This is a genomic window from Pseudomonas sp. FG-3G (assembly GCF_901007645.1).
Classification (GTDB): Bacteria; Pseudomonadota; Gammaproteobacteria; order Pseudomonadales; family Pseudomonadaceae; genus Aquipseudomonas; species Aquipseudomonas rhizophila.
The window spans coordinates 1-57,671 of the sequence record NZ_CAAKGZ010000012.1 but is presented as its reverse complement, the minus strand read 5'-3'; the positions used below and the strand labels follow the sequence as shown (position 1 = coordinate 57,671).

The 57,671-nt window shown below is 60.5% G+C and carries 41 protein-coding genes and 1 riboswitch; of the genes, 27 read left to right on the top strand and 14 right to left on the bottom strand.

From position 1 onward, the window contains the following. Window positions 1–158: 158 nt before the first annotated feature. Window positions 159–4,112, bottom strand: a complete 3,954-nt coding sequence (gene putA / locus PSEUDOMOFG3G_RS05735; RefSeq protein ID WP_139048607.1) for a trifunctional transcriptional regulator/proline dehydrogenase/L-glutamate gamma-semialdehyde dehydrogenase — start codon at window positions 4,110–4,112, stop codon at window positions 159–161. A 465-nt stretch (window positions 4,113–4,577) separates the two neighbouring features. Between putA and putP the strand changes: the two genes are divergently transcribed. Further along, window positions 4,578–6,062, top strand: coding sequence for a sodium/proline symporter PutP (gene putP / locus PSEUDOMOFG3G_RS05730; RefSeq protein WP_076382948.1), 1,485 nt, complete (start codon window positions 4,578–4,580; stop codon window positions 6,060–6,062). 91 nt (window positions 6,063–6,153) lie between these two features. Here putP and PSEUDOMOFG3G_RS05725 read toward each other — a convergent pair whose 3' ends face one another. Further along, window positions 6,154–6,648 (bottom strand): DUF2165 family protein, encoded by a 495-nt coding sequence (locus PSEUDOMOFG3G_RS05725; RefSeq protein WP_076382946.1) that lies wholly within the window; start codon window positions 6,646–6,648, stop codon window positions 6,154–6,156. A 265-nt stretch (window positions 6,649–6,913) separates the two neighbouring features. Between PSEUDOMOFG3G_RS05725 and PSEUDOMOFG3G_RS05720 the strand changes: the two genes are divergently transcribed. The 3 genes from PSEUDOMOFG3G_RS05720 (at window position 6,914) to PSEUDOMOFG3G_RS05710 (ending at window position 10,636) form a co-directional block, all read left to right on the top strand. Next, window positions 6,914–8,971: a type VI secretion system tip protein VgrG gene (locus PSEUDOMOFG3G_RS05720; RefSeq protein WP_139048606.1), complete on the top strand. Its 2,058-nt coding sequence runs from the start codon at window positions 6,914–6,916 to the stop codon at window positions 8,969–8,971. After that, on the top strand, window positions 8,968–9,702 hold the full coding sequence (locus PSEUDOMOFG3G_RS05715; protein ID WP_139048605.1) for a DUF4123 domain-containing protein: 735 nt from the start codon (window positions 8,968–8,970) through the stop codon (window positions 9,700–9,702). Before PSEUDOMOFG3G_RS05720 ends, PSEUDOMOFG3G_RS05715 begins: the two co-directional genes overlap by 4 nt. A gap of 94 nt (window positions 9,703–9,796) precedes the next feature. Then, window positions 9,797–10,636, top strand: a complete 840-nt coding sequence (locus tag PSEUDOMOFG3G_RS05710; protein WP_139048604.1) for a 23S rRNA (adenine(2030)-N(6))-methyltransferase RlmJ — start codon at window positions 9,797–9,799, stop codon at window positions 10,634–10,636. A gap of 118 nt (window positions 10,637–10,754) precedes the next feature. Here the strand turns inward: PSEUDOMOFG3G_RS05710 and msrA are convergent, their stop codons facing one another. The 5 genes from msrA to aceE all read right to left on the bottom strand — a co-directional run bounded on the left by msrA (window position 10,755) and on the right by aceE (window position 20,376). Then, entirely contained in the window at window positions 10,755–11,402 is a 648-nt protein-coding gene (gene msrA, locus PSEUDOMOFG3G_RS05705; protein ID WP_139048632.1) for a peptide-methionine (S)-S-oxide reductase MsrA, read from the bottom strand. A 79-nt stretch (window positions 11,403–11,481) separates the two neighbouring features. Next, on the bottom strand, window positions 11,482–14,175 hold the full coding sequence (locus PSEUDOMOFG3G_RS05700; protein ID WP_047225915.1) for a bifunctional diguanylate cyclase/phosphodiesterase: 2,694 nt from the start codon (window positions 14,173–14,175) through the stop codon (window positions 11,482–11,484). Window positions 14,176–14,369: 194 nt separating this feature from the next. Further along, window positions 14,370–15,764, bottom strand: a complete 1,395-nt coding sequence (locus tag PSEUDOMOFG3G_RS05695; protein WP_139048603.1) for an alkaline phosphatase D family protein — start codon at window positions 15,762–15,764, stop codon at window positions 14,370–14,372. 311 nt (window positions 15,765–16,075) lie between these two features. Next, a complete protein-coding gene (aceF, locus tag PSEUDOMOFG3G_RS05690; RefSeq protein WP_139048602.1) occupies window positions 16,076–17,719 on the bottom strand; it encodes a dihydrolipoyllysine-residue acetyltransferase in 1,644 nt (547 codons plus the stop codon). An 11-nt stretch (window positions 17,720–17,730) separates the two neighbouring features. Beyond that, window positions 17,731–20,376 (bottom strand): pyruvate dehydrogenase (acetyl-transferring), homodimeric type, encoded by a 2,646-nt coding sequence (gene aceE / locus PSEUDOMOFG3G_RS05685; RefSeq protein ID WP_047225912.1) that lies wholly within the window; start codon window positions 20,374–20,376, stop codon window positions 17,731–17,733. Window positions 20,377–20,759: 383 nt separating this feature from the next. On the opposite strand from aceE, the gene glnE reads away from it, so the two are divergent. The 11 genes from glnE (at window position 20,760) to PSEUDOMOFG3G_RS05630 (ending at window position 35,149) form a co-directional block, all read left to right on the top strand. Beyond that, the gene (gene glnE, locus PSEUDOMOFG3G_RS05680) at window positions 20,760–23,699 is read left to right on the top strand and encodes a bifunctional [glutamate--ammonia ligase]-adenylyl-L-tyrosine phosphorylase/[glutamate--ammonia-ligase] adenylyltransferase (RefSeq protein ID WP_139048601.1); all 2,940 of its coding nucleotides are present in this window, start codon (window positions 20,760–20,762) and stop codon (window positions 23,697–23,699) included. Between the two features lie 327 nt (window positions 23,700–24,026). Beyond that, the gene (gene waaF / locus PSEUDOMOFG3G_RS05675) at window positions 24,027–25,061 is read left to right on the top strand and encodes a lipopolysaccharide heptosyltransferase II (RefSeq protein WP_107321432.1); all 1,035 of its coding nucleotides are present in this window, start codon (window positions 24,027–24,029) and stop codon (window positions 25,059–25,061) included. A 1-nt stretch (window position 25,062) separates the two neighbouring features. After that, window positions 25,063–26,121, top strand: a complete 1,059-nt coding sequence (gene waaC, locus PSEUDOMOFG3G_RS05670) for a lipopolysaccharide heptosyltransferase I (RefSeq protein ID WP_047225909.1) — start codon at window positions 25,063–25,065, stop codon at window positions 26,119–26,121. After that, window positions 26,121–27,245: a glycosyltransferase family 4 protein gene (locus PSEUDOMOFG3G_RS05665; RefSeq protein ID WP_139048600.1), complete on the top strand. Its 1,125-nt coding sequence runs from the start codon at window positions 26,121–26,123 to the stop codon at window positions 27,243–27,245. Before waaC ends, PSEUDOMOFG3G_RS05665 begins: the two co-directional genes overlap by 1 nt. Further along, window positions 27,242–28,048, top strand: a complete 807-nt coding sequence (gene rfaP / locus PSEUDOMOFG3G_RS05660; RefSeq protein ID WP_047225907.1) for a lipopolysaccharide core heptose(I) kinase RfaP — start codon at window positions 27,242–27,244, stop codon at window positions 28,046–28,048. Before PSEUDOMOFG3G_RS05665 ends, rfaP begins: the two co-directional genes overlap by 4 nt. Beyond that, window positions 28,048–28,782, top strand: coding sequence for a lipopolysaccharide kinase InaA family protein (locus tag PSEUDOMOFG3G_RS05655; protein WP_076382932.1), 735 nt, complete (start codon window positions 28,048–28,050; stop codon window positions 28,780–28,782). Before rfaP ends, PSEUDOMOFG3G_RS05655 begins: the two co-directional genes overlap by 1 nt. After that, a complete protein-coding gene (locus tag PSEUDOMOFG3G_RS05650; RefSeq protein WP_139048599.1) occupies window positions 28,779–29,531 on the top strand; it encodes a lipopolysaccharide kinase InaA family protein in 753 nt (250 codons plus the stop codon). The genes PSEUDOMOFG3G_RS05655 and PSEUDOMOFG3G_RS05650 overlap by 4 nt, the downstream gene beginning before the upstream one ends. Next, window positions 29,531–30,970, top strand: coding sequence for a lipopolysaccharide kinase InaA family protein (locus PSEUDOMOFG3G_RS05645; protein WP_139048598.1), 1,440 nt, complete (start codon window positions 29,531–29,533; stop codon window positions 30,968–30,970). The genes PSEUDOMOFG3G_RS05650 and PSEUDOMOFG3G_RS05645 overlap by 1 nt, the downstream gene beginning before the upstream one ends. Before the next feature lie 252 nt (window positions 30,971–31,222). Next, window positions 31,223–32,971: a carbamoyltransferase gene (locus PSEUDOMOFG3G_RS05640; protein WP_139048597.1), complete on the top strand. Its 1,749-nt coding sequence runs from the start codon at window positions 31,223–31,225 to the stop codon at window positions 32,969–32,971. After that, window positions 32,964–33,866: a glycosyltransferase family 2 protein gene (locus PSEUDOMOFG3G_RS05635; RefSeq protein WP_139048596.1), complete on the top strand. Its 903-nt coding sequence runs from the start codon at window positions 32,964–32,966 to the stop codon at window positions 33,864–33,866. The genes PSEUDOMOFG3G_RS05640 and PSEUDOMOFG3G_RS05635 overlap by 8 nt, the downstream gene beginning before the upstream one ends. After that, window positions 33,863–35,149 (top strand): capsule biosynthesis protein, encoded by a 1,287-nt coding sequence (locus PSEUDOMOFG3G_RS05630; protein ID WP_139048595.1) that lies wholly within the window; start codon window positions 33,863–33,865, stop codon window positions 35,147–35,149. The genes PSEUDOMOFG3G_RS05635 and PSEUDOMOFG3G_RS05630 overlap by 4 nt, the downstream gene beginning before the upstream one ends. Window positions 35,150–35,166: 17 nt before the next feature. Here PSEUDOMOFG3G_RS05630 and PSEUDOMOFG3G_RS05625 read toward each other — a convergent pair whose 3' ends face one another. Beyond that, complete coding sequence (locus PSEUDOMOFG3G_RS05625) at window positions 35,167–35,799, bottom strand: toluene tolerance protein (RefSeq protein WP_139048594.1); 633 nt, start codon at window positions 35,797–35,799, stop codon at window positions 35,167–35,169. Between the two features lie 282 nt (window positions 35,800–36,081). Between PSEUDOMOFG3G_RS05625 and PSEUDOMOFG3G_RS05620 the strand changes: the two genes are divergently transcribed. The 5 genes from PSEUDOMOFG3G_RS05620 to hldE all read left to right on the top strand — a co-directional run bounded on the left by PSEUDOMOFG3G_RS05620 (window position 36,082) and on the right by hldE (window position 42,464). Then, window positions 36,082–37,194, top strand: a complete 1,113-nt coding sequence (locus PSEUDOMOFG3G_RS05620; RefSeq protein WP_139048593.1) for a capsular biosynthesis protein — start codon at window positions 36,082–36,084, stop codon at window positions 37,192–37,194. Then, a complete protein-coding gene (locus tag PSEUDOMOFG3G_RS05615) occupies window positions 37,188–38,384 on the top strand; it encodes an O-antigen ligase (RefSeq protein WP_139048592.1) in 1,197 nt (398 codons plus the stop codon). Before PSEUDOMOFG3G_RS05620 ends, PSEUDOMOFG3G_RS05615 begins: the two co-directional genes overlap by 7 nt. Before the next feature lie 129 nt (window positions 38,385–38,513). Continuing rightward, window positions 38,514–40,304, top strand: a complete 1,791-nt coding sequence (gene msbA / locus PSEUDOMOFG3G_RS05610) for a lipid A export permease/ATP-binding protein MsbA (protein ID WP_139048591.1) — start codon at window positions 38,514–38,516, stop codon at window positions 40,302–40,304. A gap of 42 nt (window positions 40,305–40,346) precedes the next feature. Next, on the top strand, window positions 40,347–40,943 hold the full coding sequence (gene cysC / locus PSEUDOMOFG3G_RS05605) for an adenylyl-sulfate kinase (protein WP_139048590.1): 597 nt from the start codon (window positions 40,347–40,349) through the stop codon (window positions 40,941–40,943). A 99-nt stretch (window positions 40,944–41,042) separates the two neighbouring features. Next, window positions 41,043–42,464, top strand: a complete 1,422-nt coding sequence (hldE, locus tag PSEUDOMOFG3G_RS05600; RefSeq protein WP_047225895.1) for a bifunctional D-glycero-beta-D-manno-heptose-7-phosphate kinase/D-glycero-beta-D-manno-heptose 1-phosphate adenylyltransferase HldE — start codon at window positions 41,043–41,045, stop codon at window positions 42,462–42,464. A 152-nt stretch (window positions 42,465–42,616) separates the two neighbouring features. Here hldE and PSEUDOMOFG3G_RS05595 read toward each other — a convergent pair whose 3' ends face one another. The 4 genes from PSEUDOMOFG3G_RS05595 to PSEUDOMOFG3G_RS05580 all read right to left on the bottom strand — a co-directional run bounded on the left by PSEUDOMOFG3G_RS05595 (window position 42,617) and on the right by PSEUDOMOFG3G_RS05580 (window position 46,139). After that, window positions 42,617–43,582 carry a metal ABC transporter ATPase gene (locus PSEUDOMOFG3G_RS05595; protein ID WP_139048589.1) on the bottom strand — a complete coding sequence of 322 codons (966 nt, stop codon included), beginning with the start codon at window positions 43,580–43,582 and terminating at the stop codon, window positions 42,617–42,619. 34 nt (window positions 43,583–43,616) lie between these two features. After that, the gene (locus PSEUDOMOFG3G_RS05590; RefSeq protein ID WP_139048588.1) at window positions 43,617–44,429 is read right to left on the bottom strand and encodes an aldo/keto reductase; all 813 of its coding nucleotides are present in this window, start codon (window positions 44,427–44,429) and stop codon (window positions 43,617–43,619) included. After that, window positions 44,426–45,601, bottom strand: coding sequence for an FAD-binding oxidoreductase (locus tag PSEUDOMOFG3G_RS05585; protein ID WP_139048587.1), 1,176 nt, complete (start codon window positions 45,599–45,601; stop codon window positions 44,426–44,428). The genes PSEUDOMOFG3G_RS05590 and PSEUDOMOFG3G_RS05585 overlap by 4 nt, the downstream gene beginning before the upstream one ends. Window positions 45,602–45,806: 205 nt before the next feature. Further along, a complete protein-coding gene (locus PSEUDOMOFG3G_RS05580) occupies window positions 45,807–46,139 on the bottom strand; it encodes a multidrug efflux SMR transporter (RefSeq protein WP_047225891.1) in 333 nt (110 codons plus the stop codon). A gap of 104 nt (window positions 46,140–46,243) precedes the next feature. On the opposite strand from PSEUDOMOFG3G_RS05580, the gene PSEUDOMOFG3G_RS05575 reads away from it, so the two are divergent. Beyond that, window positions 46,244–47,134, top strand: coding sequence for a LysR family transcriptional regulator (locus tag PSEUDOMOFG3G_RS05575; protein ID WP_047225890.1), 891 nt, complete (start codon window positions 46,244–46,246; stop codon window positions 47,132–47,134). 22 nt (window positions 47,135–47,156) lie between these two features. After that, on the top strand, window positions 47,157–48,431 hold the full coding sequence (gene waaA / locus PSEUDOMOFG3G_RS05570) for a lipid IV(A) 3-deoxy-D-manno-octulosonic acid transferase (RefSeq protein ID WP_139048585.1): 1,275 nt from the start codon (window positions 47,157–47,159) through the stop codon (window positions 48,429–48,431). Window positions 48,432–48,563: 132 nt separating this feature from the next. Here the strand turns inward: waaA and PSEUDOMOFG3G_RS05565 are convergent, their stop codons facing one another. Then, entirely contained in the window at window positions 48,564–50,003 is a 1,440-nt protein-coding gene (locus tag PSEUDOMOFG3G_RS05565) for a TolC family outer membrane protein (protein ID WP_139048584.1), read from the bottom strand. 154 nt (window positions 50,004–50,157) lie between these two features. Continuing rightward, a riboswitch (TPP riboswitch) is annotated at window positions 50,158–50,263 on the top strand. Window positions 50,264–50,438: 175 nt separating this feature from the next. Here PSEUDOMOFG3G_RS05565 and thiC point away from each other — a divergent pair. Then, window positions 50,439–52,328: a phosphomethylpyrimidine synthase ThiC gene (thiC, locus tag PSEUDOMOFG3G_RS05560; protein WP_047225887.1), complete on the top strand. Its 1,890-nt coding sequence runs from the start codon at window positions 50,439–50,441 to the stop codon at window positions 52,326–52,328. A gap of 172 nt (window positions 52,329–52,500) precedes the next feature. After that, complete coding sequence (cytX, locus tag PSEUDOMOFG3G_RS05555; protein WP_047225886.1) at window positions 52,501–53,793, top strand: putative hydroxymethylpyrimidine transporter CytX; 1,293 nt, start codon at window positions 52,501–52,503, stop codon at window positions 53,791–53,793. Here cytX and PSEUDOMOFG3G_RS05550 read toward each other — a convergent pair. Further along, window positions 53,762–54,508: a DUF3298 domain-containing protein gene (locus tag PSEUDOMOFG3G_RS05550; RefSeq protein ID WP_139048583.1), complete on the bottom strand. Its 747-nt coding sequence runs from the start codon at window positions 54,506–54,508 to the stop codon at window positions 53,762–53,764. The two genes, cytX and PSEUDOMOFG3G_RS05550, sit on opposite strands and share 32 nt — an antisense overlap. A gap of 214 nt (window positions 54,509–54,722) precedes the next feature. On the opposite strand from PSEUDOMOFG3G_RS05550, the gene PSEUDOMOFG3G_RS05545 reads away from it, so the two are divergent. The 3 genes from PSEUDOMOFG3G_RS05545 (at window position 54,723) to cpdA (ending at window position 56,722) form a co-directional block, all read left to right on the top strand. Further along, the gene (locus tag PSEUDOMOFG3G_RS05545; RefSeq protein WP_139048582.1) at window positions 54,723–55,340 is read left to right on the top strand and encodes an NUDIX domain-containing protein; all 618 of its coding nucleotides are present in this window, start codon (window positions 54,723–54,725) and stop codon (window positions 55,338–55,340) included. Then, the gene (locus PSEUDOMOFG3G_RS05540; RefSeq protein ID WP_047225883.1) at window positions 55,331–55,783 is read left to right on the top strand and encodes a DUF1249 domain-containing protein; all 453 of its coding nucleotides are present in this window, start codon (window positions 55,331–55,333) and stop codon (window positions 55,781–55,783) included. The genes PSEUDOMOFG3G_RS05545 and PSEUDOMOFG3G_RS05540 overlap by 10 nt, the downstream gene beginning before the upstream one ends. A 123-nt stretch (window positions 55,784–55,906) precedes the next feature. Continuing rightward, window positions 55,907–56,722: a 3',5'-cyclic-AMP phosphodiesterase gene (gene cpdA, locus PSEUDOMOFG3G_RS05535; protein ID WP_139048581.1), complete on the top strand. Its 816-nt coding sequence runs from the start codon at window positions 55,907–55,909 to the stop codon at window positions 56,720–56,722. Window positions 56,723–57,671 lie beyond the last annotated feature (949 nt).

The following is a 57,671-nucleotide window of genomic DNA, read 5'->3' as shown; positions in this document are numbered from 1 at the left end:
AGGGCAACACTAATCTAAATGTGGGAGCGAGCCTGCTCGCGATAGTGGTGTATCAGTCGACAACACTTCTGACTGAAGCACCGCTATCGCGAGCAGGCTCGCTCCCACAGGGATTTCGATGACCAGGCACCCATTGCAGATGCCTGGTCTACAGCGGTTTAGCCGATGGTCATCAGGCTGGCGTTGCCACCCGCCGCAGCGGTGTTGACGCTCAACGCCCGTTCGATCACCAGGCGCTCCAGTGCGATGTTGGTTTCGCCCTGGGACAAGCCCTGGACTCCGACAATGGCGCCGGCACGCTTGGCCACTTGCTGGCAAACGCTGCGCAGTTGATCCGAGTCGCCATGATGCAGGACGGCGTCGTAAGCCACTTCGTCCTTGGCCCAGTCGGAAACCCGCTGGATGCGCGCTTGAATTTCTTTCGGCAAGCGTGCGAACAGAGCTTTGCTGGTGTCGGTTTCCGGCCAAACAGCCGAGCCGCCTACCGCCAGCACCGCGGCCAGTTGCGTCAGCAGATCGCCCTCTACGTCCGCCAGGCACAGCACGTGCTCGCGGGGCAGAATGGCGTAGCTGTTGCGTTCGCCGGTCGGGCCGGTCAGTTGGCGGGTGATACCGCTTTGCGACTGAGCCGCGAACTGTACGCACAGGGCGCTCAATTCGGCGAGTTTCTGGCTGTCTGCCCAGGCTTGCAGGGCGGTCAGCGGCTTGCTCATGGCGTCACGCAAGCGCAGGTCTGGCGGGTTGAGGGCGTCGTCACGGACGAACGACTGCTGGATCGCATCGGTAGGCCGTGTCGACAGCAGGCGGTACAGGTACAGCGGACCACCGGCCTTGGGACCGGTGCCCGACAGGCCTTCGCCACCGAACGGTTGCACGCCGACCACGGCACCCACGATGTTGCGGTTCACATAGACGTTACCGGCATGGACGTTATCGATCACCTTGGCGATGGTCTCGTCGATGCGGGTGTGTACGCCCAGGGTCAGGCCATAACCGGAGGCATTGATCTGGTTGATCAGTTGATCCAGTTCCTTGCGCTTGTAGCGCACTACGTGCAGCACTGGACCAAAGATCTCACGCTGCAGCTCGTCGAAGCTTTCCAGCTCGATCAGGGTCGGCATCACAAACGTGCCGCGTTTGCACTCGGCGCTGTCGGCGATTGCCATCTGGTACACGGTGCGACCTTTGTCGCGCATGGCCTGGATGTGTTTCTCGATACCGGCCTTGGCTTCAGCATCGATCACCGGGCCGATGTCTACCGACAGGCGCTCAGGGTTGCCGAGACGCGATTCAGCCATGGCACCCTTGAGCATTTCGATGACGCGGTCGGCCGAGTCTTCCTGCAAGCACAGGACCCGCAAAGCGGAGCAACGCTGGCCGGCGCTGTCGAATGCCGAAGACACCACGTCGATGACCACTTGTTCGGTCAGGGCCGAGGAGTCGACGATCATTGCGTTCTGGCCACCGGTTTCGGCGATCAGCGGGATCGGACGCCCCTGGTTGTCCAGGCGCCCGGCGATGTTGCGCTGCAACAGACGAGCGACTTCGGTGGAACCGGTGAACATCACGCCTTTGACCCGATCATCACCCACCAGGCGGGCACCGACGGTTTCGCCACGGCCCGGCAGCAGTTGCAGCACGCCTTCCGGAATACCGGCTTCGAGCATCAGGCGCACGGCTTGCGCAGCCACCAACGGCGTCTGCTCGGCAGGCTTGGCCAGTACCGGGTTACCGGCGGCCAGCGCGGCGGCCACTTGTCCGCTGAAAATCGCCAGCGGGAAGTTCCACGGGCTGATGCAGACCACCGGGCCCAGTGGGCGGTGGGCATCGTTGGTGAAGTCGTTGCGGGCCTGCACTGCGTAGTAACGCAGGAAGTCCACGGCTTCACGCACTTCGGCGATGGCGTTGGCGAAGGTCTTGCCGGCTTCGCGGGCCAGCAGGCCCATCAACGGCTGGATCTCGCCTTCCATCAGGTCGGCGGCGCGCTCCAGGATCGCAGCGCGCTCGGCCGGTGGCGTGGCCTGCCAGATCGGCGCCGCGTTGAGGGCGCACTGGATGGCGTTGTCGACGTCAGCGACCGTGGCTTCCTGCACATGGCCGACCACGTCACGGTGATCGGACGGGTTCAGCACCGGTGCCGGTGTTTCTTCGCTGGCTGCGCAACCGAGCATCGGCGCGGCTTTCCAGTTGTTATGGGCGGTGGCCAGCAGGGCGCAGGACAGCGAGGCCAGGCGATGTTCGTTGGCCAGGTCGATGCCGCTGGAGTTGGCGCGTTCGCTGCCATAAAGATCACGCGGCAGTGGGATACGCGGGTGCGGCAGGCCGAAACCGCCTTCCAGGGTTGCCATCTGCTCGATGCTGGCAACCGGATCGGCCACCAGCTCCTGAATGGAAATGGACTGGTCGGCGATGCGGTTGACGAACGAGGTGTTGGCACCGTTTTCCAACAGGCGACGAACCAGATAAGCCAGCAGTGTCTCGTGGGTGCCGACCGGAGCGTACACGCGGCACGGACGGTTCAACTTGCCTTCGGAGACTTTGCCTACAACCTGCTCGTACAGCGGTTCACCCATGCCGTGCAGGCACTGGAACTCATACTGGCCCGGGTAATAGTTCTGACCGGCGATGTGGTAGATGGCCGACAGGGTATGGGCGTTGTGCGTGGCGAATTGCGGGTAGATGGCTTCCGGCACCGACAGCAGTTTGCGCGCGCAGGCGATGTAGGACACGTCGGTGTACACCTTGCGGGTATAGACCGGATAGCCTTCCAGGCCTTCGACCTGGGCGCGCTTGATCTCGCTGTCCCAGTAGGCGCCTTTCACCAGGCGGATCATCAGGCGGTGACGGCTGCGGCGGGCCAGATCGATGACGTAGTCGATCACGTACGGGCAACGCTTCTGATAGGCCTGGATCACGAAGCCAATGCCGTTCCAGCCAGTCAGTTGTGGTTCGAAGCACAGGCGTTCCAGCAGGTCCAGGGACAGTTCGAGGCGGTCGGCTTCTTCGGCGTCGATGTTCAAGCCGATGTCGTATTGCTTGGCCAGCAGGGTCAGCGACAGCAGGCGCGGGTACAGCTCTTCCATGACGCGCTCGTACTGGGCTCGGCTGTAGCGGGGGTGCAGGGCCGAGAGCTTGATGGAAATGCCCGGACCTTCATAAATCCCGCGGCCGTGGGACGCCTTGCCGATCGAGTGGATGGCTTGTTCGTACGAGGCCAGGTACTTCTGGGCGTCATGTTCGGTGAGTGCGGCTTCACCCAGCATGTCGTAGGAATAGCGGAAACCCTTGGTCTCGAATTTGTTGGCGTTGGCCAGGGCTTCGGCGATGGTTTCACCGGTGACGAACTGCTCGCCCATCAGGCGCATGGCCATGTCGACGCCCTTGCGGATCATCGGCTCGCCACTCTTGCCAATGATGCGGCTCAGAGAGGAAGTCAGGCCCGCTTCATTATGGGTGGCGACCAGTTTGCCGGTCAGCAGCAGGCCCCAAGTGGCGGCGTTGACGAACAGCGATGGGCTGTTGCCCAGGTGCGGGTGCCAGTTGCCGGTGCTGATCTTGTCGCGGATCAGTGCATCGCGAGTACCTTTGTCCGGGATACGCAGCAGCGCCTCGGCCAGACACATCAGCGCCACGCCTTCCTGGGACGACAGGGAAAACTCCTGCAACAGCCCCTGAACAATACCGGCACGGCCGCCGGCACTCTTCTGGTTGCGCAGTTTTTCAGCAATCGAGGAGGCCAGTTTGTTGGTGGCTTCGGCCATGTCGGCCGGCAGGCGCGCCTGCTCGATCAGCATCGGCACCACTTCCGGCTCCGGACGACGGTAAGCGGCGGTGATAGAGGCGCGCAGGACCGATTGCGGCAAAATGCTTTCGGCAAACTCCAGGAAGCACTGGTGCGCGTGGTCGACCTGAACGTCGCCGGCTTCATCGTTGTCGGCGCGGGTCGAACCGTTCAGTTCGGTCAGGGTTGCACCACCCTCGAGTTTTTCCAGGTAATTGAAAATTGCCTGCTTGATCAGCCAGTGGGGCGTGCGATCAATCGAGGTTGCGGCCGCCTTGAGGCGTTCGCGGGTCGGGTCATCGAGTTTGACCCCAAGGGTGGTGGTAGCCATATTTTTATCCTCATGTTTACCACGTATTGCGTGGCATCAGCTGGCGGCAAGATTAGCTGCGAGCTGGCCGAGGTGCAACCGGGTGCAACCTTTTTTCGTCGAAAAAATAAGCAGCTCATCAGGAAAGCAAAATTCGCGGCTTGAGCGGTGCTTCTGCTTAGTGCATTGGCTTCTAGCCAAAGGTTGATACCGCACTAAAAGGGAGCAAAAAACAGTCATTTGGCGAAAAAACCGACTGGGTGCAACTGAATCGAGCGAAACTGGTTGCACCTTATTTCATTTGTTGAATAGCATTCGTCGCCAAGGTGCAACCGGTTCGAAGCCGTTGGCATCGGCTGATGGCTTTCCTGGGGAAACATCAGTCATAAATTCGCGGGTCCTGGAAACGTCAAGCAAGGTCTATGGTTGTCTTGTCGACGCTTCCTACTGCCACCGCTACATAAAAACAAAGCCAGGGCGTAACTCATGAGTGTTAGTAATCCCACCCTGATCACTTTCGTGATCTATATCGCTGTAATGGTCCTGATCGGCCTGATGGCTTATCGCTCCACCAATAACCTTTCCGATTACATCCTGGGCGGTCGCAGCCTGGGCAGCGTCGTGACTGCATTGTCCGCCGGTGCCTCCGACATGAGCGGCTGGCTGTTGATGGGCTTGCCCGGTGCTATCTACATGTCCGGCCTGTCGGAAGGCTGGATCGCCATCGGCCTGATCATCGGTGCCTACCTGAACTGGCTGTTCGTGGCCGGTCGCCTGCGGGTACAGACCGAGCACAACGGTGACGCGCTGACACTGCCGGATTATTTCTCCAGCCGTTTTGAAGATACCAGCGGCCTGCTGCGGATCATCTCTGCGGTGGTGATCCTGGTGTTCTTCACCATCTACTGCGCTTCCGGCATCGTGGCCGGTGCCCGTCTGTTTGAAAGCACCTTCGGCATGTCCTACGAGACAGCGCTGTGGGCCGGTGCGGCGGCAACCATTGCCTACACCTTCATTGGTGGCTTCCTGGCCGTGAGCTGGACCGACACCGTACAAGCGACCCTGATGATCTTCGCGCTGATCCTCACGCCGATCATCGTGCTGCTGGCGACCGGCGGCGTGGACACCACGTTCCTGGCCATCGAAGCGAAAGATCCTACTGCTTTCGATATGCTGAAAAACACCACGTTCATCGGCGTGATCTCGCTGATGGGCTGGGGCCTGGGCTACTTCGGCCAGCCGCACATCCTGGCGCGTTTCATGGCTGCTGACTCGGTCAAGTCCATCGCCAAGGCTCGTCGTATCTCGATGGCCTGGATGATTCTCTGCCTGGGCGGCACCGTGGCTGTCGGCTTCTTCGGTATCGCTTACTTCTCGGCGCACCCGGAAGTGGCCGGCCCCGTGACCGAGAACCCTGAGCGTGTGTTCATCGAGCTGGCCAAACTGCTGTTCAACCCATGGGTGGCCGGTGTGCTGCTGTCGGCGATCCTGGCAGCTGTCATGAGCACCCTGAGCTGCCAGTTGCTGGTGTGCTCCAGTGCCCTGACCGAAGACTTCTACAAGGCTTTCCTGCGCAAGCATGCTTCCCAGTTGGAGCTGGTCTGGGTCGGTCGCGCCATGGTGTTGCTGGTGGCATTGGTTGCCATCTTCCTGGCTGCCAACCCGGAGAACCGTGTCCTGGGTCTGGTGAGCTACGCTTGGGCCGGTTTCGGTGCTGCCTTCGGTCCTGTTGTCCTGATCTCGGTGATCTGGAAAAACATGACCCGTAACGGCGCGCTGGCAGGCATCCTGGTGGGGGCGATCACCGTGATCGTCTGGAAACACTTCGAGCTGCTGGGCCTGTACGAAATCATCCCAGGCTTCATCTTCGCCAGCCTGGCTATCTACTTCGTCAGCAAGATGGGCTCGCCTACCGCCGGTATGCTGCAGCGCTTTGAAGCGGCTGAGAAAGATTTCCGCCTGAACCAGTAAGACCTCCAGCGAGGCCTTGACGGCTCGCGCGAAGCTTCTGAATAGAGAAACGGCCCGTCCTCCCATGGAGACGGGCCGTTTTTTATGGGCATCAGTCCAGCTCTGTGTCGGGCTGATTGAGAAATATCAGCACGCCCAGTAGCGCCATGTAGAACCTGAAGGCTGCGTCCTGGCCATTCCAGATTTCTGATTGCCACATCAGAAACCATTCCCCGCCGACGACCATGAAGCCAAAGAACCAGACGAAGAAACCCACCGTCAAACCGATGATGGCGCAGCGTTTGGCCTGGGCGAAAACCACGCTCGGGGTTTTACGTGCCTGCCATAGTTCGAGTGCGCCATAGCCCAGCAAGCCTGCGGTGAGCGCTTCGCCGAGGATGATCAGCCAGTAGGCGCCGTGCCATGCCCAAGGCTGGTCGATGGCGCGATAGCGCGCGGCATTGTCGGGAAAGGTGGTGTCCATACTCAGCACGTGATGGACGAAATTGAAGTTGGAATGGTAGTCCGTGATGTTGTTGAACACGGTCAGCAAGGCGAAAGCGGCGAGAGCCAGGGTCATTGCGATTTTTGCGTAGCGAGTCGTCATGGGTTGCGTCCTTTGCTTTTTGCGACGAAAGGACGTTAGCACGGCCCAGTGCGGTCCTGAGGCCGTCAGGTTGTAGGAATTTGCTGATTGTTTCCTGCGGCGACTTCGGTCACCACCATGCGCGGAATGTCTGTCGGAAAACGCAGCGGGCAATGCGGCTTTAATCTCCTTGAATGTAAGGCAATTCTGTTTTTCCTGAGGTCCGATCAACTCTCCCTGGTGCTCATGCAGAATCGCCCGCTTTTATTCAGCAGAGGCACATCGGATGTTCGCGCCTGCCAACCAACCGCGTTTCACCCTGGCACTCGACAGCGGGCCGAATGAACTCAAGGTGCTTGAGTTCAGGGGCAAGGAAGCCATCAGTCAACCCTATTGCTTTGATCTGGAACTGGTCAGTGAGCGGCCGGATCTGGCGCTGGAAGACCTCCTGCATCGTCAGGCCTTTCTGGCTTTTGATGATCAGGGGCGGGGCATACACGGCCAGGTTTATAGCGCGGCCCAAGGCGACTCGGGCAAGCGCTTGACCCGTTACCAGATCAGTCTGGTACCACGCCTGGCTTACCTGGGCCACCGAATCAACCAGCGGATTTTCCAGCACCTGAGCGTGCCGGCAATCATTACCCTGATCCTGACGGATCACGGGATTCAGGGTGACGCGTTCCAGTTCAACCTCGGTGGGCAATACCCCGAACGCGAATACTGTGTGCAGTTTGGTGAAAGCGACCTGGCCTTCATCGGGCGGATCTGCGCCGAGGCCGGGATCCATTATCACTTCCGGCACAGCCGCGACGGCCATCTGTTGGTGTTCGGTGACGACCAGACGGTGTTTCCCCGCCTGCCCGAGGCGACGTTGTATCTGCCCGGCAGTGGCATGGCCGCCAGCGAGCCGGCGATCAAGCGCCTGGCTGTGCGACTGCAGACCCGGACCACGGCGGTGACGCTGCGTGACTACGATTTTCAAAAGCCCGGTCTGCTGTTGCAAACCAGTCTGGACAGTCAGCAGCAACCGGCTCTGGAGGCGTATCACTACCCCGGCCGGTTTTCCGATCGCGACCATGGCCGGCACCTTACCCGGCGCGCACTGGAGCGCCATGGCGCCGACCACCGTCTGGCCGAGGGGCGCAGCGACCAATGCGCACTCGTCAGTGGGCACTTCCTCCAAATCAACGGGCATCCTCGAGCGCAATGGAACGATCTCTGGCTGCTCACGCAAGTCACCCACCATGGGCGCCAGCCACAAGTGCTGGAGGAAACGGTCGGTGACAGTCCGGATGAGTTCCAGGGCTACAGCAATACGTTCCTCGCCATCCCGTGGGATGTTTTCTTTCGTCCGCCCCTGTCCCACGAAAAGCCAGCCGCCCACGGTTATCAGTCGGCGGTGGTGACGGGGCCGTTGGACAGCGAGATCCATTGCGACGAATACGGACGGGTCAAGGTGCAACTGATCTGGGATCGCCACGGTCAGCGCGACGAGCACTCCAGTTGCTGGCTACGGGTGGCCACGGGTTGGGCCCATGATCGCTATGGCAGCGTGATGATTCCCCGGGTCGGCATGGAGGTGCTGGTGGGTTTCATCGACGGTGATGTGGACAAGCCATTGGTCGTGGGCTGCCTGCCGAACGGCGCGACCCCGGTGCCCCTGGACCTGCCGGCCGATAAAACCCGCAGCATATTGCGCAGCCAGAGCAGCCCTGGCGGGGGCGGTTATAACGAATTGCGCATCGAGGATCGCCAGGGCGCCGAGGAGATTTACCTGCGGGCTCAACGCAACTGGACCCAGCATGTGCTGCATGATCAGCGGGTTCAGGTTGATCACGAACGCAGCATCGTCGTCACCGGCACCGCGCGGCATGAGCTCAAGGCCGATGAGTTGCGCATCACCCATGGTCAGCGCCAGGTTGAGGTCAGGCAGGATGATCATCTGGTGGTGGCCGGCGAGCGGCATATTCGGGTAACCAGTCAGGCCCTCAATGCCACCCAGCAATTTCACGTCAGCGCCGGGCAGCAAGTGGTGCTGGATGGCGGCGTCAGCGCGACCATTCAGGCCGGTGGGCATTGGATCAACATCGGGGCTGGGGGAATCTTCAGCAGCGTGCCGATCCAGGTGGGTGGGGCACCGATGACGGCCAGGAGTGCCGCGCCAGGTTTACCCGGCTGTCCCGAAACACTTGTCGCGGCCGCAGCCGCGCAACTTTCCCTCGCGCAAGTTTTCAGCCTGCAGGGCCAGGCGCCATTCTGTGAGGAGTGTGAGCGTTGCAAAGAAGGCGTCTGCGAACCATTGCCGGTGATGCCCAGGCGGGCTGGTGTCCAGGAGCGTCCATGAGTACCGGTCAATCTCCCCGCGCCTGGCTTGAGCAACAGCCCTTGCAGGCATCCGAGCAGCTCTACGCCATTTTCAGCAGCGCCAGCACCGCCGGGCCGCCGATGGCCTGGAGGCGTTCGATGACGGTGGCGCCCAGCCCGATCTGGGCCGATACGCCTTACGCCGACTGGGAAACGGTCATGCCCTATGTCGGAGCTGTCGCCCCGGACAGCGAGTTTCTTGACTGGGTCGCGACGACCGACTCGCTTGATTGGGGCTGGCTGGCGGTGACCGCTTGCAGCCAGCAAAGCCTTGCCGAACATCTGCGTGGGCTCACCCAGGTTCTGCTGCCCGGTGGCAAGTCGGTTTTTTTCCGCTTTTGGGATGGGCGTTTTATCCAGCCGATCCTGCGATCGGATGCGGTGGAGGTCAGCCAGCTGTTGCCCGCCATCAGCCGTTGCCTGATCAACGGTCGGTCTTTCGAGATCCCGGGAAATGCCCTGCGCCCGGCCCGGGCGTTCCCCTGGTGGGAAGTGCCTGCGCTGTTGTTGCAGGAACTGGCCGGGGATACGACGGACTGCCTGCTCAATAACCTGCTCAAGTGGTTGAGCGAAGAGCATCCGTATCTGTTCGAACAGGCCGACGAGAGCATCCTGCGCTGCAAGATCAGGCATTTTCTTGGGGCGCCAGGGATGGTCCATGGGCCAAAAGCCCCCCTGCAAGAATACTTGATGCAGGAGTTGGGCAGATGACCACCGGGTGTGGTCACGGCCCGTCCGCTCGGCTGCGACCCCCTGACGTTGGGCGCGCTTCAAGGTAAACTCCTCGGCCTTCGCAGGAGCCGCCATGAATTATCGCCACGCCTTCCACGCCGGCAATCACGCCGATGTGTTCAAACACCTGACCTTGACCCGTCTCATCGCTTTGATGTCGCGCAAGGAGCAGCCCTTCGCCTATCTCGATACCCATGCGGGCATCGGGCTGTACGACTTGCAGGGCGATCAGGCCAATCGTACCGGCGAATACCTTGAAGGCATCGCGCGGTTGTGGGGCCAGGAGGATCTGCCCGCGCTGACCGTCGACTACATGAAAGTGCTGCACGAAATGAACCCGGACGGGCAGTTGCGTTACTACCCGGGGTCACCGGAACTGGCGCGGCGCCTGACCCGTCCACAGGATCGGGTACTTCTGAACGAAAAACATCCAGAAGACGGTGTGCTGCTCAAGGACAACATGAAAGGCGATCGTCGCGTGGCGGTGCACTTGGGCGAAGGCTGGCATGTGCCCCGGGCGCTGCTGCCGGTGGCGGAAAAGCGCGGCCTGATGCTGATCGATCCGCCCTTTGAACAGCTGGACGAGATGCAACGCTGTGCCGCGTCACTCAAGGAGGCCATCGGCCGGATGCGCCAGACAGTGGCAGCAATCTGGTACCCGGTGAAGGACCAGCGGCTGTTGCGCCGTTTCTATCAGGACCTGGCCGGCACCGGTGCGCCGAAATTGTTGCGAGTGGAATTGCTGGTGCATCCGCTGGCCACGCCCAATAGCCTGAACGGCTCCGGCTTGGCGATTGCCAATCCGCCATGGGGGCTGGAGGAGGAATTGCGCGAGCTGCTGCCTTGGTTGTCGAAGAAGCTTGGGCAGACCCAGGGCGGCTGGCAGATGGATTGGCTGATCGCTGAAAGCTGATCAGATGCATTGATACCGTCTGATAGGGCGCCTTCGCGAGCAAGCCCGCGCCCACATTGGTCAGACTCAGAACCCTGTGGGAGCGGGCTTGCTCGCGAAGCTTTTCAGCGGCAAAAAGTCAGATCGGGCAAGTCACGCCCGTACCGCCAATTCCGCAATAACCTTCAGGGTTCTTCGCCAGGTATTGCTGGTGATAGGCCTCGGCGAAGAAGAACGTCGGGGCTTCTTCGATTTCGGTGGTAATGACGCCTTTGCCGGCCTTGGTCAATTCAGCCTGAAATACTTGCGCGCTGTGCTTGGCGGCAGCCAGTTGGGTTGGGTTGGTGGCATAGATCACCGAGCGGTACTGGGTGCCGATGTCATTGCCCTGGCGCATGCCCTGGGTCGGATTGTGCAGCTCCCAGAACATCTTCAGAAGCTGCTCGTAGCTGACTTTTTCTGGCTCGTAGACCACCAGGACCACTTCGCTGTGGCCGGTAAGGCCCGAGCAGACTTCTTCGTACGTCGGGTTCGGCGTAAAGCCACCGGCGTAACCCACCGCTGTACTGACCACGCCTTCGCGCTGCCAGAACTTGCGTTCCGCGCCCCAGAAACAGCCCAGACCGAAGATCGCGAAATCCACGTCCATGGCAAACGGACCCAGCAGCGGCGCATCGTGGACGAAGTGTTTTTCCGGCACGGTCATTGGGGTTTCGCGGCCAGGCAGAGCTTGTTCTTGAGTAGGGAGCACGTTTTTGTTCACCAGGATATCCGAGCGCAAGACCATCATCAGTCCTCTCAGTCAGATTGAGTTGAGCGAATGTAAGCAATGAGACCGTCAGTGTGCCCGAGTGTTACACCGCTTGTCAGGCAATTGGGCCGCGCGGATAGCGCTTGAGCTTCTCGATCAGCTCCGCGCCGGGGATCGGTCGGTCGAACAGGTAGCCCTGGCCGACGTCGCAGCGGTGGCGCCGCAGGAACGCCAGTTGCTGTGCGGTTTCGATACCTTCGGCCACCACCTTGAGTTTCAGGTTGTGGGCCATGGCGATCACCGCGGAAGTGATTTCCATGTCGTCCTGGTTGTCCGGGATCTCGTGGATGAAGCTGCGATCGATCTTGATGATGTCGATCGGGAATTTTTTCAGGTAACTCAGGGATGAGTAACCGGTGCCGAAGTCGTCCATGGCCAGGGTCAGGCCCAGGCGCTTGAGTTGGTCGAGCTGCAGGTGGGTGTCTTCGGTGGCCTCCAGCAGCAGGCCTTCGGTCAGTTCCAGTTCCAGCAGGCGGGCCGGCAGTTGTTCTTCCTTGAGGATGCTGGCGATCGAGGCGACCAGGTCCGGGTCGGAGAACTGCTTGGGCGAGAGGTTGATCGCCACTTGCAGGTTGCCCAGGCCGGCGGCGGTCAATTGCTTGCTCATGCGGCATGCCTGACGGGCGATCCATTTGCCAATGGGGATGATCAGGCCCGTTTCTTCGGCCACGCTGATGAACTGATCCGGGCGAATCATGCCCTTCTCGGGATGGTTCCAGCGCAGCAGCGCCTCCATGCCCAGCAAGCGACCGCTGCGCAGGCACAGTTTTGGCTGGTAGAACACGTCCAGCTCGTTCTGGGTCAAGGCGCGGCGCAGGTTGTTTTCCACGAACAGCTTGTAGCTGGCCTCGGCGTTCAGCGCCTCGGTGAATACCTGGACCTGATGCTTGCCGTTGGCTTTGGCCTTGTGCAGGGCGAGTCCGGCGTTGCGCATCAGGGTCTGAGGGTCGCGGCCGTGCAGTGGCGCGCAGGCCAGGCCCACGGAGCCGGTCACGCTGATCAGTTGGTTATCGACGAACATCGGCTTGTCGAGCGTCATCAGCAACTGGCTGGCGATCTGCTGCCCGGCCTCCAGGTCGGTGTCGTCCAGCAGTACGGCGAATTCATTGCTGGCGAACCGTGCCAGGCTGCCGCTGGGGCTCAAGCTGTTGCGCAAGCGGCGGGCCAGGCTGATCAGCAGCTTGTCGCCGGTCTGATGGCCGAGGCTGTCATTGATGCGCTTGAAGTTGTCGATGTCCACCAGCAACAGGCTGATGGGCGAATCGCTGTCCCGGGCAAAGCGCTCATCGAGGTTGCGGATGAACGCCGGGCGGTTGCCCAGGTTGGTCAGGTTGTCGGTGTAGGCCAGGCGCTCGATGCGCTGCTGGGCCAGTTTGGTCTGGGTGATGTCTTCGTAAATGCCGATGTAGTGGGTCAGTTCACGGTTATCGCCATAGACCTTGGAAATCGACAATTGGCCCCAGTAGGGTTCCAGATTCTTGCGTCGGCTCTTGAATTCACCTTGCCAGCTATTGCTCTGGGCGAGGGCCGACGGTGCATCGAACAGCAGCTCGCTGAGGTTTTCCAGGGCCGGTAGTTCCGACAGACGCTGGCCGTGGACTTCCTCGGTGGAATATTGGGTGATGGCGGTGAAGCTGGGGTTGACGTATTCCACCACGCCGTCGCAATTGACCAGCAGGAACGCGTTGGCGCTCTGCTCCACGGCGCGCTGGAACAAGTGCAGGGCGTTGGTGGCGGTCCGGCGGTTGTGGTTGTTGATGACCTGGGCGAACTGGTCAGCCAGTTCACCGGCAAAGGCGATCTCGTCGGACTGCCAGGCGCGGGTGACGCCTATCTGCTCCAGGCACAGTACGCCCACCACCTGGCCGTCGATACGAACGCTGGCGTCGAGCATGGCGTTGACTTCGCGGGTACGCAGGCTTGCGGCCATTTCCCGGGTACGCGGGTCGCGCATCGCATTGTGCGCGTCGATGGCGCGGCAGGTCTGCAGCGCCTCCATGTAGTCAGGAAACTCGTTGGCGTTGATCACGTCCGGCAGAAAGTAGTCTTGGGAGGCGCGGTTATAAGCCGAAATCGGCACCAACTGGCCATCTTCCAGGTTCCAGATGCTGGCGCAATCAATCTGGTAGATGTCGCAGGCGCTGCGGGTGATGAGCTCGGCGGCCTCCTGCAGGGAATTGTTGGCGCTGTAGCGCTGGCGGGTCAGTAGCAGGATCAGGTCCTGCTGGGCGCGCACCCGGTCCAGGTGTTGCAGCTGCTCCTGCTGGGCGCGCTGGTTCAGTTCCAGGGCAATTTGCAGGCGCGAGTTTTGAGTTTCCAGGTCCAGAGCCGGCATCGACGGCTCGCTTGCCAGCAAATCGTCCACGGCCAGCAGGTAGCCGCGTAGTAGATGGCGATTGTGCTGTTTATAGGGCTCGCCCATCTCCAGCATATTCATGGCGCCCTTGGCGGTGTGGAGCGTGTAGCGGATCAGGTAATGCGGGGCCTGGGCCAGCTGCTGCTGGATCGCATCGTGGAGTTGATAGCGCGCTTCGGGCTCCATCAGGCTGGCGTAGGGCGAACTGACCAGCGAGCAAAGCTCGACGGCCGGCAGACCGAAGTAACGCTCGCAGTTGGGGTCGAGGAACAGCAGCGCCCAGCTTGCTTCATTCAGCCGTTCGAAACGCAGCATGCCGAGCCGCGAGGGCACCGGTAACTGCGTCACTACCTCGGCCGCCATACGGCTGGCGGCATCGGGTTGGCTTTTCATGGGGAAACTCGCTTCGAAAATGCTGATCGCGCCGGGCTGACGCCCTCGTTATTACGGACTGCCGCAAGGTTGCATCATTGCGGCACTGGCTGACAAGAGAGATGAAGGCCAAGTGCTATAAACCTTTTATCGGCCGACGAAGGGATTTCTCCAGTCGCCCGCCGATCAGACGGCATGGGTGGTTATACCACCCGTCAGCGCAGCGGGATATCTACTGTCTGTAATGGACTGCCATCACGGTCGTGAAACGTGACCTGAACGCTCTGCGCCGTGACTTTCAGGTGGGCGAAGTTGTCCTGGCTGATGACCTTGCCGCTCAACCCATAGCGATAATCCCCGCTGGGCGTGCGGGCCATGGCATCACCAAAAATAAAACTCGCGGCGCTGGCATAAGGAAGCAATTTGCTGTTGCAAAACGGCGAGGAAACGATGGTATGTACCTCGAAGTCAGGGTCCTGGCTGTGACTCAGGCGACTGGTGAGAGAACCATGGACGTCGCCGGACACGAAAATAACGTTCTTGATCCGATGGCGGCGAACGGTTTCCAGCAGGCGCAGACGCTGTTCCGGGAAGGCCTGCCAGGCGTCCGAGGTATTGAGCTTGCGGTCCGGGTAGAACATCACGCCGGTCACGATGAACTTGACCCGCGCCGGACTGTTGACCAGCCATTTGATCAGCGATCGTTCCTGCGCTTGATCCAGGATACGTCGATCATCCGCCGATAGATTGCGCTGGGTCCGACTGTCGGTGACGAACCATTCGATATCGCCGTGAGCGAACTGATACCAACATTGTCTCAATGGTTTGCTTAATGTTCCGTCACTTAACAGTTCATGTGCCGGACTATGGCTGGCTTGATAAAGCGCATAGGCATCCATGGCATTGGCATAAAAGTTTTCGTCGCCTTTTTTCTTGCTGGCAGGCCAATTATCTTTGATTTCATGATCGTCGAGAATCATGTAGCTCGGTGTTCCCGCCATCAACTTTCTAATATGCGGCTGGGAAAAGGCGGTGCGGTATTTGAAAAGAATATCCTTTGGGTTCCGGTCCGGGGCGACAATATTCAAATCGTCTAGATAAACCTGGTCGCCGGTCATCACTACAGCACTGATCGGCGGGTCGGCCTGGGCCACGATACGGTTGATGCCAGCGAAAGTCCGGTCGCCCAGTTCAGGTCTGGACGGGACGCCGGCCGTCACCCGCAGGTAGCGGCAGGAACCCACGATATAGCTGCGCGGCGCACTGGTTTTGCTGGACGGCGTGCGCATCTGATAAATATCCCGAGGCCATTGCAGCGGCAGTTCCTGGACGGTTTCGATTGTATGAGTAGGGCTCAGGCGGCTGAACCAGCCGGCTTGGTATTCATAGACGGTATCGGCCTGAAGGTTCTTCAATACGATGACATCGGACATGTCGCGGTAAGCATGCAACTGAACAAAGTGTCCTTTCGACCAGATTGAATCTCCCTGGCGCCGGTAACGGATGGCGGCGAATACCAGGCTGTTCTTATCGTTATCCCCTCGCAGGAATATCCGCGTGTGATGAGGTGTCGTGTGGCCGACAATAGGGCCAACAGTGGGTTTGAACATCATTCGAGTCCATTCGAAGTTAAAGTTTTTTTAGGTAAGTAGTTAATGGCTTCCCTGAACTCATCCTAAAGCGATGCATGGGATAAATATTGATAGGAGAGGGGGCGTGTGTTGTGAGAAACGTCCAATAGATGACGTAGTCATCTAGGTGAAGTGCAGTAGGAAAGTTGGGCCCTGGAACGGGCTGCTCTGCAAGTTCGACTTTATTTCAGGCAAAAAAAAGCCCCGCCAAACGGGCGGGGTTGAGGTACGAGCGTGGCGCTCGGAAAACAGCGGTCCGAAGGGCCCTCCGTGAGGAGGGCCGCCCGGTGTTACAGCAAGATGGTACGGATGTCGCCCAGCAGGTCGCTCAGACGCTTGGTGAAGCGTGCAGCGGCGGCGCCGTTGATCACACGGTGATCGTAGGACAGCGACAGTGGCAGCATCAGCTTCGGCTGGAAGGCTTTACCGTCCCAGACGGGCTGGATGGTGGCTTTGGAGACCCCCAGGATCGCCACTTCCGGCGCGTTGACGATCGGCGTGAAGCCGGTACCGCCAATGTGGCCGAGGCTGGAAATGGTGAAGCAGGCACCCTGCATGTCGTCGGCGGTGAGCTTTTTGCTCCGGGCTTTTTCGGCCAGGGCAGCGGCTTCGCCAGCCAGTTGCAGCAGGCTCTTCTGGTCGACGTTGCGGATGACCGGTACCAGCAGGCCTTCCGGGGTGTCGACGGCAAACCCGATGTGCACGTATTTCTTGCGAATGACAGCCTTGCCGCTTGGGGCCAGCGAGCTGTTGAAGTCCGGCAATTCCTTGAGCAGGTGCGCACAGGCCTTGAGCAGCAGTGGCAGCACGGTCAGCTTGACGCCAGCCTTCTCGGCCACGGCTTTCTGCGCGACGCGGAAAGCTTCCAGTTCGGTGATGTCGGCCTGGTCGAACTGAGTCACGTGCGGAATGTTCAGCCAGCTGCGATGCAGACTCGACGCGCCGATTTGCATCAGGCGAGTCATTGCCACTTCTTCGGTTTCGCCGAAGCGGCTGAAATCCACTGCCGGGATCGGCGGGATGCCCGCACCACCCGTGGCGCCTTCGGCCGGAGCGTTCTTGGCCTTCTGCATCATGGCCTTGACGTAAGTCTGCACGTCTTCTTTCAGCACGCGGCCGTGTGGGCCGCTTGGGCTGACGGCGGACAGCTCGACACCAAATTCACGGGCCAGCTGACGCACCGCAGGGCCGGCATGCACCTTGGCACCGCTGGGTGCAGGTGTGGCGGCAGGAGCAGGAGCTGTCTCGGCCTTGGCGGCAGGCGCGGCAGCCGGAGTCGGAGCTGGAGCTGGAGCGGCTTCGGCCTTGGCGGCAGGCGCAGCAGCCTGGGCTGGGGCAGCAGGTGCCGCAGCACCGGCCACTTTCAGCTTCAGGATCAGGTCGCCGGTGCCCACTTCGTCTTCCAGCTTGATCTCGACGCTTTCCACCACGCCGGCGGCCGGCGACGGGATTTCCATGCTGGCTTTGTCGGATTCCAGGGTGATCAGCGACTGGTCGGCTTCGACGGTGTCGCCGACCTTGACCAGCACTTCGATGATCTTGGCCTTGCCCGAGGAGCCAATGTCCGGCACATGAATGTCCTGGACCGTGGCAGCGGCAGGCGCGGCGGCAGGGGCGGGAGCCGCCTCGGCAACCGGTGCGGCGGCAGGCTTTTCAGCCGCCGCCGGGGCAGCAGGAGCCGCCTCAGGCGCGGCAGCGGCGCCCTCGACTTCCAGCTCCAGCAGTTCGTCGCCTTCTTTCAGGCGATCGCCCAGCTTCACTTTCAGGCTTTTGACGATACCGGCCTTCGGCGCAGGCACTTCCATGCTGGCCTTGTCCGATTCAAGCGTCAGGATGCTCTGCTCGGCTTCGATACGGTCGCCGACCTTCACAAACAGTTCAATTACTTCACCTTCACCGCTGCCGATGTCAGGTACGCGAATGAGTTCGCTCACGGAAATTCTCCTCAGCAGTCCAGTGGGTTGCGTTTTTCCGGATCGATGCCGAACTTGACGATGGCCTCGGCCACCACCTTGGGTTCGATATCGCCACGGTCAGCCAGGGCTTCCAGGGCTGCCAACACAACGAACTTACGGTCGACTTCGAAGAAGTGACGCAGCTTCTTGCGGCTGTCGCTACGGCCGAAACCGTCGGTGCCCAGCACCTTGAATTCCTTGGAAGGAACCCACTGACGGATCTGCTCGGCGAACAGTTTCATGTAGTCGGTAGAGGCGATGACCGGACCTTTGCGGCCGTTCAGGCATTCTTCGACGTAGCTCAGTTTCGGCTTCTGGCCCGGGTGCAGACGGTTGCTGCGCTCCACGGCCAGGCCATCGCGACGCAGTTCGTTGAAGCTGGTAACGCTCCACACGTCAGCGCCGACGTTGAACTCTTCACGCAGGATCTTCGCTGCTTCACGCACTTCGCGCAGGATGGTGCCGGAGCCCATCAGCTGGACGTGGTGCGCCGCTTCGCGGGTGTCTTCTTCGAGCAGGTACATGCCCTTGATGATGCCTTCCTCCACGCCGGCCGGCATGGCTGGCTGCTGGTAGGATTCGTTCATCACGGTGATGTAGTAGAAGACGTCCTGTTGCTCTTCGGTCATCTTCTTCATGCCGTCCTGGATGATCACCGCCAGCTCGTAGCCGTAGGTTGGATCAAAGGTGCGGCAGTTCGGGATGGTGGCAGCCAGGATGTGGCTGTGACCGTCTTCGTGTTGCAGGCCTTCGCCGTTGAGCGTGGTCCGGCCGGCGGTACCGCCGATCAGGAAGCCACGGGTCCGGCTGTCGCCAGCGGCCCAGGCCAGGTCGCCGATACGCTGGAAACCGAACATCGAATAGAAGATGTAGAACGGCAGCATCGGCTGGTTGTGGCTGGAGTACGAAGTACCGGCAGCGATGAAGGAGCTCATGGCGCCTGCTTCGTTGATGCCTTCTTCGAGGATCTGGCCCTTCTTGTCTTCCTTGTAGAACATCACCTGGTCTTTATCGACTGGCTCGTAGAGCTGGCCGACGGAGGAGTAGATGCCCAACTGACGGAACATGCCTTCCATACCGAAGGTACGGGCTTCGTCCGGGATGATTGGAACGATGCGCGGGCCGATTTCCTTGTCCTTGACCAATTGCGCGAGGATCCGCACGAAGGCCATGGTGGTGGAAATCTCACGGTCGCCCGAGCCGTCAAGGATGGCCTTGAGGGTATCGAGCGATGGGGTCGGCACGCTGAAGCTCTGGGCGCGGCGCTGGGGCACGAAACCACCCAGTGCGGTGCGACGCTCGCTCAGGTAGCGGGCTTCGGCGCTGTTGGGCTCCGGCTTGAAGAACGGCAGGTTTTCCAGTTCCTCGTCCTTGACCGGGATGTCGAAGCGGTCGCGGAACAACTTCAGGCTGTCGACGTCGACTTTCTTGGTGTTGTGCGCAGTGTTTTTCGCTTCGCCGGCACCGGTGCCATAACCCTTGATGGTCTTGGCCAGGATGACGGTCGGTTGTTCCTTGTGGTTGACTGCTTCGTGGTACGCCGCGTAGACCTTGTACGGGTCGTGGCCGCCACGGTTGAGCTTCCAGATCTCGTCGTCGGACAGATCGGCAACCATTGCCTTGAGTTCAGGCGTGTTGAAGAAGTGCTCACGGACGAACGCGCCGTCCTTGGCCTTGTAGTTCTGGTATTCGCCGTCGATGACTTCGTCCATGCGGCGCTGCAGGATGCCGTCGACGTCCTTGGCCAGCAGTGGGTCCCAGAAACGGCCCCAGATGACTTTGGTCACATTCCACTGGGCGCCACGGAACACGCCTTCGAGTTCCTGGATGATCTTGCCGTTGCCGCGAACCGGGCCGTCGAGGCGCTGCAGGTTGCAGTTGATGACGAAGATCAGGTTGTCCAGTTTCTCGCGGCCAGCCAGGGAGATTGCGCCCAGGGATTCCGGCTCGTCGCACTCGCCGTCGCCCAGGAAGCACCAGACTTTCTGCTTGCCTTCGGGAATGAAGCCGCGGGCTTCCAGGTACTTCATGAAACGCGCCTGGTAGATGGCCTGGATCGGGCCCAGACCCATGGATACCGTCGGGAACTGCCAGAAATCAGGCATCAGCCAAGGGTGCGGGTAGGACGACAGGCCCTGACCATCCACTTCCTGGCGGAAGTTGTTCATCTGCTCTTCGCTGATGCGGCCTTCCATGAATGCACGGGCGTAAACGCCTGGCGAGGTGTGGCCCTGGAAGTAGATCAGGTCGCCGCCGTGTTCGTCGGTCGGGGCCTGGAAGAAATAGTTGAAGCCGATGTCGTACAAGGTTGCGCTGGAGGCGAAGCTGGAGATGTGACCGCCCAGGTCAGAATCTTTCAGGTTCGTACGCATCACCATGGCCATCGCGTTCCAGCGTACCAGCGAGCGAATGCGGCGTTCCATGAACAGGTCGCCGGGCATGCGTGCTTCGTGGGTAACGGGGATTGTGTTGCGGTATGGCGTGGTGATGGCGTAAGGCAATTGCGAACCGCTGCGGGTTGCGAGTTCGCCCATACGGGTCATCAGATAGTGAGCACGGTCTTCGCCTTCTTTGTCGAGAACCGATTCCAGGGCGTCCAGCCATTCCTGGGTTTCGACGGGATCGAGGTCTTGCATGGCTTGCTCCAGGGCGGAAAGGCTACCAGAATCGGTTGCCTGAGTTTGCGACTGGCCTTGTGGGCAGACGGTATAAATTCTTGGATTGCCGAAGGTTGTTTCGGCGGCGTGTAGTTTTACTACAAATCGTCGGCCGTTTCAGCCTTTCGAATGTATAGACGAGTAGTAAAACTACACATGAGCGGCTTATGGCCCCTCGTTTCGTTGTGAGAATAATCGTTACTGTTGGTCGTTAGCCAACTCGTACAGGTAAAAACTTGATGTCGGCTGCCAATAAAATCAGATTTTCAGCTATTTATCATCTTTGTTCGACAGTCGATCAGGTAGTGGCAGTTGAAAAAACACTACATCCAGCCTTTCCCCGCGCCGATCAAGGATAGACCATGAGCCTGCCCCCGCTTACCGAAGTTCCGGCAATTCTCCAGTCATTGGTCAGTCGTGCCGAGCAGTCGTTCCGTGCGGCGGTCGCTTCCCTGGACGACGACCATGGGCTGTCCACCTGGGCGCCCGGACGCTGGAGCGAGTTCAACCGTGTCGCCGCCGCCAGTGATTTTTTTATCGAGCAGAGTGTTCGTGACCCCTCGATGTTGCTGGAACTGGTGCGCAGCGGCGAACTGGATCGCCACCTGGCTCCCGGCGAAATGTGCGCTCAGATTGGCGCAGCCGTCCAGGCCGCCGAGACTGAAGACGAACTGGGTCGCATCCTGCGTCGCCAGCGCAGCCGCCAACAGGTGCGGATCATCTGGCGCGACCTGACCCGCCAGGCCGACCTAGTCCAGACCTGTCGCGATCTCTCCGACATGGCCGATACCTGCATCGACCAGGCCTATCAATGGCTGTACCAGCGCCATAGTCAGCAATTCGGTACGCCTACCGGGCGGCGCAGCGGTGAACCGCAGCACATGGTCATTCTGGGCATGGGCAAGCTTGGCGCGGTGGAACTGAACCTGTCGTCGGACATCGATCTGATTTTTGCCTACCCCGAGGGCGGCGAGACCGTTGGCGCCAAGCGGGCACTGGATAACCAGGAGTTTTTCATTCGTGTGGGGCAGCGCCTGATCAAGGCCCTGGACCCGATGACCGTCGACGGCTTCGTATTCCGCGTCGACATGCGCCTGCGCCCCTATGGTTCGGCCGGAGCGCTGGTGCTGAGTTTCAACGCGCTGGAGCAGTATTACCAGGATCAGGGCCGTGACTGGGAACGCTACGCGATGATCAAGGCGCGGGTGGTGGCGGGTGACCAGGTGGCCGGCGCGCAACTGCTCGACATGCTGCGTCCGTTCGTTTATCGCCGTTATCTGGATTTTTCCGCCATCGAAGCGCTGCGCACCATGAAGCAGTTGATCCAGCAGGAGGTGCGGCGCAAGGGCATGGCCGACAACATCAAGCTGGGTTCGGGCGGCATCCGCGAGGTGGAGTTCATTGCCCAGGCGTTCCAGTTGATCCATGGCGGTCGTGACTTGAGTTTGCAGCAGCGCCCGTTGTTGAAAGTGCTGGCGACCCTGGAAGGCCAGGGTTATCTGCCGGCCAAGGTGGTCGATGAGCTGCGCCAGGGTTATGAATTCTTGCGTTACACCGAACACGCGATCCAGGCCATCGCCGACCGCCAGACCCAGATGCTGCCGGACACCCCGCAGGATAAGGCGCGCATTGCGTTCATGCTGGGTTTTGCCGACTGGGCGGCCTTCCATGAGCAATTGATGTACTGGCGCGGTCGCGTAGCCTGGCACTTCGGCCAGGTCATCGCCGACCCGGATGAAGAGCAGGACGGCGAAAGCGAAGTGACGGTGGGCGGCGAATGGTTGCCGCTGTGGGAAGACAGCCAGGATGAAGGGGCGGCGTGTCGTCAACTGGAGGAGGGCGGCTTCGCCGACGCACCCAAGGCGCTCAAAGCCCTGGCCGCCCTGCGCGGCAGTGCGCAATTGCGCGCCATGCAGCGTCTGGGGCGCGAGCGTCTGGATGCATTCATTCCGCGCCTGTTGGCCCAGGCGGTGGAGCATGCCAATCCGGACCTGGTGCTTGAGCGCGTATTGCCGCTGGTGGAAGCCGTGGCGCGCCGATCGGCCTATCTGGTGCTGCTGACGGAAAATCCCGGTGCCCTGCGACGCCTGCTGACACTGTGCGCGGCGAGCCCGTGGATTGCCGAGCAGATCACCCGCTTTCCCCTGTTGCTCGATGAATTGCTCAACGAGGGGCGACTTTTCAAGCCGCCCCTGGCGCCGGAACTGGCGGCGGAGTTGCGTGAACGCCTGACGCGCATCCCCGAGGATGATCTCGAGCAGCAGATGGAGGCGTTGCGGCATTTCAAGCTCGCGCATCGTTTGCGGGTGGCCGCCTCGGAAATTGCCGGCAGCCTGCCGTTGATGAAAGTCAGCGATTACCTGACCTGGCTCGCCGAAGCAATTCTTGAACAAGTGCTGGCCCTGGCCTGGCGTCAGACCGTGGCCAAGTATGGCGTGCCGCTGCGCACTGACGGCAGCCTGTGCGATCCGGGCTTCATCATTGTCGGTTATGGGAAAGTCGGCGGTCTGGAATTGGGGCATGGTTCCGACCTGGATCTGGTGTTCATCCACGATGGCGATCCGCAGGCGGAAACCGATGGCCCGAAACCCATCGACGGCGCGCAGTTTTTCACCCGGCTCGGCCAGCGAATCATCCATTTGCTGACGGCCCAGACCAATTCTGGACAGCTCTACGAAGTGGACATGCGCTTGCGTCCGTCCGGGGCGTCGGGGTTGCTGGTCAGCTCCCTCGGGGCTTTTGCACGCTATCAGGAGAACGAGGCCTGGACTTGGGAGCATCAGGCTTTGGTGCGGGCTCGGGTGCTGGTGGGCAGCCAGGACGTGGGTCAGGCGTTCGAGAAAGTTCGTGCCCAGGTGCTGGGGCGCAAGCGTGATTTGTCGACGCTGCGCCAGGAAGTCAGCGAGATGCGCGCCAAGATGCGCGATAACCTCGGCAGCAAGGCCACCGCTGCCGGAACCGCAGCGAATGCCTTCGAAGCCACGGCGCCGTTCGACCTCAAGCAGGATGCCGGAGGTATCGTCGACATTGAATTTATGGTGCAATACGCGGCCCTGGCGTGGTCCGAGGAGCACCCGTCGCTGCTGCGCTACACCGATAACATCCGCATTCTGGAAGGGTTGCAGGACGTCGGGCTGATGCCGGTCGAAGACGCTACCCTGCTGCGCGAGGCCTACAAAGCCTACCGCTCAGCCGCCCACCGCCAGGCTCTACAGAAAGACGCCGGGGTGATTGCAGGCGACCAGTTTGTGGATGAGCGCAGGCAGGTGCTGCGAATCTGGCGAGAACTGGGGCTGAGCTGAAGATTTAAATGTGGGAGCGGGCTTGCTCGCGAAGGCGGAGTGTCAGGCGACATTGATGTTGGATGTGCCGGCCTCATCGCGAGCAGGCTCGCTCTCACAATGGATTTGTGGTGCTGCACCATACTTGAAGTAGATGAATTTCCCTGTGGGAGCGAGCCTGCTCGCGAAGGCGGAGTGTCAGGCGACATTGATGTTGGATGTGAGAGCCTCATCGCGAGCAGGCTCGCTCCCACAGTTGTAGAGTGACGGCAGCAGGCAACGTCCTAAGCCACAGTGATTGTCGAGGCGGGGAGGCGTAGGCCTCCCCGCATCGTTTTTGGAAGCCACATGAATATTCTGATCGTAGGGCCCAGTTGGGTCGGTGACATGGTGATGGCGCAGACACTGTTCCAGTGCCTCAAGCAGCGCCACCCACAGTGCGAAATCGACGTGTTGGCCCCCGAGTGGAGTCGGCCGATTCTTGAGCGCATGCCCCAGGTGCGCAAGGCCTTGAGCTTCCCGCTCGGCCACGGTGTGCTGGAGCTGGCGACCCGTCGACGCATCGGCAAGTCCCTGGCCGGTCAGTACGACCAGGCGATCCTGTTGCCCAATTCGTTGAAATCGGCACTGGTGCCGTTCTTCGCCAGTATCCCCAAACGTACCGGCTGGCGCGGCGAGTTCCGCTACGGCTTGCTCAATGACGTGCGCACGCTGGACAAAGAACGCTACCCGCTGATGATCGAGCGCTTCATGGCCCTGGCCTACGAGCCAGGTGCCGAGTTGCCCAAGCCGTATCCGCGCCCAAGTCTTGCGATCGACCCGGTGACCCGCGAAGCGGCGCTGGCCAAGTTCGGTCTGAGCCTGGACCGCCCGGTGCTGGCTCTCTGCCCAGGCGCCGAATTCGGTGAGTCCAAGCGCTGGCCGGCGGAGCATTACGCCCAGGTCGCCGAGACGAAGATTCGCGAAGGCTGGCAGGTCTGGTTGTTCGGTTCGAAAAACGATCATTCGGTGGGCGAGGACATCCGCTCGCGCCTGATCCCGGGCCTGCGGGAGGAGTCGGTGAACCTCAGCGGCGATACCTCCCTGGCCGAAGCCATCGACCTGTTGTCCTGCGCCGATTCGGTGGTGTCCAACGACTCCGGCCTGATGCACGTGGCCGCCGCCCTGAACCGGCCACTGGTGGCCGTGTACGGTTCCACTTCGCCGGGCTTTACGCCGCCGCTGGCCGAAAAAGTCGAAGTCGTACGCCTGGGCATCGAATGCAGCCCGTGCTTCGACCGCACCTGTCGCTTCGGTCATTACAACTGCCTGCGCCAGCTCATGCCGCCGTCGGTGAACGATGCCCTGGGGCGTTTGCAGGGCGCACCGGTGGAGGTTCAGTAACTTGCGGGTATTGCTGATCAAGACCTCTTCGCTGGGGGATGTGGTTCACACCCTGCCAGCGCTGACCGACGCGGCGCGGGCGATTCCCGGCATCAGGTTCGACTGGGTGGTGGAAGAAGGCTTTGCCGAAATTCCTACCTGGCATCCGGCGGTGGATACAGTCATTCCGGTGGCGATTCGTCGCTGGCGCAAGAACCTCTGGCAAACCATCAAAAGCGGCGAGTGGCGACGTTTCAAGCAAAGCGTGCGTGCCAAGAAGTACGATCTGGTGATCGACGCCCAAGGCCTGCTGAAAAGCGCCTGGCTGACCCGCTACGTCAAGGCCCCGGTGGCAGGCCTGGATAAAGAATCGGCCCGCGAACCCCTTGCAGCGCGCTTCTATTCCCGTCGCCTGGGCGTGGCTCGCGGTCAGCATGCGGTAGAGCGCGTGCGCCAGTTGTTTGCTGTGGCACTGGGTTATGACCTGCCCAAAACCATGGGCAGCTACGGCCTGAATGTCGATCGCCTGGTTGAATTGCCGCGCAGTTACCCTTACGTGGTGTTCCTGCACGGCACGACTTGGGAATCCAAGCACTGGCCTGAGCTCTACTGGCGTCAACTTGTTGAGCGCATGGGCCAGTTTGGCGTCGTGGTGAAGCTGCCATGGGGCAGCCCGCTGGAGAAAGCCCGGGCCGAGCGGATTGCCAATGGCCTGCGCAACGCCCTGGTATTGCCAAAGCTGAATCTGGGTGGGATGGGCAAGGTGTTGGCCGGCGCACAGGCCTGTGTGGCCGTGGACACCGGCCTTGGCCATCTGGCCGCGGCCCTGGATGTGCCGACCATTTCATTGCTCGGCCCCACCAACCCGGTGCTGACCGGTGCCTATGGCAAGGGGCAGATTCACCTCGCCAGTGATTTCCCTTGCGCGCCCTGCATGCAGAAACAATGCACTTATCCGCCGACCGCCGAAGATGCCCGTCGGTTTGACCTGAAACGCGAGCAGCCTCTGTGCTTCACGCGTCTGAATCCCGAGCGTGTTGCCAGCCACTTGAGCACGTTATTGGCTGAGGAGCCGCGCTGATGCAATTGGCTTTTGTCCTTTATAAATACTTCCCTTTCGGCGGCCTGCAGCGTGACTTCATGCGCATCGCCCTGGAATGCCAGCGGCGTGGTCACCAGATCCGCGTCTACACGCTGATCTGGGAAGGTGACGTCCCGCCGGGCTTCGAAGTGCTGGTGGCGCCGGTCAAGGCGCTGTTCAACCACCGTCGCAATGAGAAACTCAGTGCGTGGATGGAAAATGACCTGGCCAAGCGTCCGGTCGACCGTTTGATCGGCTTCAACAAAATGCCCGGCCTGGACGTGTATTACGCCGCTGACGGCTGCTTTGAAGACAAGGCGCAGAACCTGCGCAATTCGCTGTACCGGCGTTGGGGGCGTTACCGCCACTTTTCCGAGTACGAGCGAGCGGTATTCGCCAAGGATGCCAAGACCGAAATACTGATGATTTCCGAAGTGCAACAGCCTTTGTTCATCAAGCACTACGACACGCCGCTGGAGCGCTTTCACCTGCTGCCACCGGGCATCGCCCAGGATCGTCGCCGGCCCGCCGACGCCGATGAGGTTCGCGCCGCGTTTCGTGCCGAATTCGACCTGGCCGATGATGACCTGCTGCTGGTGCAGATCGGTTCCGGGTTCAAGACCAAGGGCGTGGATCGCAGCCTCAAGGCCCTGGCCGCGCTACCTTCGCAGCTTAAAAAACGCACCCGCCTGTTTGTAATCGGCCAGGACGACCCCAAAGTATTCCAATTGCAGAGCGCCGCGTTGGGGCTTGGTGACAACGTACGCTTCCTCAAGGGCCGCAGCGACATTCCGCGTTTCCTGCTGGGCGCCGACCTGTTGATCCACCCGGCGTACAACGAGAACACCGGCACCGTACTGCTTGAAGCGCTGGTGGCCGGCTTGCCGGTGCTGGTCAGCGCGGTGTGTGGTTACGCCCATTACATCGCCGAGGCCGACAGTGGCCTGGTCCTGGACGAGCCGTTCGAACAGGCGCAGCTCACCGAGTACCTGGGGCGTATGTTGGGTGACGCCGACGCACGCGCGGCCTGGAGCCGCAACGGTCTGGCCTTCGCCGAGACGGCCGACCTCTACAGCATGCCGCAGCACGCGGCCGATGTGATATTGGCGGAGCACGCACAATGAAATTGATGCTGGCCGAACCGTTCAAGAGCCTTTGGGCCGGACGCGATGCGTTCGCCGAAGTCGAGGCGCTCAAGGGCGAGGTCTATCGCGAACTGGAAGCCCGGCGCACCTTGCGCACGGAGGTGGATGGTCGTGGCTTTTTCGTGAAAATCCACCGTGGCATCGGTTGGCGCGAGATCTTCAAGAACCTGCTGACCGCCAAGTTGCCGGTACTGGGTGCGGGACAGGAATGGAAAGCCATCCAGCGCTTGCAGCAGGTCGGTGTGCCGACCATGACCGCCGTCGCCTATGGCGAGAAAGGCAGCAACCCGGCCGACCAGCATTCGTTCATCGTCACCGAAGAACTGGCGCCGACCGTCAGTCTCGAAGATCTCAGCATGGACTGGGTCAAGCAGCCGCCACAGCCGAAGCTCAAGCGAGCCCTGATCGCCGAAGTGGCGCGCATGACCGGCATGATGCATCGGGCCGGGGTCAACCATCGCGACTGCTACATCTGCCACTTTCTGCTGCACACCGATAAGCCCGTGACCGCCACGGATTTCAAACTTTCTGTGATTGACCTGCACCGTGCGCAGATCCGTCCGGCCATCCCCCTTCGTTGGCGCAACAAGGACCTGGCGGCGCTGTATTTCTCTGCACTGGACATCGGTCTGACCCGGCGTGACAAGTTGCGCTTCCTCAAGGGCTATTTCCAGCAGCCGCTACGGCGGATCCTGGCCGAAGAAGCTTCGCTGCTGACCTGGCTCGAAGGCAAAGCCAACCGGCTTTATGCGCGCAAGCTGCGGTACGGGGGCGCGCTCTGATGTCGGGTTGGGTACTGGAGCCTTCCTACGCTGAGCTGGCAGAGGATTTCGGCAGTCTTGATGCAGTGTTCGCCCTAGAGGGCGAGCGTCTGACGCGGGACCCGCTGTCCGAGGTGATTCGGGTACAGCGCAGCGGCGTGAATTACTATGTCAAGCGCTACACCGGGGCCGGCAAGGGGCTGCGGCGATACTTGGGTAAGCCGCGGGTCAAGTCCGAATGGCAGAACCTCAAGCGCTTCGCCAAGTGGGGCATCCCCACTGCCGAAGTCGTGGCCTGGGGGCTGGAGCGACGTGGCGCAGCCTATGACCGTGGCGCGATGATCACGCGCGAGCTGCCGGGCACCGAAGACCTCTCGGCATTGGCAAGGCGTCACGATCCAAGGCTGGCCAATCGTGCCTGGGTCGACGGGGTGAGTCGGCAACTGGCCGGCTATACCCGAACCATGCACGAAAATCGTTTTACCCATAACGATCTGAAATGGCGCAACTTGCTGATCGACGAGCAGTCACGGCTGTTCTTTATCGATTGCCCCAACGGCGATTTCTGGCGCGGTTTCTGGCTCAACTATCGCATCACCAAAGACCTGGCGTGCCTGGACAAGGTGGCCAAGTATCATTTGTCAGCCACTCAGCGCCTGCGTTTTTACCTGCAGTATCGCCAGCGTAACCGGCTCGATGCGTGTGACAAGAAGCGCATCCGTCACGTGGTGAGATTTTTCGAGGGGCGTGAATGACTGATTTTCTGGCGACTGAAGACCAGTCATTGTTGCAACGCCACGGCCTGGATAGCTTCGAAGCCCTTTGGGACCTGCAATTGGATGCGGTGGATGAACCCAACACCGCGGGCGGCGGTTGGAGCAGTGTCTTCCGGCTGGAACTGGAAGGGCGGGGTTATTACCTCAAGCGCCAGAGTAATTACCTCACCAGGACGTGGTCCCACCCCTTCGGCGAGCCCAGCTTTTACCGGGAGTTTCGCAACATCAGGCGTTACCGCCAACTGGGGATTCCGGCCCTGCAAGCGGTGTTCTATGGTCAGCGCAACGTGGGCGGGGAGGTGCGGGCGATTCTGCTGACGCGTGCCCTGGACGGTTGGGATGACCTGGATTCATTGCTGCAACGCTGGTCCAGCCTGGCGGCGACGCAACGCGCCACCGTCCTGCAGGCTTGCGGGCAGTTGGCGCGACGCCTGCACGGCATGCGCCAGGTCCATGGTTGCTTCTACCCCAAGCACATTTTTTTGCAAGCCACCGCCAGTGGCTATCAGGCGCAGTTGATCGACCTCGAAAAGACCCGGCCGCTATTGTTCGGTCAGCGGGATCGAATCAAGGACCTGGAGCCCTTGCTGCGTCGCGCGCGAGCCTGGAGTGACGACGATGTGCGCCAGATGCTCTGCACCTACCTGGATCAACCGCTCAAGAGTGCACTGGTTGACCGCTGGATGACTCGTCTGACCGCCCGGCGCAGCCATAAGGAGGCTCGTTGATGCATTTATCCGAATTGAAGAACGCCGGCCGCAGCCCCAACCTGCCTTTGAGCCTGGAGCTGGCGGACGCCGCCGGCCCGGCGCAATTGCAGCTGCTTTCCCTGTTGCGTGTGTTGCCGGGACAGCGCTACGTCGGTGCTGGCGTCTGGCGCGGCCGTCCGGTGTTGGCCAAGTTGCTGGTCGGCAGCAAAGCGGGCAGGCACTTTCACCGCGAACGGCAAGGCGTGCGGCTGCTGGCCGAGCAGGGGCTGACTACGCCGCTGTTGCTGGCCGATGGCCTGAAAGAAGGCGAGGGTGGTTGGCTGCTGTTCGAATTGCTCGAGGGGGCCGAAAGCCTCGGGGACGCCTGGAAACAGGTCGAGGGCCTGCCATTGCTCGCCGACGAACAAACGGCGGTACTGGCCGAGGCGTTGGGAGCGATTGCGCAGCTGCACAGCAAAGGCCTGTGGCAGGAAGATCTGCACCTGGACAATCTGTTGCGTCACGGCGGCAAACTCTATTTGATTGACGGCGCCGGCATCCGCGCCGAAACCCCGGGCCAGCCATTGTCGCGCAACAAAGTGCTCGAAAACCTGGGGGTGTTTTTCGCCCAGTTGCCCAAATCCCTCGAGCCTTTCAACGAAGAGTTGTTGGTGCATTACCTGCTGGGCAACGCCGAGCACGCATTGCCCATGGAGGCGCTGCAAAAACAGATCGACAAGGTGTACGCCTGGCGCCTGAATGACTTTCTGGAAAAAGTCGGGCGTGAGTGCAGTCTGTTCAGCGTGCAGCGTGGTCCGTTCGGTTTGCGGGCGATTCGTCGTGATGAAGAGGCGGTCATGGCGCCGGTACTGGAGCAGGCCGATGCCTTGCTTGACCAAGGCCACTTATACAAGACCGGTGGGTCGGCGAGCGTGGGTAAAGTCGATGTGGACGGGCGCTCCGTGTTGATCAAGCGCTACAACATCAAAAACTTCGCCCACTGGCTCAAGCGCTTCTGGCGTCCGAGCCGCGCCTGGCATGCCTGGCGCGAAGGTCATCGCCTGACGTTCCTCGGTATCGCCACGCCCAAGCCGCTGGCGCTGCTGGAAAAGCGTTTTCTGTGGCTGCGTCGCGGCGCCTACCTGGTGACCGAGCACCTGTCGGGGCCTGACATCATCGAACGCCTGGCCCCTTACGTCGAAAACGGCGCCGCTCCCGAGCCTGAGTTGCTGGCGCTGGACCGGTTGTTCGCCGGCCTGATCCGCGAGCGTATCAGTCACGGCGATTTCAAGGGCCACAACCTGCTCTGGCAGGACGATCGCTGGGTGCTGATCGACCTGGACTCCATGTGCCAGCACCGCAGCCTCTCCAGCTTCACCCCCGCCTATGCCAGGGATCGTGCGCGGTTTATGCGCAACTGGCCGCAAGACAGTGCGTTGTATCAGGTGATTGATCAGCGGTTGCCCAAAAGTTTTTGAAGGGTGCCCCGATAGCTGCTTCGGCACGTCCCCTGTGTAGGAACTGCTGAAGGCTGCGATCTTTGTTTTACCCCTTGAGGTTCAAGGGAAAGATCAAAATCAAAAGATCGCAGCTTCGGCAGCTCCTACGAGGCTTGCCAACGCTTTTAAGCTATAATCCCGCCCTTTAGCTGCCCCGCGCCCCGGCGTGCGGCACATCTTTTTTCGAGGCGTTTGTCGCCTCGCATGCAGACATTAAGAGGCTAGACCCCTGTGGCATTGACGATTCTTGGCCTGTCCGGCGCCCTTAGCCATGATCCCTCCGCAGCGCTGTACATCGACGGCAAGCTGATCGCGGCGGCCGAGGAAGAGCGCTTCGTACGCGATAAACATGCAAAGAACCGCATGCCCTACGAGTCGGCGAAGTTCTGTCTGGAACAGGCCGGCATCAAGCCGTCCGACGTCGACGTGGTGGCAATCCCGTTCGCCCCGATCAGCCTGTTCGGCGAAGCGCGCTGGCATTACGCCAAGCGTTACTGGTACGCCCCGGATCGCGCCCTCGATGCGATCCTGATGGGCAACCGTCGCTACAAGCGCTATCGCCGCAAGATTGTCTGGTGCCTGGAGCAGCTGGGTTTTGATCCGAAAAAGATCAAGATCGAGCCGGTCGAGCACCATCTGGCCCACGCCTCCAGTGCGTACCACTGCTCGGGCTTCCAGGAGAAAACCGCGATCCTGGGCATCGACGGCAAGGGTGAATACGCCACGACCTTCTTCGGCTACGGCGAAAACGGCAAGATCCACAAGATCAAGGAATTCTTCGACCCGGACTCCCTCGGCGGCCTGTATGGCGCGATCACCGAGTTCCTGGGTTTCGAGATGCTCGACGGTGAGTTCAAGGTCATGGGCATGGCGCCTTACGGCGATGCCAGCAAGTACGACTTCTCGCGCCTGGCCTCGTTTGAAAACGGCGAACTGGTGATCAATACCGACTACGCCAACGTGATCGGCCTGCGTCGATATAAAGAGAAGGGCAAAGGCTTCTACTTCTCGCCGAAGCTGATCGAATGGCTCGGCCCGAAACGTGAAGGCGACATCGCCGACGAGCCGTACATCCACTACGCGGCCAGCATGCAGGCGCTGTTCGAGAAACTTGCGCTGCAGATGATCGACCACTATCTGGGCGACGTGCTCAAGGAAACCGGCAAGCTGGCGTTCGCCGGTGGCTGTGCGTTGAACGTCAAGCTGAATCAGAAAATCATCGCCCGTGACGACGTCAAGGAACTGTTCGTGCAACCGGCTTCCGGCGACGCCGGCACCGCCGTGGGGGCGGCAGCTTATGTGTCCCACGCCCGTGGCGTGCCGGTGGAGAAGATGGAACACGTCTACCTCGGCCCGGCCTACAGCAACGAAGACGTCATCGCCGCCTGCGCCCGCCATCCGAGCAAGCCTGCGTGGCGCAAGATCGACAACACCCCTGAGCGCATCGCCAAGATCATGGTCGACGGCAACCCGGTGGCCTGGTTCCAGGGGCGCATGGAGTTTGGCCCGCGTGCCTTGGGCGGTCGCTCGATCATCGGTTGCCCGAGCGCCAGCGGCGTGGCCGATCGCATCAACGAACAGATCAAGTTCCGCGAGCGCTGGAGGCCTTTCTGCCCGTCGATGCTCGACACGGTCGCACCGCAGATGATCAAGGTCGATCACCCCGCGCCGTTCATGACGTTCACCTTCGAAGTGGCTGAAGAGTGGAAAACCCGCGTGCCGGAAGTCGTCCACGAAGACGGCACATCCCGGGCCCAGGTACTCAAGCGTGAATACAACCCACGCTATTACGACATGATGAAGGCTCTGGAAGTACTGACCGGCAACGGCGTGTCCCTGAACACCTCACTCAACCGCCGTGGCGAACCGATGATCTGCTCGCCTACGGACGCTCTGAACATGTTCTTTGGCTCTGACCTGCAATACCTGATCATGGAGGATATTCTGGTGGTCAAAGAGGGGGTGGATGTTTATGACTGAAGTTTTGATCAGTGTCGTCATTCCTGCTTATAACTACGCCGATACCTTGCCTCGTGCGGTGAACTCGGTGGTGGGGCAACTGCGCGATGCTCAGGCGGAGTTGCTGGTGATCGATGATGGCTCCACTGATGCAACGCCACAAGTCCTGGAACAACTCCAAGTTGAGCATGCCGGTTGCTTTCGGGTTTTGCGCAAGCCCAACGGTGGTTTGTCCTCGGTACGTAATCGTGGGATCGAGGAGGCTCGTGGGCCATATCTGATTTTCCTTGATGCCGACGATGAGATGGCGCCTGGTGCTTTGGCTGCGTTGACTCGGCATATCTCCAGCAATCCCACCAGCCGCATGATTATCGGTGGTCACTGGTCGATATTCGCTGATGGTCGTCGTGTCCTGCACGCCGTACAACCCTTGCCCGCCACCCCGCGTGAGCGCGTACGTGGTTATCTGTTGGACAAGACGGTATCGCTGTCCAACGGTGCCTGTGCAATGCATCGAGAAGTATTCGGGCCAGGCAACTACCCGGAGCATTTGCGCTGTGTCGAAGATATTCCGGTGTTTGCTCAGGTGCTTGCGGGTTTCCCATGCAGTGTGCTCGATGCGCCACTGGCGCTGATCCACAAGCATGACGACAGCATGCGTCATGACCTCAAGCAAGCCCTGGCGGCTGGCGTGGGGATGGTTGACGAGGTTTTTTCTCCGGCGCGTCAGCCGCAGTTGCAGGATCTGCGCCGGGCTTTCCTTGCTCAACGCTGCCTGTCGCTGTTCCGCGCTTGCTACAGCGCTGGTGATTATGTCAACGCCAAGGCTTTTTATATTCAAGCCGTGCGTACTGATGTTCGCTCGCTCACGCGCTGGACTTATACGCGCAAGGCTATTCGGTCGCTTTTCAAGTGAGCTCGCCTTTCACCGGTGAAAGTGTGATCCAGGGCCAAGAGAGCTGGGCACAGAAAGCGCGTGAGCTGGACCGGTATCGCTGGAAACTGCTGCGCCAGCGGCATGGTCGCTTCGCCAGCTTGCTACGGTTGGTTCGTGATGCGCTGGTGGAGTTCGTGATCGGCATTCGCGCAAGGGTTTGTTTGAGCGATTCGGTTGTCGCCATGCCCTGTGAGGTGTTGTTGCTGCATTCGGCGCCGAAATCCATGGCGTTGCAGCGCAAGAATATTCTGATCGAGGCTCTGCGTAGCCGGGGGCTTCTTCTGGCGGAGGCAGCGTTACGCTCACCGTCGGATGCCTGTGCCCGACGCATGCTCATGGCGCCGCCGCAGTCTGTACCGTTACGTTATTTGGCATACGCTGCCCATGCCCAGTGGCTGGTGATGACGTATTCACCCAAGTTACTGATCAATGAACGCAATGGTAGTCTTCATGCTCCGTTCTTGCGTTTGGCGCTTGCTGCGCGTGGGGCTCGACTGCTACAACTGGCTCATGCCACAACCTTGGAATCTTCAGGGCGACTGGGGATGAACGACTACGACTATTATGGTGTTTTTGGTCGTAGCTCGCTGGTTGCATTGCAAGAGCGAAGATTGCGGTTCGGTGAGTCGACGGTGGTGTTGGTCGGTTCTTACCTTGCTGACGAAACTTATGATCTGCCGGGCGCTGATCCGGCTCTTAAAACGTTATTGATTCTGGGGGTTGGTCCTGACCGAGAAAAAGAATCGGGTTATCAGGACACCTATCGGTTACTGCGTGATTGGGCCGGACAAAATCCGGACTATCGTTTGCTGTTCAAGCGCCACCCTCGCAGCAAGGCGAGATTCTGGGGTGATGCCGCTGCGCAGTTTACCAATATCGAGTTGCTGGATAGCCAGTGTTCGTTGGCTCAGGCTTTGGCGCAGGCCAGTGTCGTCATTAACATCATGTCCAACGCTGGCATTGAGGCGGGTCTGGCGGGCCGACCAGTGATTCACGTGAATGCCGGCAGCGATGTGGATATTTTCTCTCATTCGTTATTTTTCGGGCCTCAAGTGAGCGATGGGCAGGGGCTTTCCCGGCAACTGAAAGCGCTTGAGCAGGATTACCAAGCGCATTCGGCCCAAGCCCGGCGCTTTGCCGATTATCATTTGGTACACGGTTCCCAAGGACTGCTGAAGACCACCCAGCTGGTTGATGACCTGCTTCGCGGCTCCGATCCTGCGTGCAACTTCGAAACCTTCAAGTTAGCCGCCGCTGGCTGACGTCGGCGGCTGGGGGCTCAGGGGTTGAGCACCTGGTTCAGTTCACGCTCGCTGCAGACGTGTTGATTGTTCAGGTAGTGCTCAAGAAATTGGTTGTCCTTAAGCAGCCATTCGCGGTCTTGGCGATAGCGCAATATATGTTTGAAGTTGCGTAGGCGAAGGCCTTTGCGCAGAGGCTTGCATTGAGAGCGCAGGTCTGCGACATCGATCAGTCCAAGCGTGTTGTGGGGCGTCAATACCACGTTGCCCAGATGTGCGGAGCGAAAGTAGATGCCGGTTTCATGTAGGCCGGCAATGAATTCGCCCAGCCGTGCGCGAAGATCATCATTCCCCTCGACGCCGAGTAACTGACGCAGGGTTCGCCCAGGCAATGGGTCGTAATGCACTGCATCGCGCTCGATACTGGGGATGCGATAAATCCGGCGAATTTTCGGACACTCGATTTTTCGTTCCTGCAGTGCTCTGCAGTTGTCGGCGAAGCGCTTGGCGTAGGGTGCCCAGAGGGCAGAGGTCAGCAGGCGTTTACGGCGAAATAGCTTGAGTATCGATCCATCGGCAAGACGCAGAACTTTGTCCCCTTTGCCGTCGGCTTCGAGAACGTCAGCGTCTTCGCGCATGTTGAGGTAAGAAGTGTGATCGAGCGTTTGCATCAAGGCTCCAAGGCATGCCCGTGGTGGGCAGCCGGGTATGTTACCGCAGTGTGCATGCTGCAAAAAACCGCTGTGGTATAGTCGTGCCAATTTTCAGGAGGTGCATGCCCCTGTTTGCGCGGGCTGCCCGGGCATTGCCACCGACTAGTTATCTTTTGATTCATGTTGGCAGTCTCCTATGCGCGGGCCGTTGAATAGCGGGATGTTAATGTCTGCGGACTGGTCGCACGGCGGTTATGAAACACTTTGGTAGGTGAATGCGGCCTACTTTCTGGACACCCTATGACGAAAATGCTGTTCATTTCCCTGGCCAAGCATCAGGGGCTTTATTTCAATCGATTGCTTAATGAGACCGAGCTACAAGGTACAGTCGTTACTCCTTCAGAGATGCCCTGGCCAAGATCCTTACGAGTATCCAGGGTGCTTTCGCGAATCGACAGCCCAAATCTGATCGAAAGAAAATGCGAGGAACGGCGCGTCAAGAATAAGAGCACCGGTCGCTTGTATCGCTTATTGTTACGTCTGGAACTCCTCTGGGTTGCGTTGCGTGTCCAGGCCCTGCTCGACCGCGAGCGTCCCGATGTGCTGGTATTCTGGAATGGGGGACATCGATACTGCCAACTGTTAATGGCGTTGGCTGCGCCTGGGTGTAAGACGTTCTTCTTCGAGAATGGCTTGTTACCCGACACCACGACCGTTGACCCCCAGGGTGTGAATTTCCTGAACGCCGTTCCGCGTGAGGTCGATTTTTATCTCAATTATCCTTATCCCGTGCCTGACCATCAGGCGGCGCCTGTCCTGATTCCTCGTAAGCCCCGTGCCAGCGGTCCTCCCCCAATAGTATTACCTGAGCAATTCGTCTTTATTCCGTTTCAGGATGACCGCGATAGTCAGGTTCGGTTGTTTTCTCCTTGGGTTCGGAACATGCGGGAGATGTTTGCCCTGGGTGAGCGCCTGGCCGACGAGACCGGTTTGACAGTGGTCTTCAAAGAACATCCATCCAGCCGCCAGCACTATCCAGATTTGCATGAACGCACTCACGCTCGTCTGTTGTTCGCCAATGGCAACTCCACCCAGCAATTGATCGAGGCCAGTCAGTTTGTGGTCACGCTGAACTCAACGGTGGGCCTTGAGGCTTTGCTTTTGGGTAAGCCGGTGCTGACCTTGGGCCAGGCGTTCTTCAATATCGAGGGGTTGGTGATGCACGCCGATAATGCCGAGCAGCTAATGGGGCTGGCGCGCGCGTTTGCGCAATGGCCGCTCAACGATCAGTTGAGACGCAACTTCCTTCACTACCTCTCTGAACACTATTGCATCAAGGGCGGCTGGAAAAATGCCGACAACGCCCAGTTGCAGCGGGTCGCTAACAGAATGCTGGGGAAAACCGAGTGCTAGCAGCAGTGAGAAGGCTCATCGACAAAGATGTACTGACGTTGTGGGCATCGACCGGATTTCTGATACTGCTGTGTGGAGCATGGGTACTACCGAGTAACAAGCTTTATCACCAGAGTTTGATTTTCCTATTGTGGCTACCCGCCTTGTTGGCGCTGTTTCGTCGGGATTTTCGCTCATTGCTCAGGCAGCCGGAATGTCTGCTCTTCATCCTGTTTGTGGCCTGGACCCTACTGGTATTGGCGCTGCAGGGGGGGGATGACGTCTTCGGCAAGAGCAAGGTGACACTTTACGCTGCGCTAACTCTGCTGGGCGTATTATTGGCTGCACAGAACAGTAAGTGGCGGTTCGAGTCCATGCTGCTGTACGCATCGATTGTCGGAGGTTTTTTTGCAGCGGCTTCGTGGGTCTACTTCTATCAACTGTCCGTCAAGCCATTCAACGCTCGGGTGATTGCCATAGGCTTGTGGGACGCAGCGATCATGGCTGCGCATGCAGTGGGGGCCTTGGCGATTATTGGCGCCTTCACGTTTCAGACCAAACGGTTCAGCCCCCGCGTAATGGTGTTGTTGCTGATTCCGGCCCTGGGGTATGCCCTGTTCCTTGGCTTCAGTCAGACGCGCGGTGTGTGGATCGGTTTGTTGGCCTGTCTACTTGTAATGGGGGCGGCGCGACCGTCACGCTTGTGGGCCGCCTTGATCTTTCTGGTAATCCTGGGGGTGGCATCTGTTGCTCTGTACAAGCCACAGATCCTTCTCCAGCGTGGTGTTTCCTTTCGTCCGGAGCTATGGAGCGGCGGCGTTCAATTGCTACTGGAACACTGGGCGTTGGGGTTAGGATTCCATGAATATCTCATCCCGATCCCTGAAATCGGACGTTCATTCAAGCACCCCCATAACCTCTTCCTGGATATCGGCGTGCGCCTCGGTGTTCCTGGTCTGCTGTTATTCGGATGGCTGTGGCTGGCGGTTGGTTGGCGTGGTTGGATTTCGCGAGCGCAACCGCTGGGGCAAATGTTGCTGGCGCTGTGGGTTTTTTCCGGGGCATCGTTACTGACGGATGGCATTGGTCTTTGGCTCAAACCCAACGCGGACTGGTTGATCACATGGCTGCCGATCGCCGTGAGTATCGTATTGGCTGCTCGTGGGAAAACGGCAATTACAGACGCCAAGCAAAGCGCTTCCGTTTCTTGATGCCTGCGGCGCTGATGCGAACACTGTCTCTGCGCTTTTGGCGGCCGTCCTGACTGAGCCGATGTTGTAATGGGTTCGCTGTTACAATCCGCAGCTTGTCTCTCTTTTCAAATGTCCGAGGCGCACCGAATGGCCAATCCTGACCAGCAATCGAGCATGAAGATTTACCTGCGGTTGCTGAAATACGTGCTCCCTTATTGGGGAGCTTTTGCCATCAGTATCATCGGCTTCGTGCTGTTCGCATCCAGTCAACCGATGCTGGCGGACATGCTCAAGCACTTTCTCGACGCTTTGCAAAAGCCCAGCGACACCCAGTTTATGGGGATTTCACTGGTGCTTGGCGTGCCATTGTTGATCGTGCTCATTGCTGTCTATCAAGGCATAGGCTCATTTCTAGGTAACTACTATTTGGCCAAGGTCGCCCGTGGCGTGGTTCATGACCTGCGTTGCGCCCTGTTCGACAACTTGCTGACCCTGCCTAACCGCTATTTTGACAACCATAACTCGGGGCACCTGATTTCACGCATTACCTATAACGTGACCATGGTCACCGGTGCCGCCACCGATGCGATCAAAGTGGTGATCCGCGAAGGCCTGACCGTCGTATTCCTTTTCGGATACCTGCTTTATAGCAACTGGAAAATGACGCTCGTCTTGCTGGCGATCCTTCCCTTCATCGCGTTGATGGTCAGTAGCGCGAGCAAGAAATTTCGCAAGCAGAGCAAGAAAATCCAGGTGGCGATGGGTGATGTGACCCATGTGGCTTCGGAGACGATCCAGGGCTACCGTGTCGTTCGCAGTTTTGGCGGTGAAGCCTACGAAATCGAACGGTTCCACAAGGCCAGTGCTGACAATATGAACCGCAGCCTGGGCATGACCCGCACTCAGTCGATCTATACGCCGATGCTGCAACTGGTGATTTATATTGGTATGGCCGTACTGATGTACTTGGTGCTTTATCTTCGCGGCGATGCTTCTGCCGGTGAGCTGGTCGCCTACATCACTGCTGCGGGTTTGCTGCCCAAGCCCATTCGTCAACTGTCGGAAGTCAGCGCCACGATCCAGAAAGGATTGGCGGCAGCGGACAGTATTTTCGAGCAACTAGACGAAGAGCCGGAAGTGGATACGGGGACTCAGGAAATCGCTCGTGTAAACGGTCGCCTGGAGGTGCGCAACCTGAGCTTCCAGTACCCAGGCACCGAAAAACTCGTGCTTGACGACATTTCCTTTACCGCCGAAGAAGGGCAAATGATCGCTCTGGTAGGGCGTTCAGGCAGTGGCAAGTCGACCTTGGCCAACCTGATTCCGCGCTTTTATCATCATGACAAGGGTCAGATCCTGCTCGACGGTTTGGACGTAGAGCAATACAAGCTGACTAACTTGCGTCGTCACATCGCCCTGGTGACTCAGCAGGTCACCCTGTTCAACGATAGCGTTACCAACAACATTGCCTACGGTGACCTGGCAGGCGCCCCGTTCGAGGACGTGCGCAAGGCTGCCGAAGACGCCTACGCGGCCGAATTCATTGAGCAAATGCCTCAGGGTTACGACACCTTGGTGGGCGAAAACGGTGTTCTGCTTTCCGGCGGTCAGCGCCAGCGCCTGGCGATCGCTCGGGCCCTGCTCAAGAACGCTCCCCTGTTGATTTTGGATGAGGCCACTTCGGCCCTCGACACCGAGTCTGAGCGCCACATCCAGGGAGCTCTGGACCAAGTGATGAAGGGACGCACCACCCTAGTGATCGCCCATCGCTTGTCTACCATCGAGAAGGCTGACTTGATCCTGCTGATGGACAAGGGGCGTATTGTCGAGCGAGGTACTCATTCAGAGTTGTTGGCACTGAACGGTTTATACGCCCGCTTGCATGAGAAGGATTTCATCGATGGCACCGACGACGTGACGAAAGGTACCTTCGCCTGATTTCGGTTTTGCGCGATTCCAATATTCGCGAGAGGCTCGGCTATGGATGGAACGGTAAAGGTCTCGCTACAACAGCCGCATGGGCTCTCGATTTCTCCCGAGGCCCGGGCGGCGATCAAATCCCAGCAACCGCGATGCATATGGTTGACCGGACTTTCCGGGGCGGGAAAGTCGACACTGGCCAATGCGCTGGAAGTACGGCTTCACGGCAGTGGTCTTCATACCTGTCTGCTTGATGGCGACAACTTGCGCCGAGGTTTGTGCAGCGACCTGGGCATGACGTCTGAAGCCCGCAAGGAAAACGTCCGGCGTATCGCCGAAGTGGCACGGTTGATGGTCGACGCCGGACTGATTGTCATCGTTGCGGCCATTTCGCCATTTCGCGCCGACCGCGAAGCGGCACGCAAGTTGTTTCCCGAGGGTGCTTTCCTTGAAGTCTATGTCAGCACGTCTTTCGAGGTTTGTGCCCTGCGTGACCCCAAGGGGCTTTATCGGGAAGCGCGGGCCGGACGGTTGAAAAATTTCACCGGTCTCGACAGCCCGTACGAAGCCCCCCTGGAGCCCGATTGCGATATCGACACGGGCGAGCTAGCGCTGAGCGAGGCCTGCGAGCGGTTGTGGGCATTGCTGCAGCGCTGACTCCAGAACTGCTGTCGCATCCGCTTACAGCCATGCAAGAGCCTTCCTCAACCCTGTGCTAATATCGCGGCCCTGTTCATTTTGTATGTGGGATGCTCCATGAAGTTGTCCATGCCGCGATTCGATCAAGCCCCTGTATTGGTGGTCGGCGATGTCATGCTCGACCGCTATTGGCATGGCGGTACCTCACGGATTTCCCCTGAGGCGCCGGTTCCGGTGGTCAAGGTCGAACACATCGAGGACCGTCCCGGTGGTGCCGCCAACGTTGCCTTGAACATCGCCGCCCTCGGTGCGCCGGCCTCTCTGGTGGGGGTGACCGGTGACGACGAAGCCGCCGATAGCCTGACCAACAGCCTCAATGGCGCCGGCGTACGGGCGATTTTCCAGCGCGTTGCGCACCAGCCGACCATCGTCAAGCTGCGGGTCATGAGCCGTCACCAGCAACTGTTGCGGATCGATTTCGAAGAACCGTTCGCCACCGATCCCCTGGCCCTCGGGGCGGAGGTCGATAACCTGCTCGAAGGCGTCAAGGTGCTGGTGTTGTCGGACTACGGCAAAGGTGCGTTGAAAAACCATCAGGCGCTGATCCAGGCCGCTCGTGCCCGTGGCATTCCGGTACTGGCTGACCCCAAGGGCAAGGATTTCTCGATCTACCGCGGCGCGAGCGTGATCACGCCGAATCTCAGCGAATTCGAAACCATCGTCGGCGGTTGCGCCGATGAGCACGAACTGGTGAGCAAAGGCGCACAGCTGATGCAAGACCTCGACCTCGGCGCTTTGCTGGTGACCCGTGGCGAACATGGCATGACCCTGTTGCGTCCCGATCATCCGGCGTTGCACCTGCCGGCGCGTGCCCGTGAAGTGTTCGACGTGACTGGTGCCGGCGATACCGTCATTTCCACCCTGGCCGCAGCCATCGCCGCCGGCGAGGAACTGCCCCATGCGGTGGCCCTGGCGAACCTGGCGGCGGGCATTGTCGTCGGCAAGCTCGGTACTGCCGCCATCAGCGCCCCGGAGCTACGCCGCGCGATCCAGCGCGAAGAAGGCTCCGAGCGGGGTGTGCTGGGCCTGGAGCAATTGCTGCTGGCCGTCGACGACGCCCGTGCCCACAACGAGACAATCGTTTTCACCAACGGCTGCTTCGACATCCTGCATGCCGGCCACGTGACCTATCTCGAGCAGGCCCGGGCCCAGGGCGATCGCCTGATCGTCGCGGTCAACGACGATGCATCCGTGAGTCGTCTCAAAGGACCGGGGCGGCCGATCAACAGCGTCGACCGGCGCATGGCGGTCCTGGCTGGTCTTGGCGCGGTGGATTGGGTGATCAGCTTCAGCGAAGGCACGCCGGAAAACCTGCTGCGCGAGGTCAAGCCGGATGTGCTGGTCAAGGGCGGTGATTACGGGATCGATCAGGTCGTGGGAGCGGACATTGTCGCGGCCTACGGCGGCACTGTGAAGGTGTTGGGGCTGGTGGAAAACAGCTCGACGACGGCGATTGTGGAAAAGATCCGCAATCACTGAGCCTTTGCTGGTGACAATGTGTCAGGCAATGCGCCAACCTGTGGGAGCGAGCCTGCTCGCGATAGCGATGTGTCAGCCAAATCGAGGCTGACGGGTCCAACGCCATCGCGAGCAGGCTCGCTCCCACAGGGCCCATCACCAACTCGATGACGTTAACGAGCCACCTTGCGCGGCACGATCTTCTTGAGCAATTGCCGGGCCTTGCCCCTCAGCCGGGTCAGCCCCGACTCCTTGCCCGGTGGCGTCAGCCCTTGCTGGTGCAGCCAATCCTTCCAGCGAATCCGCTCGTCTCGTACCAGCCAGCCGTCCTGCCTGGCAAAACTCTCCGCCAGGTACAGCCCGCGGGTGCTGGCCGGGTACAGTTGATCCTTCTTCAAGGTGTACAGCTCGGGCAAGGGTTGGCCGTCCTGTAGCGGCATCAGGTAAAGATCGGGTCGCTTGCGGTCCAGGCGCGCCACCAGTTGGTCTCCCTCCAGGCGCTCATCCACATGAAACAGGCTCAGGGACTTGGCTTCCTTGGGCACATCCAGGCGCAAATCGTAAATCAGTTGCAGCGAGGCCGTCGGCAGGTGCACGTAGGCGCGTGGTCGCTCGATCAGTTGCAGGTTGGCGCTGCGCACTGGGCGGGCCGAACCGGACAGCGGCGTCAGGCGAAACGGCAAGGCTTCACGATAATGCAGGGCGGTGGCGTAGGGCGCGGGCAACCAGGTGTCATTGAAGCGTCCACCAAGCCAGCCCTCGGGGGTTTCCAGAAGGCATTCTTCGGCAATTTCACTGATGGCGGTGAGCAGCGGCAGGTTAAGCTCATGGGCCGGGACATAACCGGAAATCAACTTGAGCACCACGTCGCCGCGGTCCTGTCGACGCTGGCGCACCAGCACCCAATAGTCGCGGTTCTGCCAGTGCAGGGTCAGGCGCACCGAGATACCAAGGTTTGCCAGTTCCAGGGAAAAACGCTCGGGGTCGTCCACCGTCACCGGACGGCGCCGCTGCAGGGTTTGGGAAAAATTCAATGGCATCCCGACGCTCTGGTAAGTCAGGCCTTCGGGTGTCGCTTCGACGAACAGGGGCAGGGTCTTGAAGTTGCTGGGGTTTTTTCTGATGAGCGTGCGCGGCATGTCGGCTCCTTCCTTAAGGCCGCGCAGGGCGGCGTCAGTTTTTACGTAGGACCTTGGCTACGGTCGCGACGTTATGGGCGAGGTGCAGCGGATTGATGGTGCCGACAATAGCACTGGCGACACCGGGATGTTCAAACAACAGTTCGAAGCTGGCCCGGACCGGGTCCACGCCAGGGTTCAGGCAGACGTGACCGCTGGCCAAGGCTTTCTTCACCAGAATGGCCTTGCCATGCAAGGCTGCGTAGTCAATGACAGTCTTCTCGTTTCGTTCGTTCAGATTGTAGGTGACCATAGCGCAATCGCCTTGCTCCAGGGCTTTCAAACCGCCCTCGACGGTTTTGCCGGAAAAACCGTAGCCACCGATCTTGCCCTCGCGCTTGAGCGCCGCCAGGGTCGGGTAGACCTCACTGTCGTTGAGGATTGCCAGGTCGTTGCCGTCGGAGTGCACCAGCACCATATCGATGTAGTCCGTTTCCAGGCGCTTTAGGCTGCGTTCCACCGAGAGTCGGGTGTGGGCGGCACTGAAATCGTGGTGCGACTGGCCGTCACTGAACTCTTCACCGACCTTGCTGACAATCACCCAATCCTGACGCTGGCCGCGCAACAACGGGCCCAGGCGTTCTTCGCTGCGGCCATAGGCCGGCGCGGTGTCGATCAGGTTGATGCCCAGGTCACGCGCCAGTTTGAGCAGCATGCGCGCTTCGTCGTCATCGGGAATCTGGAAACCGTTGGGGTATTTGACCCCCTGGTCGCGGCCGAGCTTGACGGTCCCCAAGCCCAGGGGTGAAACAAGCGGGCCGTTATTGCCCAGCGGGCGATGCAAGTCGTGCAGGGTCGGTTGGCTCATGGCAGCAGTTGCTCCCAAGCCGGGATGCCCATGGGCGGTTTCGGCAGGTCCGGCAATGGCGCCGGATGGCTGGGGGTGATGCCATCGCGTTGCAGTGTGGCGATCACTCGATCGGCAAAGTCCGGGGCCAGGGCCAGTTTGGTCGGCCAGCCCACCAGCAGGCGATCCTGTTCGGCGAGAAAGGCGTTGTCCGGGCGGGTCAGGCCCGATTGCAGCGGTTCGGCGCGGTCGACCCGCAGCGTGGCCCATTGTGCGGCGCTGAGGTCGACCCAGGGCAGCAGTTGGCCAAGTTCTTTCTGGGCGGTAGCAATCTGCGCGGCGGGCTCGCGGGCCACGCCGTCGGCTTCGGCAATGTCGCCGCCCAGGTACCAGACCCATTGGCCATCGGCGGCCGGGTGGGTGGTCACGGTGATGCGCGGCTTCGGCCCGCCCCCCAGGCAGTGGGCGTACAGCGGCTTGAGGCTCGCTCCCTTGACCAGCACCATGTGCAACGGCCGACGCTGCATGGCCGGTTGCTCCAGGCCCAGGGCACTGAGCAGATCGGCGGTGCCGGCCCCGGCGCTGAGGACGATACGCTGGGCGCGGATCTCGCGGCCATCAACCTTGAGGCCGATCAGTTCGTCGCCGTCGCGCAACGGCTCGATATCTTTGCCGGCCAGCAAACCATCGCCGGCCAGATCTGCCAGCCGTGCAAGCAGGCTGGGGACGTCCACCACCAACTCGGCCAGGCGATAGACCTTGCCTTTGAAGCGCTTGTCTTGCAGGGCCGGCGGCAGTTGCTCGCCCTTGACCTGATCGACCCGCCCACGCACGGCCTTGCTGGCGAAGAAGCTGGTGAGGTTGCCGGCCAGGGTGCCGGGAGACCAGAGGTAGTGAGCTTCGGACAGCAGGCGCACGCCGGACAGATCCAGTTCGCCCTCGCCGGCCAGGGCTTCGCGCCAGCGGCGTGGCATGTCGGCGATGGCTTCCGAGGCGCCGGTGAGGGCACCGTGCAAGGCGTACTTGGCGCCACCATGGATGATGCCCTGGGATTTGATGCTCTGCCCGCCGCCGAGGCTGGCGCTTTCCACCAACACAGTCGAAAAGCCCTGGCGGCGCAGGCGCGCATTCAGCCAGAGGCCGGCGACTCCGGCGCCGACAATCAGAACGTCGGTGGAAATAACGGATGGCATGCAGCGACCTCGCGGGAAATGAAGCGGCAAGTTTCAAGCTTCAAGCTGCAAGTTACAAGCAAGAGGGATAGCCTTTGCTTGCAGCTTGCAGCTTGCAGCTTGCAGCTTGCAGCTTGCAGCTTGCAGCTTGCAGCTTGCAGCTTGCAGCTTGCAGCTTGCAGCTTGCAGCTTGCAGCTTGCAGCTTGCAGCTTGCAGCTTGCAGCTTCAGTGCCCGGCAGTCTTGGAAAACAGCTGGATCACCACCACCCCCAGTACAATCAACGCCATCCCCAGCATCGCCGGCACGTCCAGCTTCTGCCCGTAGATGAACAGCGCCGCCACGCTGACCATGACGATCCCCATCCCAGCCCAGACCGCATACGCCACGCCCACCGGAACGGTGCGCACCACCAGGGTCAGCATCCAGAATGCGATGCCGTAGCCGGCGATCACCAGCAGCAGAGGCAGGGGTGTGCTCAAGCCTTTGATCGCTTTCATCGACACGGTGGCGATCACTTCGGCGCAGATGGCGATGGCCAGGTAGTAGTAAGCGTTCATAGGCGAAAATCCTCTTGAAGGGTGCGTCTTTCTGTGTGGACATTTTAGGGCGCTGTCAGATGGGGTAAAGTCATTACCTATCTGCATACGAGATAGGTCGGGTCATGAGTGTTCTGTGGAATCTGGAGCAGCTGCGGCTGTTTGTCGGTGTCGCCGAGAAACGTTCGTTTTCCGCCGTGGCGCGGGACCAGCGCAAGGCTCAATCGGCCATTAGCAGCGCGATTGCGTTGTTGGAAACCGACCTGGGCGTGACGCTGTTCGAGCGCAGCAGTGGCCGCCAGCCGAAGCTCACCGAAGCCGGCGAGGCCTTGTTGGAAGAGGCGCGGGAAGTGCTGCGCCAGTGTGAGCGTCTCAATGGCCGGGCCCTGGCCCTGATGCGCGGTCAGGAGGCGATGTTGCGCCTGGCTCAGGATGAGGCGATGCCCTATCAGCCGGTCATCGACAGCCTGGCGGCCCTGGCCGAGCGGTTCCCGACCCTCGAGGTGCAACTGGCCAGCGCTGCGCAGGGCGATGTGGCGCGCAAACTGGTGGAGCGCCGCGCTGACCTGGGGTTGCTGTTTTATCACGACCAGATCCCCGAAGCGCTGGAGCGCCGGGTGCTGGGCAGCGTCGAGATGGTCACGGTCTGTGGCAGGGGGCATCCACTGGCGAGCCATGATTACGTGACCTGCCTGGAAATGGCCCGGCATCGGCAATTGCTCATGGCGACCCAGTCCAGTGTCTACCCTGGGAGTGAACAGGCCAGCCCGCAGGTCTGGCGCGCCGACAGTTTCTACGTCTTGGCCGAATGGCTGAGAAGCGGCCTGGGCTGGGCGTGGCTGCCACGGCATGTGGTGCAGTACCCGGCGTACCTGGGGGATATGGTCGAGCTCAACAGTGAGTGGACCCCGCCGGCCCTGGTGGTGGAGCTGGTCTGGCGCCGCGACGAGCCGTTGGGCCCGGCCGCGCGCTGGCTGGCGGAACGTTTTGCCGTGCAGTTGCAGGCGATCGGCTGAAAACCCGATAAACTCCGCCGCCATGAACAGAACTCTCTATAGCGCATTGTTTTATCTGGGGCTGCCACTGGTAGCGATTCGGCTCTGGTTGCGGGCACGCAAGGCGCCGGCCTACGCCCGGCGCATCGGCGAGCGTTTTTCCTGGGGGTTGCCGGTGATGGTGCCGGGAGGCATCTGGGTCCACGCCGTATCGGTGGGCGAGAGCATTGCCGCCGCGCCGATGATCCGCGCCTTGCTGCAACGTTATCCACAGCTGCCGATCACGGTCACCTGCATGACGCCCACCGGTTCCGAGCGCATCCAGGCGTTGTTCGCCAACGAGCCGCGCATCCAGCATTGCTATTTGCCCTACGACTTGCCCTGCGCGGCCAACCGTTTCCTCGATCGGGTTCGCCCGGTGCTCGCGGTGATCATGGAAACCGAATTGTGGCCCAACCACATTCATCAATGCGCCAGGCGCGGCATCCCTGTTGCCCTGGCCAACGCGCGACTGTCGGAGCGTTCTGCGCGCGGTTATGCACGTTTGCCCAAACTCACCCGGCCAATGCTCGCCGAGATGAGCCTGTTCGCTGTCCAGACCGAAGCCGAGGCCGAGCGCTTGCGCCAGTTGGGTGCGCGGGCGCAAACCGTCGAGGTCACCGGTTCGATCAAGTTCGACCTGACCATCGACCCGCAACTGCTGGAAAGCGCCAGCGCCTTGCGCCATGAGTGGCAAGCGACGGAGCGCCCGGTGTGGATCGCCGCCAGTACCCATGAAGGCGAAGATGAGGTGGTGCTGGCCGCCCACCGTCGGTTGCTCGCCAGTTATCCCGATGCGTTGCTGATCCTGGTGCCGCGCCATCCCGAGCGTTTCGATTCAGTGCATCAATTGTGTGAGAACGAAGGTTTCGCCACGGTGCGGCGTTCCAGCGCACGGCCCGTCACTGCCCAGACCTCGGTGCTGCTGGGCGATACCATGGGCGAGCTGTTGTTTCTCTACGCGCTGGCCGACAGCGCGTTTGTCGGCGGCAGCCTGGTACCCAACGGCGGGCATAACCTGCTGGAACCGGCGGCACTGGCCAAGCCGGTGCTCAGCGGGCCGCACCTGTTCAACTTCCTAGAAATAGCCGCGCAACTGCGGGCTGCCGGGGCGCTGGCGGAAGTCGAAGATGCCGAAAGCCTGGCCCTGGCGGTACAACGCCTGTTCGAACTGCCCCGCGATGCCCAGCGCATGGCCGAGGCGGGGCTTGCGGTAATGCGCACCAACCAGGGCGCGTTGCAACGGTTGTTGGAGGGGTTGGGGCGGTTGATTGACTGAGCGACTGAATATCTGTGGGAGCAAAGCTTGCTTGCGATGCAAGCGCCCCGGTTCCAGGGCGATCGAGTTGTATTCATCGCGGGCAAGCCTTGCTCCCACAGGCGGTTGCTGAGGAGGCTTCCCTCCGAGGGGTTATTGCGCCGGCCGCGAGCGCAGTTGCTCCGCCGCAGCCTGTGCCAGATCCGGCGGTAGAAAGTCCTTGTCCGGGTTGTAGTCGGGTTTGAGATAGCGCGACAGGTCCTGCAGATCCGACGGGCTCAACGTACCCGCTGCCTGCTTGAGCCGCAGGTTGTCGAGGATGTAGTCGTAGCGGGCGTTGTTGTAGTTTCTCACCGAGGTGTACAGCTGACGCTGGGCATCGAGTACATCGACGATGTTGCGCGTGCCCACCTGGTAACCGATCTCCGTGGCTTCCACTGCGCTCTGGTTGGAGATGATGGACTGTCGGCGGGCCTGGACCTGTTCCACATCGGTATTCACCGCCCGGTGCAGGTTGCGGGTGTTCTCCACCACCTGCCGGCGCAGGGCCTCGCGCTGTTGTTCGGTCTGAGTCAGTTGCGAGTAGGATTCGCGCACCTGAGAGCTGGTCAGCCCGCCGCTGTAGATCGGGATGCTCAATTGCAGGCCGATGGTGCGTTGCTCGGCATCACCACCATAACGCTGGCCGGTAGGGCTGGGGTTGGTAAAACCGAGGCCATCGTTGTCGCCTTTTTTGTATTGGGCGATCGCATCGAGGGTCGGGGCATGCCCGGACTTGCGCTGACGTAGGGTGTCCTCGGCGGCCGTGACGGCGTAGTTGCTGGCCAGTAGATTGAGGTTCTGCTTGGCGGCCGTATCGACCCAGGCCTTGGCGTCGTTCGGTGCCGGCGGCAGGATCGGCAGCGTGTGGACGATGCCCTGGAGCGAGTTGTACTGACGGTTGGTCAGGGTGATCAGGGCTTCGAAGGCGTCGTCGACCTGCCGCTGGGCCAGGATCCGGTTGGCTCGCGCGGTGTCGTAGCTGGCCTGGGATTGCAGCACGTCGGTCTTGTCCGACAGACCCACGTCGAAGCGCTCGTTGGACTGGTCGAGCTGACGCTTGAACGCCGCTTCTTCGGCCTTGGTCGAGGCCAGGTTGTCCTGGCTGCGCAGCACGTTGAAATAGCTCTCGGCGCTTTGCAGGATCATGTTCTGTTCAGTGGCCGAGAGTTGCAGCGACGCTTGTTCGTTGACCGACTTCGCCGCCTGGAACTGAAACCAGCGATCGGCACGGAAAATCGGCTGGGACAGCGTGGCCTGGTAGACCGTACCGCTACGGGAGGCGGTCATGGCGGGCTCGTCGAGCTCGGTACGGGTGTTGTTCAGGTCGGCACCGGCCGACAGGTTGGGTAACAACCCGGCGCGCGCCTGGGGCACCACTTCTTTCTGGGCGCCATACTGGGCGCGGGCGGCGGCCAGGTCGGCGTTGTTGTCCACCGCTTCCTGATACACGCTCACCAGATCGGTTTTGGTGGTCAAGGGCGCTTCGGCGGCCCAGGCCATTCCATTGGACGCACAAGACACGGCAAGGGCCAGTGAGAGTTTGCGCAGCATGAGGCGTTCCCTACTTCTCAAATGATTGCGCACAAGAGGCGCGGCGTAGCGAGTGTAGTTGCGCGGGCGCACGGCAACAATCCTGTATATGCGCCATTCATCACGCCTTTTGCCGTCGCGATGGCGTTCTGCGGTGGTTATGTCTAGACTGGCCGGGTTCTTGTCGGGGTGCCTTGCTATGAGGCTGAGATCGAATAATTTCGGATCCCGTTGAACCTGATCAGGTTAGCGCCTGCGTAGGGAACAAGATTTCTCGTCACCCGGCGAGTCCTCTTGTGCTTCGTCCGGGATGTTGTTCGACAATCGACTTTCGATCTTCGAGCATCCTCGAGCAGCAAGCACAGCGTCCGCACTCTCGTGCAGGGACGCGTCCATTCGTTACAGGTTCGCTCCGACAAAAATCCACTGCCTGGATGTGTGTCTGGAGAGCCCGTGATGACGACAAAATCAAAAAACGCGACCAACCTCAGTGATTCGGCCAAGGTCGATGAGCAATCGGTTCAGCCCTTTACCCGCTCGCAAAAAATCTATGTCCAGGGCAGCCGCCCGGATATTCGCGTGCCCATGCGCGAAATCAGCCTCGACGTGACCCCCACCGACTTTGGCGGCGAAATCAATGCGCCCGTGGTGGTGTACGACACTTCGGGTCCCTACACCGACCCGAATGTGATCATCGACGTGCGCAAAGGCCTGGCCGATGTGCGCTCACCGTGGATCGAAGCCCGTGGCGACACCGAACGCCTGGCGGGACTGAGCTCCAACTTCGGCCAGGAACGCCTGGCCGATCCCGAGCTGACCAAACTGCGCTTCGCCCATGTGAACAACCCGCGTCGCGCCAAACCCGGCGCCAACGTCAGCCAGATGCACTACGCGCGCAAAGGCATCATCACCGCTGAGATGGAATACGTCGCCATCCGCGAAAACATGAAGCTGGAAGTGGCCCGCGCCGCCGGCCTGCTGGACCAGCAACACGCCGGCCACAGCTTCGGTGCCAGTGTGCCGAAAGTCATCACCCCGGAATTCGTGCGTGACGAAATCGCCCGGGGGCGCGCGATCATCCCGGCCAACATCAACCACACCGAACTGGAACCGATGATCATCGGCCGTAACTTCCTGGTGAAGATCAACGGCAACATCGGCAACAGCGCACTGGGCTCGTCCATCGAAGAAGAAGTGGCGAAGCTGACCTGGGGCATTCGCTGGGGTTCGGACACGGTCATGGACCTGTCCACTGGCAAGCACATCCACGAAACCCGCGAGTGGATCATCCGCAACTCGCCGGTTCCGATCGGCACCGTGCCGATCTATCAGGCCCTGGAAAAAGTCGGCGGCGTGGCCGAAGACCTGACCTGGGAGCTGTTCCGCGACACGTTGATCGAACAGGCCGAGCAGGGCGTCGACTACTTCACCATCCACGCCGGCGTGCTGTTGCGTTATGTGCCGATGACCGCCAAGCGCGTCACCGGCATCGTCAGCCGTGGCGGCTCGATCATGGCCAAGTGGTGCCTGGCGCACCACAAAGAGAACTTCCTCTACACCCACTTCGAAGACATCTGCGAAATCATGAAGGCCTACGACGTCAGCTTCTCGCTGGGCGATGGCCTGCGTCCGGGTTCGATTGCCGACGCCAACGACGAAGCGCAGTTCGGTGAGCTGGAAACCCTCGGCGAGCTGACCAAGATCGCCTGGAAGCATGACGTGCAGTGCATGATCGAAGGCCCGGGCCACGTGCCGATGCAGTTGATCAAAGAGAACATGGACAAGCAGCTGGAGTGCTGCGACGAGGCGCCGTTCTACACCCTCGGCCCGCTGACCACCGATATTGCGCCGGGCTATGACCACATCACCTCCGGTATCGGTGCGGCGATGATTGGCTGGTTCGGTTGCGCCATGCTCTGCTACGTCACCCCGAAAGAACACTTGGGACTGCCGAACAAGGATGACGTGAAGACCGGGATCATCACCTACAAGATCGCCGCGCATGCGGCCGATCTGGCCAAAGGGCACCCAGGCGCGCAAATCCGCGACAACGCCCTGAGCAAGGCGCGTTTCGAGTTCCGCTGGGAAGACCAGTTCAACCTCGGCCTGGACCCGGACACCGCCCGCTCGTACCACGATGAAACCCTGCCGAAGGATTCGGCCAAGGTCGCGCATTTCTGCTCGATGTGCGGGCCGAAGTTCTGCTCGATGAAAATCACCCAGGAAGTGCGCGAGTACGCGGCCAACCAGCGCATTGAAGCGGTGGATGTCGATGTCGCCCAGGGCTTGGCGGAACAGGCTGAGCGGTTCAAGAAGGAAGGTAGCCAGCTGTACAAGAAAGTGTGATTTGAGCTGTGGGGGGGCGGTGTTTTCACTGCCCTCATCGCGAGCAAGCTCGCTCCCACAGGGGATCTGCTGTGGACGCAAAGTCTGTGTGCACCGTTGATCCTCTGTGGGAGCGAGCTTGCTCGCGATAGCGGCCAAAAAAACAACAAATATCCCTCTGAGATAACAACCCTTGAACATCCAACCCAGCACCTACTCCCCCGACGCCGCCGTCCCCCTGGACAGGCGCGTCTTCGGCGCCCGCGATCTGTTTTCCCTGTGGTTCTCCCTCGGCATCGGCCTGATGGTCTTGCAGGTCGGCGCCTTGCTCGCGCCGGGCCTGGGCCTGAGCGGTTCGTTGCTGGCGATTTTCCTCGGCACGCTGGTGGGCGTCCTGCTGCTGGCGGCCGTCGGGGTGATCGGCAGCGACACCGGCCTGTCGGCCATGGCCGCTCTCAAGCTCAGCCTCGGCGGCAAGGGCGCGAGCGTGCCGGCGGTGTTGAACCTGCTGCAGTTGATCGGTTGGGGCTCATTCGAAATCATCGTCATGCGTGACGCCGCCAGCCTGCTCGGCGCCCGGGCCTTCAGCGAAGGCAGCCTGGGGTCGAACCCACTGCTGTGGACATTGTTTTTCGGCGCACTGGCGACCCTGCTGGCAGTGAGCGGGCCGCTGACGTTCGTGCGTAAGGTCCTGCGCAAGTGGGGCATCTGGCTGCTGCTGGCGGCGTGCATCTGGCTGACCTGGAACCTGTTTGCCAAGGCTGATCTGGCGGCGTTGTGGGCGCGGGCGGGAGATGGTTCGATGCCGTTTGCCGTCGGTTTCGACATTGCGATAGCCATGCCGCTGTCCTGGTTGCCGCTGATTGCCGACTACTCGCGCTTCGGCAAACGCGCAAAAAACGTCTTCGGCGGCACCGCGCTGGGGTTCTTTATCGGTAATTTCTGGCTGATGAGCCTGGGCGTGGCCTACACCCTGGCGTTCGCGCCGAGCGGTGAAGTCAACGCGCTGTTGCTGGCCCTGGCGGGCGCCGGGTTGGGTATCCCGCTGCTGCTGATTTTGCTGGATGAATCGGAAAATGCCTTCGCTGATATCCACTCGGCGGCGGTGTCCAGCGGCATGCTGACGGGGTTGAAAGTCGAGCACCTGGCCTTGGCGATTGGCGTGGTCTGCACCTTGATCGCCTGCTTCGCGCCGTTGGCTCAGTATCAGAATTTCCTGTTGCTGATCGGCTCGGTGTTCGCACCGCTGTTCGGTGTGGTGCTGGTGGACCATTTCATCCTGCGCAAGCGCGCCAGCCGGGTCGTGTCAGCGGCGTTGTGCTGGCCGGCACTGTTGGCCTGGCTGGGCGGGGTGAGTACCTATCACCTGCTGGCCAACTTCTACCCGGACATCGGCGCCACCCTGCCGTCGCTGGTCCTGGCAGGGTTGCTGCAACTGATACTGGGCCGGGCTTTCAACTACGGCCGGGAAACAGCTCGGGCTTGAGGATGCCATTGAGGCGTGGGTAAGCGATCTTCAGTTCGATGTGGCCCAGGGCGTATGGCGCGATGGTGCTCACTTGGTACTTGAGGATCACGCCGCCGTAGGTCAGCGCCACGTTCGGGGTTTTCTGGAACGGCCACTGCTTCACGAACTCCGGTTCCTGATCCAGTTTGGTGCTGATCAGCCAGCTATTGTGGGCGACCTGCACGGCTTTCCAGAACGCCTCTTCCTGGCCCGGCAGCAGCATGTCCGACAGCGTCAATACTTTGTGCTGCTGGCGCGAATAGTTGATGAAACCGCGCCCCGGCGTACCGTGCGCACCGCCAGTGTCCAGGTAACTGGACAATTCGATGATCACCAAGCCGTCATGCTGCTCCCGTACCTTGGCTTGCAAGTAACTGCTGTTGCGCGGCGCGGCGCTGCGCAAAAACTGCTCGCGGTAGGCGGCCAGCGTCGGCGCCAGCGGGGCGTCCGGTGTGGTGCGGGTCATTTGCAGCAGGCGTTTCTCGATGATGCCGTCCAAGGCCGGCTCGGCGGGAAAGCGCAGGGTGTCAATGTTGACCAGGGGGCAGTCGGCGCTGGCGCATCCTGGTTGCAGTTGTTCCGAGGCATCGCGGGTGGTTTCCAGCGGAGCGCGGTAGTTGGGTTGGAACAGGCTTTGGCAAGCGCCCAGGGTCAGGGCAATAGTGGCCACGCAAAGGGTTTTGAAAAGCGACATGGGCGTCCTTCATGAAACAGGGAAAGGCGAAAAGTTACCCGCTTCGACTGTCGGCAGGGCAATCAGTTCGCCACTAAGCTCATTAGAGTGGCTTTGAGGGCAGCCGTCTATCCCGATGACTGGAAAGGGGCTGCATCAAACGGTACGGGCGCGTTAGGATGGCGCGAAGCCGAGGCTGGAACCTCGCATCGATCCGCTGCAAACGAGGACTGTCATGACCGATTTCGCCAACGCCACACCGAGCGCCGTGGACATCGTAAAGCGTGAAAACTGCTTTCAGGGTTTCTACAAACTCGATCGCGTCCACCTGCGCCACGAGTTATTTGCCGGTGGCATGAGCCGTGAAATCAGCCGTGAACTGTTCGTGCGTCATGACGCGGTGTGCGTGCTGCCCTACGATCCGCAACGCGATGAGGTGGTACTAATCGAGCAGTTTCGCGTCGGCGCCATTGGCAAGACCACCAACCCCTGGCTGGTGGAACTGGTGGCCGGCCTGATCGACAAGGACGAGCAACCGGAAGAAGTTGCTCATCGCGAAGCGCAGGAGGAAGCTGGGCTTGTCTTCGCTGCGCTCTGGCCGATGACCAAGTATTTTCCATCGCCGGGCGGCAGCAATGAATTCGTGCATCTTTATTTGGGGCGTTGCGACAGTGTGGGGGCCGGTGGCCTGCATGGGCTTGTGGAAGAAGCCGAAGACATTCGTGTGAAGGTCTGGGCTTTTGAAGATGCCTTGCAAGCAGTGCGCGACGGGCAGATCTGCAACGCGGCCAGCATCATTGCCTTGCAATGGCTGGCCTTGAATCGCGATGAAGTGAGGGGGCTATGGTCTTAAGCAAGCTGCGCGACCGTTATCGCGTCGATCTGGTCGGGTTGCAGGCCGCCTGCGAGGCCAACTACGCCCGCCTGATGCGCTTGTTGCCGGACATGCGCAACGACCCCGCGCCCCGGCGCATCGCCGTGACCCATGGCGACCAGATGCTCGGCGTGCTGGCCATTGAAGTGCTGCAAACTTGCCCATACACCACCACCTTGCAAGTGCGCCAGGAACACAGCCTGCCCTGGTTGCCGGTGCCGCAACTGGAAGTGCAGGTCTATCACGATGCGCGCATGGCCGAAGTCGTGAGCGCCGAACATGCGCGACGTTTTCGCGGCATCTATCCTTATCCCAATGCGTCGATGCACCAACCGGATGAAAAGGCCCAGTTGAACCTGTTTCTGGGGGAATGGCTGAGTCATTGCCTGGCGCTGGGCCACGAATTCGAGGTTGTTCGGTAGCTGCCGGTCAAAAACTGGACACTGGTTGTGAACCGGTTCCGGTTCGCGGGTTTCCCCTTTCGATCTTCCCCAGCATAATTGCCGCTTCATCCAATGGCGTAGTCGCGCCTGGGAGAGAGCGATTTGCCGAGCGTATCCACCTTGACCACCGCCGATACGGCGCTGCTGGTCCAACTGTCTGACAGTCACCTGTTTGCCGAGGCCGACGCTTCGTTGCTGGGCATGAACACCCGCGACAGCCTGCGGGCGGTCATTGACTTGGTGCTCAAGCAGCAGCCGAACATTGACCTGATGCTTGCCACTGGGGATTTGTCCCAGGACGGGACGCAGCAGTCCTATGAGGCGTTTCGGCAGCTGAGTGCGCGTATCGACGCGCCGGCGCGTTGGATTCCCGGTAACCATGATGAGCCGCAGGTGATGCTTGAGGCGGCGGTCAAGAGTACGTTGCTCGATCCGGTGGTGGACATTGGCAATTGGCGGGTGACTATGCTCGATTCTGCCGTGCCAGGTTCTGTGCCGGGGTTTTTGGCCGAGGAGCAATTGATTCTGTTGGCCAATGCCTTGAGCGAGGCGCCGGAGCGACATCACTTGGTGTGCCTGCATCATCATCCTGTTTCGATTGGGTGTGCGTGGATGGAGCCGATTGGGTTGCGTAATCCTGAGGCGCTGTTTGCGGTGTTGGATCGGTTTCCTCAGGTGCGTGCTGTTCTGTGGGGGCATGTGCATCAGGAGGTTGATCAGGTGCGTGAGGGGGTTCGTTTGTTGGCTTCGCCTTCGACCTGTATTCAGTTTGAGCCGGGGAGTGAGGATTTTGCGGTGGGGGGGCAGGCGCCGGGGTATCGGTGGTTGCGGCTTTTGCCGGATGGGCGGTTGGAGACGGGGGTTGAGCGGGTGGTTGGGTTTGCGTTTACCCCGGACTATGGCTCCAACGGGTATTAAGTTCGGCCCAACTGTGGGAGCGAGCTTGCTCGCGAAGGCGGCGGTACATTCAGCATCGATGCAAGCAGATTCACCGCTATCGGGGCGGTGGACACTGATCGTATAAACGACCAAAAAACTGTGTGGGAGCGAGCTTGCTCGCGATGGCGGCCTTACAGCTGGCCAGGATTTTGTTGACCGGGTATATATCCATTTCTGCGGTAACGGCCACTTATGGTTCCGCCCTTACGGCGGGTCACTTTCGAAAAGCGCGAAAGTAACCAAAGCGCTTCTGCCCCACCACTCGGCACCTCGCCTAGGCTCGGTGTGCCCGAACGTAGGCATTGCTCCGTGGGCCCGCCGCGAAGGGCCATCCATGGCCCAGCGCGGCTACCTCGGCATCCATGCCGAGGTGCCCACTACGCAATACCTACGTTCGGCCAGCGTGGTTAACGGGGCGCCCAAGATCAACCTCCACCGCGAGGCGGCCTGATAGCCGGCCTGGTTTTAGCGGGTGTACACCCATCAGATTTGTTTGAGCAGGATCTGTGGGAGCAAAGCTTGCTCGCGAAGGCGGCGGTACATTCAGCATTGATGCAAGCAGACTCACCGCTATCGCGAGCAAGCTTTGCTCCCACAAGATTGGCGGTGGGCACTGATCTTATAAACGACCGAAACCAGTGTGGGAGCGAGCCTGCTCGCGATGGCGGCCTGACAGCCGACCAGGGTTGTGGGAATGGTCGGACACGCGTCCTGACGCAAGCAGATTTTTCCGACGAGCTCTGGCGGTTGCCGGGTGGGAAGGGCTGTCGCTAGTCTTTTTCCGTCGCTGCAAATTCAGCGGCCGGGCTTGGAAATCCGATAAGTAGACGGCGCGAAAGCGCCCTTCATAACGTATGCTTGCGGTCGTTTTTTGACCATGCTTTCGTTATGGCGGCTGTGCGCGGGAGACCTTCGGGTCTGTCGGGCT

Coding starts and splice junctions, on each gene's coding strand:
- putA (WP_139048607.1), bottom strand. CDS start 4,112: ATGGCTACCACCACCCTTGGGGTCAAACTCGATGACCCGACCCGCGAA.
- putP (WP_076382948.1), top strand. CDS start 4,578: ATGAGTGTTAGTAATCCCACCCTGATCACTTTCGTGATCTATATCGCT.
- PSEUDOMOFG3G_RS05725 (WP_076382946.1), bottom strand. CDS start 6,648: ATGACGACTCGCTACGCAAAAATCGCAATGACCCTGGCTCTCGCCGCT.
- PSEUDOMOFG3G_RS05720 (WP_139048606.1), top strand. CDS start 6,914: ATGTTCGCGCCTGCCAACCAACCGCGTTTCACCCTGGCACTCGACAGC.
- PSEUDOMOFG3G_RS05715 (WP_139048605.1), top strand. CDS start 8,968: ATGAGTACCGGTCAATCTCCCCGCGCCTGGCTTGAGCAACAGCCCTTG.
- PSEUDOMOFG3G_RS05710 (WP_139048604.1), top strand. CDS start 9,797: ATGAATTATCGCCACGCCTTCCACGCCGGCAATCACGCCGATGTGTTC.
- msrA (WP_139048632.1), bottom strand. CDS start 11,402: ATGGTCTTGCGCTCGGATATCCTGGTGAACAAAAACGTGCTCCCTACT.
- PSEUDOMOFG3G_RS05700 (WP_047225915.1), bottom strand. CDS start 14,175: ATGAAAAGCCAACCCGATGCCGCCAGCCGTATGGCGGCCGAGGTAGTG.
- PSEUDOMOFG3G_RS05695 (WP_139048603.1), bottom strand. CDS start 15,764: ATGTTCAAACCCACTGTTGGCCCTATTGTCGGCCACACGACACCTCAT.
- aceE (WP_047225912.1), bottom strand. CDS start 20,376: ATGCAAGACCTCGATCCCGTCGAAACCCAGGAATGGCTGGACGCCCTG.
- glnE (WP_139048601.1), top strand. CDS start 20,760: ATGAGCCTGCCCCCGCTTACCGAAGTTCCGGCAATTCTCCAGTCATTG.
- waaF (WP_107321432.1), top strand. CDS start 24,027: ATGAATATTCTGATCGTAGGGCCCAGTTGGGTCGGTGACATGGTGATG.
- PSEUDOMOFG3G_RS05665 (WP_139048600.1), top strand. CDS start 26,121: ATGCAATTGGCTTTTGTCCTTTATAAATACTTCCCTTTCGGCGGCCTG.
- rfaP (WP_047225907.1), top strand. CDS start 27,242: ATGAAATTGATGCTGGCCGAACCGTTCAAGAGCCTTTGGGCCGGACGC.
- PSEUDOMOFG3G_RS05655 (WP_076382932.1), top strand. CDS start 28,048: ATGTCGGGTTGGGTACTGGAGCCTTCCTACGCTGAGCTGGCAGAGGAT.
- PSEUDOMOFG3G_RS05650 (WP_139048599.1), top strand. CDS start 28,779: ATGACTGATTTTCTGGCGACTGAAGACCAGTCATTGTTGCAACGCCAC.
- PSEUDOMOFG3G_RS05645 (WP_139048598.1), top strand. CDS start 29,531: ATGCATTTATCCGAATTGAAGAACGCCGGCCGCAGCCCCAACCTGCCT.
- PSEUDOMOFG3G_RS05635 (WP_139048596.1), top strand. CDS start 32,964: ATGACTGAAGTTTTGATCAGTGTCGTCATTCCTGCTTATAACTACGCC.
- PSEUDOMOFG3G_RS05625 (WP_139048594.1), bottom strand. CDS start 35,799: ATGCAAACGCTCGATCACACTTCTTACCTCAACATGCGCGAAGACGCT.
- PSEUDOMOFG3G_RS05620 (WP_139048593.1), top strand. CDS start 36,082: ATGACGAAAATGCTGTTCATTTCCCTGGCCAAGCATCAGGGGCTTTAT.
- msbA (WP_139048591.1), top strand. CDS start 38,514: ATGGCCAATCCTGACCAGCAATCGAGCATGAAGATTTACCTGCGGTTG.
- cysC (WP_139048590.1), top strand. CDS start 40,347: ATGGATGGAACGGTAAAGGTCTCGCTACAACAGCCGCATGGGCTCTCG.
- hldE (WP_047225895.1), top strand. CDS start 41,043: ATGAAGTTGTCCATGCCGCGATTCGATCAAGCCCCTGTATTGGTGGTC.
- PSEUDOMOFG3G_RS05595 (WP_139048589.1), bottom strand. CDS start 43,582: ATGCCGCGCACGCTCATCAGAAAAAACCCCAGCAACTTCAAGACCCTG.
- PSEUDOMOFG3G_RS05590 (WP_139048588.1), bottom strand. CDS start 44,429: ATGAGCCAACCGACCCTGCACGACTTGCATCGCCCGCTGGGCAATAAC.
- PSEUDOMOFG3G_RS05585 (WP_139048587.1), bottom strand. CDS start 45,601: ATGCCATCCGTTATTTCCACCGACGTTCTGATTGTCGGCGCCGGAGTC.
- PSEUDOMOFG3G_RS05580 (WP_047225891.1), bottom strand. CDS start 46,139: ATGAACGCTTACTACTACCTGGCCATCGCCATCTGCGCCGAAGTGATC.
- PSEUDOMOFG3G_RS05575 (WP_047225890.1), top strand. CDS start 46,244: ATGAGTGTTCTGTGGAATCTGGAGCAGCTGCGGCTGTTTGTCGGTGTC.
- waaA (WP_139048585.1), top strand. CDS start 47,157: ATGAACAGAACTCTCTATAGCGCATTGTTTTATCTGGGGCTGCCACTG.
- PSEUDOMOFG3G_RS05565 (WP_139048584.1), bottom strand. CDS start 50,003: ATGCTGCGCAAACTCTCACTGGCCCTTGCCGTGTCTTGTGCGTCCAAT.
- thiC (WP_047225887.1), top strand. CDS start 50,439: ATGACGACAAAATCAAAAAACGCGACCAACCTCAGTGATTCGGCCAAG.
- PSEUDOMOFG3G_RS05550 (WP_139048583.1), bottom strand. CDS start 54,508: ATGTCGCTTTTCAAAACCCTTTGCGTGGCCACTATTGCCCTGACCCTG.
- PSEUDOMOFG3G_RS05545 (WP_139048582.1), top strand. CDS start 54,723: ATGACCGATTTCGCCAACGCCACACCGAGCGCCGTGGACATCGTAAAG.
- PSEUDOMOFG3G_RS05540 (WP_047225883.1), top strand. CDS start 55,331: ATGGTCTTAAGCAAGCTGCGCGACCGTTATCGCGTCGATCTGGTCGGG.